Raw genomic sequence first — 57,671 nt, 5'->3', positions numbered from 1 at the left:
GCCGCGGGGCTCATGCTGGCGGGGCTCGGTCTCGCGCCGATCTACCCGACGTTGATGTCCCGCACCCCGGCTCGGCTCGGCCCCTACACCGCGCACGCGATCGGGTTCCAGGCGAGCGCGGCCATGGTCGGCGGCGTGGTCCTGCCGAGCCTCGGCGGCGTGCTCGCCGCGCGTGTGGGGCTGCCGTCGATCGGGACGCTCGCGGTGGTCACGGCCGCGGGCCTGTGGCTGCTGCACGAGGTGCTGGTCCGGTCGACGCCCCCTCGGGGCACGAGCGACGGCGCGTAGGCGCCGCGCGAGCGCCACAGAGCCACTTGCCACCCAGACGCCGCTCGCCTCACCCGGGAGGGTGGCCGCCGCGCGGCGCGATTCAGGCAGGCTTCGCGCCGCGGGGCCGCCGGGCGGCCCGCCTCGCGACATGGATGATCCCGAGCGCAGCGAGCATCCAGCGCGGCGCGCCGGTCGAGGCCCCCGCCGGCGGCGATACGCCACATCCTTCGGCGAGGGCGTCCAGGGCGACCACCTGCGACGGCCGCGGCCGTGAGCCCCGCCCGTTGCCCGGATCGACTCATCGATGGACTTCCGTGGTCGGCTCTTTGATCTCCACCGTGACACGGCCGACCGAGCACTCGGGCGGGCAATCTGGACCGTTGGGCCGCTCGACCGCATAGATCGGCGCCGCGCGGGTATCCGTGAGGACCGCCTGGTCACGCACCACGCGGAGAGCGACCACCTTCGGTTGCATGCGGGGGATCGTGATGGCCGCCAGGGAGCCGTCGCCCTGACGGATCATGCACTCGGGCATTATCTCCTGCTGGCTGGGGTTGGGCAGGGATGCAGAGCAGCGCCGCGTCACGCCGTCCAGATCCACGATGAAATGATAGCGACCGGGCGCTACCAGCTCGGGTTCGAACTTGATCTCGACCTCGTCGCCGCAAGCGGCTTCCGTGCACGCCTTGGTGCCTCCGGGCCGGCACGACGCCAGTCCGATGAAGACGATGGCGGCCGCGGCGCGACCGAGCCTTCGCGACGTGGATGCCAACGACATACGTGTTCTCCCGATGTTCTGAGCACCGCCCGTAGCAGCGCGGGGTCCCGGAACGCTCATCTAGCACGACTTCAGCAGATGTCGCCAGCGCCTCCCGTCGCGCGACGGTGGCGCGGTCGGCATGGATGGGCGCTGATAGCCGGCAAATTGAACACCGCGGCGCGGGCTTCCGTGGCTGACCCGTGGACGCCGATCCACTTCAACGGGGGCAAGGACCAGGGTGAGGGAACAAGCACTCTCAGATCGTCGCCGTGGATCCGTGCGGCTGCGCCCCGAGCGGCGACGAGCCGATCGGCGACGTGGTGCGGAAGGAGCCGTCGACGTTCTGCTGCCTGGCGTAGGGGCCGCGCCTGGCCCTGATGCTGCTACGCAGCGACCAGCGCCTCGAGCGTCAATCGCTTTCCACGCAGATGGCATCACCGAGCGGGCGAGGGTCCGTCGCGCGGACGTTGCAATCGTAACCTGCACCGTCGATGGAGCCCCCTCCACCGATCCTCGCGATCCCCCAGAGCCCGACGTGCGAGCAGATCTCCGCCGAGTTGGCGGAGACGGTGGCGAAATCCGCGTGCTCGAAGCCTTCCAGGCACTGCTCTCCGCCTCTCACGACCGCAAAGGTAGTCCCGCCGATCTCGAAGAGCTCGTAGTTGGGCTTGCAGAGGATGTAGTCCAGCTCGCGGGTATCGTCGGCGTGCTGCTGGCAGCCGTTCCACGGGCCATCGATCGAAGACCCGTCTGCGATGCGAAAGACCCCTGAATAGGGGAGCTCATCGCAGCTGAAGGCAAACGTCCAGAAGGCGTCGAGTGGGGTCAAAGGCGTGTATCCTGCGGGGCAGGTTTCGCCTTCGTAGACTCCGTACTCCACCGCCTGAGCTTCGGCGGGTGCGCTCAGCGAGATGCCTCCGACGACAAGGCCGCAGATCAGGGCGCGCATGAGCATCGTATGAGAGATGTTTTTCATTTGTTCGCCGATATATTGTTAGGATGAGTTATGTTTCCAGACCAAGCGCGTGGCCGGGCGCAGGGACTCCCTGGTGCGTCCGGAGACAGGCGCATCCCGCCCGCCCCGCGACCGCGCCGGGATCACGTCCAGAGTATGCGGCGACACCGTAGGCGACGCCAGACAGCGAGCTGAAACGGCGGCGTTCGAGGAGTGGAACAGTGCTATCGCTGCTGCAGCTTGATTTTTGCGGCCCTTCTCAGCGGAAAATTGAACAGGCAGGCGGGGAGACAGTGACCCAGCGCAACGGCCGAAGAGGCCAGCGACAGCATGGCGTAGACGTCATCGGCCGCATGAACGCGTTGTGGGACGGCGCGCAGGCCAAGAACACAGATACACTCAGCGAAGCAGCTACACGCGCGGAGGTTGCCAAGGCGGAGAAATTTCGTTGGCGGGGGATACCCCGCCCAATTCGCGCCCCCTGGGGCGCGGGCAAGCCCCGGCATCTCGACGCACGGACGTTGGGCAGAGAGGAAGATGGAGAGGGAGAGATTCACAGGGAGGCGGGGAGGCGGGGAGGCGAGAGCCGGGATCAGACGGCCTCGAGCTCCAGCACGAGCTTCTCCTCGACGACAACGTCAGCCGGCCCCGAGGGAGCTCGAACGATGGTCCCCATTTCTCGCCTCCCACCCTTATCTGTTCTCTCTCTCCTCCCCGCCTCCCCGCCTCCCTGTGTACTCTCTCTTTCTCTGTCTCCCTCCCAACAGGCCGCTGCTGCCGGCAGCGAAAGCACGCACGTGGCGAAGGGGATGTTGGAGGGCCCCGCAGGAGGCGCGCGGTGCTCAGCTCGCGCTGGGGTCGGCGATGCGGCCGACGAACAGGATGCTGCCGGTCGCGTTGTCGCGGATGAGGAACAGGAAGGGATTCACGAGCGCGAGCGACGCCGGCAGGGGCGCCGACTCGTCGCCGACGATGACCGCGGTCGCCGCCGCCGCCTCGGTGCCGGCCTCGTTCACGCCGACGAACGCCTTGTGGATGACGTCCTGGATGAAGGGCTTTCCACCGGCGTTGATCCCGGTGAAGTCGGCGGCGCCGGGCGTGAACGCGACCTCCATCCCCATCGCCTTCAGCGTGTCCTTCAGGCTCAGCTTGTATTCGAACTTGAACTTCGGCATCGTTGTGTCGACCAGGTGCTCGCTCATCGCGCTGACGATGCCGTCGACCTTCGCCGCGTCGAGCGACGCCTCGAACGCGTCGAGCGTGCCCGCCTCCGGCAGGATGATCACCATCGACAGCTCGTCCCCGTCGTAGGGCATCGCGACCGCCTTGTAGCCGTCGCCCTCGGCGTACGGCATCTCCAGGCTGCCGTGCATCAGGGGCACGGTCACGTCGGTCCCGTCGGCCGTCGCGAACTGGCCGTCTTCCGTCGCGGTGGTCTCGAACGGGGTGCGCCACGCCGCGTTGAAGTAGATGGCGTTCGTGAGGATCAGCACCGTCTCGGGGGTGATCGCCTCGACGGGCACCAGCTTCTCGATCTTGCCCTCGGTCTGCTCGCTGACCCAGCCGTTGACGAGATCGACCGACTCCTGCGGCTGGCCAACGAAGTCGACGACGTGCATTCCGGCGCCGTAGTTCAGCCCGAGCGTGTCCAGGAAGGCGGTCTCGAACGGATAGCCGATCTGCCCCCAGAGCGCGTTCACGACGTTCAGGCGGAAGCCCTTCCCGTCGGCGCCCTGGGCGCCCTGACCGCGGCTCTCGAGCTCCTGGTCGATCCAGTTGAACGCCGGGTGGAGGTCGTCCTGCCCCAGGTCGAAGTGCAGCGTGCCGGCCATGGCCGTCTCGGTGTCGCCCTTCGCGCCGGCCCACGTCATCGCGAGCGCCGTCGAGATGCTGTAGGGCGAGTAAAAGACGTTGCCCGGCTTCTCGCGGAGCTGCTGGTAGAGGTCGAGCGCGAACGCGGAGTTGCCCGAGACGAGCGCGGCCTGGTCCTCCGCAGGAACGTCCGGGGTCGAGATGCGCTGTTTGTCGGAGGCGACCACACATCCGGGCGTGTCGTCGCACGTCTCGCCTCCCGGATCCGGGTTCGGGTCCTCGTTCGGCGGATCGGTGGAGGAGGTCTGGCAACCGAGGGTCGAGGTCAGGGCCAGGGCGAAGAGCGGAGCGCAGGTTCGTAGGGTTCGCATCATGCCGGTCCCCGAGCATTCGCCGTGCCGCGCGGGCGTCCGATCGGGGGCTCCTGGGCTCCGAGGCGGCACGCGCGGCGAGGACGAGGCGCCGCGCGCCGCGCGCGCCGGAACCCTGACATCCGGCGAGAGGGCTGGCCCGGTCTGGCACACGATCCCGACGCGAGCCCGGAGCGGGCCGTGGTCGTCGCACCGCAAGATCGTGAGCCGTGCGGCGCGGCCCGCCCTTGCAGCGGAGCGGCCCGTGGGATCGTCCGGGCTGCGTGGCCCGCGAAGCCTTATCAAGCCATCCATGGCCGGTCTCATGGCTACCCGCCGATGGGGCCACGACGGGCGACGCTCGCGCCGACGCGGACGCGCGAGCGACGTCGTGCCGCGCCACGCGCGTGGCCGTCACAGCGCGCGGTCACCGCTGCCTGCGCCCGGCTCCGCGCTGGGTCGGGCTCGCAGCCGACACGCGCAGCCCGCGGCGCGTGGCCGGTAGCGCGCTCTCGCGGCAGTGTGGACAGGCAGGTGGCGCCAGCAGGCCGACACGCGCTGGAGCCGCGCAGGTGGCCGCGCACTGGCGCACGCTCTGGACGGGACGACCTCTGGCCCGTGTCGTGTTCTCGTCTAGATTCCGTTTGACGCCGATCCCGTGATCAGAAGAATGGGGCGCGTCGCCACGCTGCTCGCGTGTTTCTGACGAATGTGAGGGAGACGATGAGCACGACAGACCGGCAGATTTCATCGTCGGCAGTGTTCGCTCTACTGCTCAGTGTCGTCCCGACGCAGGCAGACGCGTCCGAGCTGAGTGCCGGAATCAGCTTCGGGGGGATCCAGGCTGGCACCGTGACGCACCTGGCGGTGAGCCCACACGCGGGAATATCGTGGCGCATCAACGGTAACATCCTATTCAATGTTCACGATCTGCTCAGCGTCGTGCCTCCTATCCAGACGGGTGGGGCCGGCGTCTACAATAGCATCATCGCCGCTCTCGGATATGGCTGGAAGAATGTCGATTTCAGCGCTGGCCCATCCGTCGCGATCTACTTCATGCCGGCTTGCGGAAGTACATTGTGTGGGCACGTTGCCGGGATGGCGGTAGGCGCGCATGCGCAAACCAACGCGTACGCTGCAGGACCGCTCGGCGTGTCGCTGAGCGCCAATGTGGATTGGGTCGGCGGGAGCAGCCTCGTGCTCCCAGGTTATGTGTCCGTGCTCGTCGTTGTCGGTCCTGTGCTTCGGTGGAGCATAAGATGAACGCAAAAGCAACTTTGCTGACGATTGTAGGCACTGCCATCTGCATGCTGACGGCATGCAACTGGACGGTAGGGGACTGCTATCCCCGCGAGGAGTGGGTGAAGGGTGAGGGCGCAGGTGGACCAGTCGGGCCGCCCGTTCCCATCTTCAGCTCCAGCGCATCGGGGGACTTCGGGGCTGCGCCGCCGGAAGGCCCGCAGGATGGCGACAAGGAGAAGATCCAGTGCAACAAAACGGAGGACGACGACGAAGAGGAAAGCCCGAGCGACAGCTCGGAGGTGCCGACAGCTAGCCCGACGAGCCCGCCGGATCCCTGCCAGCAGAGCGGCGCTCCAAGCATGGGGTGCACAGGCGTCAAGCCGATCGACCCACGGGCTTTCAATTTTGTTACGATCGTTGCCCACGATGGGACAGTCGCGGGTGGTTGGCAGGAGGCAAAGGCACACCTGGTTTTTGCCCACAATCAAGAGGGCGACGATGCGTGCATGGTTCACATCGGGATGCCATTGCGAACCGAGGTCTGGGGGAAGATCTCGGCGGACAGGGCAGCCAGCATCAGCGCTGACGTGGCAAATTGGTCAGCGAATGAAGTGTACAAAAAGGATGGAGGCGAAGATCTCCCTCCTGGTATATTCTGCAGGACGCTCAAGGCCAGGATGACAGAGCAATTTGGAAGCGATTACTACAAACCCCTCGGCGCCAGGATCCAGAATCCATGAAACACAGCCTCGACCAACTACTAGACATTGTGTACCAATACTACCCCCGTAGCGCTGGAATCACCAATGATGTCGACGAAGAGCTCATCCGACAGACCGAAGAGCACGCCCGGCTCGTGGCCGCGCGGATTCAAGCATCAAAGGACGAGCGATGGAATTCCATGCTGCGTCGCATCGGAGACCGCTTCCCTGGCATGCTCAGAAACCACTCGCTGCATCTCACCTCCGGTGGCTGTGATGGCTGCTATTCCTTCACGATTGACCTTCGAAAGCCTACCGGTGATCCGCTGTGGTTTCAGATAAGCTTTCTTGCTCCTTACTACATTGTCCACAGCTCGCGTACGGTCGAAATAGTGAAGGAGCCAAGGGACTCTTTCACGGTCTCTTTTCGGGGCATGCTATTCATCGTATCTCGAAGCCCGGCCGACCCGTGGCTCATCTCGAACCCGCACCACGACAGCCCAAGGACCGTCACCGCAACCCGGCGATACGTCGCCTTCGATCTGTCGCCCGACGAGCAGCCGTGCGCGGACTGGATCGCCCATGAGATCGAAGCGACCTTCGGCTGCGAGCGCATGCCGCCGGAGGTCGGAACCGTCCTCGTGCCGGATGTGACGACAGGCGTGCGACTTCCCGGTGAGGTCAGACTCTACGACTGCTTGTTCTCGGACCAGCATACATGGGTGAAACCGTCGTCGTCCGAAGAGCCGGCACCTCGCGCGGAAGTCGATGCGAGCAGCCTCACGGAACGGTTTGTCGATGTCCTTACCGTGCTCCGGGCGCACCACCAGATTGGATTGATCCTCAGGTTACCAGCGATCGCTCGAAAGCTGCCGGAGCCAGAACGACAGTCGTTAGCCGTCTTTTTGTCGGCATCGACGGATGGATTCCTGCACAAGGATAAGATGCTACAGGAGCTTGCGCGCATGCGTCCGCACGACGAATCGCCGGAGACTCTCCGCGCCATGGCGGCCAAGCGCGAGCTCGAGGCGCTGGTCGCGTCGTGGGACGGTGAAGGCGAGCCGCCGGCCGCCATGGTAGCCTGGGCCTCCAGCTTCCTGGCGAGTTGGCCCGTGGACTCGGAGTCCGAAGCTTCGTCGTAGCCGTCGTGGAGATCCGCGCCGTCCTCCCCTGACGTGCTTCCGCTATTCGGGGAAGCGAAGCGTCGGGTGAGCGCGCCGTCGTCACCTGTGACCCTCCTCTGATGCCCGGGTGGGTGGACCCTACGTCCAGCGCCGCTACGCCTCCGCCTCGTGGGCCGCGCAGGATGCACCAGCGCGATCACGAGCGGCGATCCGCGCGATCACGACCGTGATCCCGCCGATCACGATGCTGATCCCGGTGATCACGATGCGCTGATCCGAGCGATCACGCAGCGGTGATCTCTGTGATCACGATGGCGTGAAATCCGCACCTACTGCGCTGCCGGTCTGGGCGTTCCGGGGAACATTCTCTGCAACGCAGGTGCGCCAGGCTTCCCGTTCACCGTGAGCGTCCCGCCCGCTCCGCGCACGATGGCGGGAGGCGTCACCTCTGGAAGCTCCAGCCGCCGGAACGCGGCAGGATCTGAACGCGGCCCGGCCTCTGGTCCGGCATACCATCCAATTTCCCCGCTTGGCAGTTTGCGTGCGACAATGACTCCATCACCGTCGTTCGGCCATTCTTCTGGCCTGTAGACACCGGTCGTCCCGTCCGGATGCTGGACGATCACAGCCTCGGGATAGCTGTCGAGGAGCTCGCGGTTTCGCCGGATCTCCGTGGCGCTTGGCGTGCGTTGGGGATCGGCAGGATCTAACGCTGGCGTGTTGTGCGCCGTTCGCTCGGGAACGCTGGACGGCTCGGCCTTGTGGACCGGCGCGACGAAGGCCATGCAGATGGCCAGTTGCGCCTTCGTCGAGGCGAGCTCGGTGCGTTCGGCCTTGCAGTCGTCTCGGGTAGGCGCCGCGGCGATGGGCGACGATGGCACAGGGGACGACGAGGTCGATGCGCTCTCGAGCGCCTGGGCGAGCGGTGCGCCGCGCGGCATGGCGCGCCCGATGAAGACGCCGACGATGCCGGCGACGAGTGCGAACAGAAGGGAGCTGCGCATGGTCATGAGAGGCCTCGCCGCTACAGCGGATAGCCTGGTGGTACAGGCTGTGCGGTACTCGTGATCTCGGTTCGGCACTCCTGAGGAATGACAATGGCCGCAGGCTTGTTCCCGATGGATGAGAGCTCGTGGGGCACCTGGAGCTGGCGGCTATCCTCGAGAACGCGCTGGAGCTTGGCTTCGGCGGCTTGCCTGGGGTCTCCTCCCTCGCTCGGCGGGGGTGGATGGGGCAGGAGGCGGGGATGCGCCGGCGCGGCGGCGGCCGGCGCCGGTGGTGGGCTGGCCGTTCTGCTCGCGCTCGGCGCGGAGGCGTTCGAGGAGGGCAGAGGCGGGCTCGTCGTTCGGGTCCTGGGGGACGAGCTCGCCGCGGAAGGCTTTGGCGAGGATGGCTCGACTCAAATCGCCAAGAATGCGAGCAAGATCAGCATGTTGATCCTTCAACGATTCTATGCGTTGAAAGATGTACCCCAATCGTCGCAGAATCTTCACCTGCTCGGCTCGCGGAGGCACAGGGACGAGAATTCGCTCAAGCAAGTCAGTATTGTACCCAGGACGGGTCATCCCACGAATACCGGATGCGACTTGGTTTTTTACGTACGGTGCACCCGACAGCGCATAAACAACAAGCTCTGGCGCAACAACCTCTTGATTCACTCGGAAACGAAGTATGTGGCCCGTCATTCGCCAATCGCGAACATGGCCCGGTGCCACACAAACTTTTCCCAGTGTCGCACCCGACCGAGCAAACAAAACATCTCCCGCCTGCACGTCATAACGAGAGAGCTGCCGAGCCTTCTCTTCTGTAACGTAGTAAAGGCCCTGATCCGTAAATCCAACTCCAGTGAGATTCCCGACCGCAATTACTGGCACGCCTGTTACGACGAATTCGCTACTATGAAGCTGTGCGCCGAACGGACCGGTTTGCACTGGTGCTAGCGGGTCTTGACCCAGTTCCGCAATCCGTGCCCACGCCCAACCGTCTGGCACTTCCGGTAGCTCGCTCGCATCCACCGGCGTTGGTTCCTCGTACTTCTCCTTCCACCGGTCGTCCCCCGGCGCCTTCCCCTTCGCCCGCATCTTGGCGAGCTCCGCCTCCTCCCACCGCCGCCGCCGCTCGGCGCGGATCCGCTTGAGCAGCTCCTCGGCCGGCTCCACGTCGGGGTTCTTCTCCCGCCAGTCTGCCGTGAGATCGCCGCGGAAGGCGGCTGCGAGCACGGACTGGCGGAAGCGCTCGACGAGCGCGGGGATGGCGTCGAGCGCCTCCTTGGCGCGGCGGCTCTTGGCGGTGAGGGCCTCGATCTTGGCGACGATGCGGCGTTGCTCCTCGATTGGCGGCACGGGGACCGTCAGCTCTCGCAGCTTGGAGCCATTGACATTGGCTTGGCCAACCTGCTGGTTCACGACTGACGAGATCCAGTTCCTGCCCTCCCATGAATTGATATAATGGGCAAGCAGCTTCGGCTCGTAGCCGCGAAGCCGAACGCGCAACAAATAAGAGGCGAACGAGCAAGGAGCGGGATACCCCTCATAGACCGCCGTCTTCCCCACCAGTTCAGGGCTATTCGTGCGATTAAAGAGCACGTCCTGTGGTTGGAGCAGCAGCTCAGGAAATTCGTGATGGTCTTTAGGAAGAATTTTGAGCTCGCCGAATACGAGTCTCCCTTCCACGATATTGCCCATCCGCAGGACCGGGACCCCAGTAGACGATTCGCTCGTTTTCGCAGACGAGCCATACTGGATCAGTGTCGACAGTTCGCCAACGGTCGCTGACGCCCACCCTTCAGGCCGAGCGCTCATCGACCGACCTCGATCAAAGCGCTGAGCGCCTCCATCTCCTGCGTCGCGGTCCGCAGCTTCTCCAGAATCTCGGCCGCGATTTCCTCCGGCTCCGGGAGGTCGTCCGCCCCATGAACACTCTCGTCCTTGAGCCAGGCTATATCGAGGTTATCCCCCCGCGCCTTGATCTCCTCCCGCGTGAACCTCCTGAACCGCCCCTCCACCCCCTGATCCTTCCGCCGGCTCTTCCCGTACGGATCCCCCCCGAACGCCTTCTCGAACTCCGCGAAGTGCTCCTGCCCGAGCGGCGTCCGCTTCCCGAACGAGGGCATGTTCGCCCGCAGGTCATAGACCCACACCGTCCTGGTGTTCCCCTTGTCCTTGCGCTCCTCCCCGCGCGTGAAGAACAGCACGTTCGTCTTCACCCCCTGCGCGTAGAAGATCCCCGTCGGCAGCCGCAGGATCGTGTGCAGATCGCACTTGTCCATCAAGTCGGCCCGGATCTGCGCCCCGGTGTTCTCCTCGAAGAGCACGTTGTCCGGGAGCACCACCGCAGCCCGCCCGCCCGGCTTCAGGCTGCGATAGATGTGCTGCAAGAACGCGAGCTGCTTGTTCGAGGTCGGATACGTGAAGTCCTTCCGCGACGGCAGCCCGCCCCCCTTCTTCGTCCCGAAGGGCGGGTTCGTCAGGATCACGTCCGCAGGCGCCAGCCGCTCGCCGTCGGATGCGAGCGTGTCCCCGCGCACCAGGTTCGCCTCGATGCCGTGCAGCATCAGGTTCATCAGCGCCAGCCGGTGCGCGTCCTCCACCAGTTCCATGCCGTAGAACGCATTCTTTCGCTGGAACTCCTGCTCGCTTTGGCTCAGCGCATAGATCTTGTCATCCGCCTTGATGTATCGGTCCGCCGCGATCAGAAACCCCGCCGTCCCCGCCGCCGGGTCCTGCACCAGCTCTCCCGCCTTGGGCTGGACCAGCCGCACCATGCAGTCGATCAGCGGCCGCGGGGTGAAGTACTGCCCGGCGCCCGACTTCTTCTCGCTCGCGTTCCGCTGGAGCAGGTCCTCGTACATGTTGCCGAGGCCCTCCTCGCGCGCCGAGTACCAGTCGAGCCGCTCGATCTCTTTCACCAGGGTCTCGAGGTTCCTCGGCTGCTTGATCGACGTCTTGGCGTTGACGAAGATCGCCTGAACGCGCCCCGACGCCTCGGTGCCCAGGTGGAGCAGCGTGGCGCGGTAGAAGGTGAGCAGCGCAACGCCCGTCTTGCCCGAGAGATCGTCCCAGCGATACCCCTTGGGCAGCTCCTTCTCCGTGCCCGTCTCCTTCGCCATCTTGAGGAAGAGCAGGTACGTCAGCTCGGTGAGGTACTCGTGGTAGGTGATGCCGTCGTCCCGGAGGACGTGGCACAGGTCCCAGAGCTTGCGGACGATGTCGGCGGTGGTCATGGTCGGCGCGCCCTCCGTATCACAGTCAGCCCGCCGCCCTCTCCCAGATCGCCTCCTTCAGATCGCCCAGCACCTTCTCGAGCTGCCCGTCGAAGATCTTGTCGATCCGCTGGAAGCCGCCGTCGGCCTGGAACTGCCCGCGATCGAGCGCCGCCCGGTCCACGACCTCGTCGGCCTTGATCTGCTTGCCGATGCGCTCCAGCCAGCGGCGCTGCACCGGCGTCCACGCGCGGCTCTGGGCGATCTTCGCCACCGCCCGGTCGACCCGCTCGCCGTAGGGCACCAGCGGGTCGCCGAGCGCGGCCCGCCGGATGAAGCCCATGACGGAGGCGGCGATGTCGGCGTTGCTCTTGTTCCGCCACGCGGTCCGCAGCATCGCCTCGCTGTAGCCCGCCCCGTCGAGCGCGAGCTTGAGCTCCCGGAGCTGCTCCCGGGTCAGATCGCGCGGGCGCTGCGTGACGAGGACGAGCGCCGGGAGCGTGTTGCTGTGGTCGCGGAGGTAGGCCGCGAAGCTGTCCAGGTAATCGTCCGGCCGCGCCGCCTTACCGTAGCCGTGCCCCACCTCGATCACCCGATCGGCGTGGTCCGAGACGATCATCGGCCGGCCGGCCTCGAGCTTGTTGTCGAGGAGCCTGACGAGATACCCGTGCTGGGCGAAGAACTCCACCGCCGCGTCCGGCGTCCCCGCCTTGAGCTGGCGTGCGACCTCGGCCGGCGACGCCCCCGCGATGCCCTCGAACCGGGCAAGGCCCTCGCCCTTGAGCACCTGCCGCTTGCGCTGGAGCTTCGCGATGAGCTGCTCGAGCACCACCGCCCGCACCTCGGCGTCCTTCTCCGTCCGGAGCTCGTCCACGAGCTTCTGGAACGAGAGGCTCACGTCGTTCACCACCGGCGTCATCGAGGTGAGCTGGTCGAAGTTCTCGTAGAGCGCCACCGCGTCGAAGATGCGGAAGCTCGCCTTCTCGATCTCCGGACAGAGCCGCGTGGCCCGGCCGATCATCTGCTCGTAGAGGATGCGGCTCTTGACCTGCCGCAGAAAGACAAGGTTGCAGATCTTCGGGACGTCGATGCCGGTGGTGAGCAGATCCACGGTGACGGCCACGCTGGGCAGACGCTCGTTCTTGAAGTGCCGGATGAGCTGGAGCGGGCGATCGACGCTGGGGTGTCCGGTGATCTTGGCCACCGTGCCCTCCTCGATGCTGCCGTACCGCTCGACAAACGCCGCCTCCAGCAGCGAGACGACAAGATCGGCATGGGCGTCGTTGACGCAGAAGATCAGCGTCTTGCCCGGGAGCGTGGGGTCGATGTGCCTGGCGAGCTCGGCGCACACGACCTCGTTGAAGCTCTTCGTGATCACCTTGCTGTTGAAGCCGTCGATGTCGACCTTCACCTCGTCCTTGACGTCGACAAGCTCCTCGGCGGCGGTGCGCGGGTTGAAGAGCCGCATCTTCTCGCCCCGCTTCCAGATCATCCCCTTCTTCGCGAGCTCGGTGACGATGGGCACCGGCGGCTCGTAGTCCACGAGGCAGCCGTCGATCACCGCCTCCCGGTACGAGTAGAGGAAGACCGGCTTGCCGAAGATCTCCTTGGTGTGCGCCGCGGGCGTGGCCGTGAGGCCGATCTTCACCGCGTCGAAGTGATCGAGCACGCGCCGGTACCTGGAGACGTAGTCGTCGTCGCTGCGGAAGCGCAGCTCGACGTCGCTCATCTCCTGGTCGAGCGTGTACCCGCGGTGGCACTCGTCGACGACGATGCAGTCGTACTGGTCGACAGACGGCACGTCGCCCTCCACCTTCGGGTCGAGGACGCGCTTGACCATGCCCTGGATGGTCGCGACATGCAGCTTGGTGCCCGCGTCGGGCCGCGCGTCCTCGAGCCCCTTGATGTTGTAGATCTCCGCGAACGTCTGCAGGTTCTCGAGCCGCACGTCCTTGAGCGCGTCCACCGTCTGCTCCCCGAGCGCGCTCCGGTCGACGAGGAAGAGGATGCGCCGGAACCGCTGGGCCTTGATCAGCCGGTAGACGAGCCCGATGGCCGTGCGCGTCTTCCCCGTCCCCGTGGCCATCGCCACGAGGCACGCGCGCTGCCCGCCCTCGATCGCCGTCTCCACAGCCCGGATGGCGCGGATCTGGTAGTCGCGGAGGTCGAGGTAGCCCGTGGGCTCGCTCTCGAGCCGGGCGTGGGCGGCGGCGATGTCCTGCTTGAAGAGCGCGACGAGCCCCTCGGGCGTGTACCAGCCCTCGAGCGGGCGCGCGAGGTTGGTTGAACGCCGCGCGTCGCGGAACCAGATACCGCTCTTGGTCTCGATCTGCTTGAGATACGCCCGCCCGTTGGTGGCGAAGAGGAACGGCACTCGGTGCCCCTTGTCCCACGGACCGCCCGCGAACCTGGCCTCGCCCTCGAGCGTGAGACCGCGGCTGTAGCGGACCGTCTGCTGTTTGAGGACATTGGCCACGTCCACGCTCATCTTCTTCGCTTCGACGACCGCGAACACCTCGAGCCCGACGAACAGCGCATAGTCGACCGGGCCCGTCTCCGTCGGCCACTCGGCGATCGCGAGGTTCTTCCCCTTCTGCGGCCTCGTCCCCCGCCGGTAGTCCAGGTGCTCGGAGTCGGCCTCCCAGCCCGCATTGCGGAGCTGCGCGTCGATGATCCGGCGGGTGGCGGCCTCGTCGAGGAGGATCGCCTGCGCCGCCTCGGCGGCGCGCTCGACCACGGCCTGGATGGCGGCAGGCGGCGCGGCCGCGGCCTGCTCCTGGAGGGCCGCGAGCTCGGCCGCGAGCTGCGCCTTCTGGCGCTCGAAGGCCTCGACGTCCTTCGCCCGCTTCTGCTCGGCCTCGGTGGCGAGGGCTTCCCAGAGCGCCCCGTCCTCGGCCGCCTTCCGGGCGCGCTCCTCGGCCGTGAGGCGCTTCTTCCCCTCCTCCTCGGCTGCCGCGCGGACGGCCTCGATGTCGACCTTGCTCCTGGCCAGCTCTGCGCGCAGCCGCTCGAGCTCGGCGGCGAGCGCGGCGTCTTCCTTCGCCGGGTCGGGGGGCGGCACGAAGGGGCCGGGGTCGAACTTCCTGCTGTTCCCGAAGGAGCGCTGGAACCAGACGGCGAGCTCGCGCGCCATCTTGAGCTGGTGCAGCGCCTCGCGGTGGTCGCCGCGGATCTCGTGGGTCGCCTTGTTGCCGGCGACGCGCAGGTCGTGGAAGAGCTGCCGCGTGGTCGCGTCGAGCGCGCCCCGCTCGCGGAGGCGGCTGATCAGCGTGGCCTGGTTGTCCTCGGGCGACGCGTAGAGCCCGAGGCGCGCGGCGGCGCGCTGCGCGAGGATCTCGCCGAACTGCCGCAGCTTCACCAGGCAGGTGTTCGGGTCCTCGGCGAAGTAGCGCTCCGCCTGCGTTCCGAGGACGACGAGGCGCGGGTCGTGGTGGGCGAGAAAGGCGAAGTTGGGCGATGCGGCAGGGGGCACGGGATCGGCCTCGCGCGTGGGTGGGGGACCGTTCCATGGAACACCAGCCCGGGGCGCGGGTGGAAGCGGAACGAAACCAATCTGGACGGTACCGCGTAAGCAGCAGGTGCTCAGCGGCGCGCGAGCGAAGGGCACCTTTCCGGAAGATGTGCGCCAGGACCGGCGCGGCGCTGGAGGCGCCAGCCTCCACACATGGAGGTCATAGCCTCCAGCGGGCGACGAGAGCGGCCGCGCCGGGTTCTCGGCGTCCTTTCGATCCTCGCTCCACCCCGGCGCTCGCCCCGCGAGCAAACACCTTGTTTCCCCGCCTCATGTCGACCATCTCGCGCCGATCGCCGTCGCGAGCAGCGCCCTGCCCGGCCGGCCAGCGCGGCTTGCAGAGCATGGACCTGAAGTTGCTATTCGGTAGCTCAGGTCGGTCGCGCTGCTCGCGCTGGTCAGTACGTCGCGCTGCTCGAGCCACCTGAGTCGCTGACCCGGCGACTTCCACCATGACCGCAACGGGCGTCGAGGGGGCCCCGTTGACGTCTCGATCTCCCCTCTCCCGGGCGCGCCTCGCGCGCAGGCTTGCCTGCGCGCTGCCGCCGAGGCGCGAGGATCGTCTTCACATGAACGCAACCAGAGGTGAACGCATGAGATTGACATCCAGCAGAGCATCCTTGACGCTCGTCTTCCTCTCCTTGCTCGCGGGCTGCGCTGCGCCCGCCGAGCCAGACCCGGCGGAGGACACAGGGGTGGAGTCGCAGTCGCTCGAGTGCGACAGGGACTGCATCCGGGCGATGGTGAACAGGCACCTTTCGCTGATGGGAGAGCTCGGGGACGAGCGCTCCTACGAGGTGTCCCTCCGGGAGCTCAGGGCCGTCGGTCCGGAGGTCGTCACCGGGGCCGTCTCGGCCTACCGCGCCTGGTCGCTGTCGGCGCCGCCCGATCCGGAGGAGCCGGCGCGGCCCGGCGAGATGCGGTGGCGCGCGGCGCACCTGCTCGGCGCCCTCGGGTTCCGCGAGGCCATCCGCTCGCTCGACGCGATCGCGAGGTCTCCCCTCCCCGAGCCCGGCGCGGACGAGGAGCTCTTCGCGGACGAGGTCCGCGTCCGCCTGCGCGCGATCGCCGGGCTCGAGAAGCTCGGCGCCGCGTCCGAGCTGCGGGCCATCTACGCGCTCGGCGGCCTCATGGGCAGGCCGGCGGCGGCGAGCCTCTACGCGCTCGGCATCGACATCGGCGGCGTCCGGTTCGTCGACGGCCGGACGGCGCGCGCCGAGGACGTCGCCGACACCACCGACCTGAACCCGAACGCCGGGCGACCGGTGCAGCCGGACACGCCCGGCTCTCTTGAATTCCGTGTGACGCCTCGGATCGACACCCCGGCCACCGATGCTCGATGAGGGATTGACCATGCGAACGACGATCAAAGCGACTCTTGCGTTCTGTCTGCTCCTTGGCCTCTCCTCCGAGGCCCGCGCCCAGACGTGCGACACCATCAGGAACACCGAGCCCGCGGTGCAGAAGAGCTTCTGGTGCACGCAGCCGTGGGTCGACTTCTTCTGGGACGCCTACGATTTCGACAAGGGAGACTGGGACGGCGGCTTCGGCTGGGAGGCCCCGTGCGATCTGAAGAGGCCGCTGGCGCGCACGTTCCAGGCGATCCAGCTCCTCAGCTACGCGTCGCCCAACCAGCCGACCAAGACGAACGATTTCAAGGGGAATATCCTGCGCTGGGGCGGCAACTACGCCATGCGCGAGATCGACGAGCTCGACGGGCGGTGCGGCGACGGGACGGCGCGGGCGCGGACGACCTGGGGCGTGTTCGTCGACAACCGCACCGAGCTCTACATGCCGTTCTTCTTCAACGAGAACGTGGTGGAGCGCGCGGGCACGCTGATCCACGAGGCGCGCCACGCGGACTGGTGCGGTCACAACGGCAACGACGGCAGCAACGCCTGCCCGGCGAAGAGCGACTCGTGCGACGAGAAGTACATGGACGGCTGCTCGGGGGTCGGGTCGCCGAGCGGGAGGGGCGCGGTCGGCTACCAGGTCCTGTGGCTGTGGTGGTATGCCGCCGAGGCGGACGCGGCGCACAGCTCATCGACGATGAAGGACTTCGCGAGGGACGAGGCGAACCGGATCTTGAACACGATGTTCGACGTCGACCCGTGCTTCAACATCACGAGCAATGGTGGCAAGATCATCACGTGCTAGGAGGGCGGCGCTCGCCGGCTGCCTGTGGGGCGCGCTGTGCGCGGCGGGGTGCGCTGGCCATCGCGGCTCGGACATCCCGCCGGCGCCCTGGGCGCAGCTCGAGGTGAGCCGCGGCGCCGGCGAGCAGACCGTCCTCTGGATCGACCTGAGCGGGACGTTCGAGGGGTCCAAGGGGAAGGTGGCGCTCGGCGGCGCGCTGAGCCCGGAGCAGCTCTCGGGCCTCCGCGCGCTGTTCCGGGACGAGCGGGTCGCGATCTACCGGCGCGACGCGCTCCCCACCGACGGGAGCGTCGATCTCGCCGGCAGCGCCGACCGGCCGGTCTTCCGCGTCGTGGTGCGCGAGGAGAGCGCCCGGATCCAGCCGGGCTCGGAGCGGCTGTCGGCGTACTTCGCCGAGCGGTCGCAGCACGCCGAGACGGACGAGATGCTGGCGGAGGTGAAGAAGATCATCGCCGCGGCCACCGAGGCCCGCTAGCGATGCAGCCCCGTCGCGCGCGCTGAGCCGACCTACTGCGCCGGGAACCGCTCGGCCATCCAGGCCTGCCACGATGGCTCGGCGCGCGCGGCTGCGGGCTTGGCCTCATCGCCGTAGAGATAGACGCGGATCGGCAGGAAGACCCGCCCCGCCATGGGCAGCGCGAACAGGTGCGCGATGCCGGGCGCCGGCTCCTCGAGGCGGAGGAGCAGCTCCGGGTGTTCGCTCGATCCGACCCGCTCGACCACGCCGGCGAGGGGCGGCGCGCCGGCCGCCGTGCTCACCCGCTGCCCCGCGGCGGCGCCCGCGAGCCCGAGCGGGCCGACCAGCGCGTCCCACGTCGTGGCGACCGGCGCGGCTCCGGCGCCCATCACCTGGAATGGCACGCAAGGGCGGCCGCGGAAATGCGCCAGGTAGAGCCGCAGGAGCCGGAAGAACGCCACCCAGCCGTGCTCGTGCCCCTCGAACTGCTTGTCCCAGTCGTCGGTGCTCGCGAACCAGCTATGCACGACGCGCACGACGCACGTCCCGCCGGACTGCGCCTCGACGATCCACTCGGTCGCGACCGTCGGGGTGCCCGGCCCCATGTCCTCCGGGCTCTCGGCGGTGAACCGGCGAGGCGGCTCCCAGGCGGTGATCTTCGCGACCGAGTCCATGCTCGAGCCCGGGCCGAAGTGAGAGACGGTGGTGCCGCCCTCGCGCTCCTCCACCTCGCTCGGCACGAACCACGACGAGATCCCGGGCCCTGTCGCGATGGCCTCCCACACCTCCTCGGGGCTGCCCGGGACCTCGACCTCGGCTTGCACGGACCGGCGTCCGGACGCGTCTTTTCTCACTGGCATGCTGGCTCCTTTCTGGGTGTCTCGTTCGGTGTGGGGTGAGCGACGATCACCAGGCGATGCGACCGCCCGCCGGGCGCAGATTCATCGTGGTAGCGCGCGACGAGCGACGTCACGGCGCGGGTGAGCTCGCCGGTGAAGGCGGCGCGCTCCGCCGGAGACCGGAAGCGGACCTCGGTGTCGATCGCCAGGGAAGCAAGGCGCTTGTCGGCCTCCCGCGACAGCCGCAGGAGGTCGCTGACCTCCCGCACGACACGGGCGCCCAGGGCGATGAGGTAGCTCGCGGAGAGGCGGTCTGCCGTGCGCTGCGGATCCGCGGCGACAGGCCCGAGCGCGCGCGGCGACACGACGTAGGAAGCCGCGCTCGCGACGAGCAGGCGCTCCGTCAGGCCGCCCCACTTTCGCGTCTCGGCGACCCGCACGAGGCCGTGCGCCTCGAGGGCGCGCAGGTGGTAGTTGATCTTCTGGCGCGCGATCCCGAGGCGCGTGGCGAGCGTGGCGGCGGAGGCCGGCGCGGCCAGCTCCGACAGCAGCCGGTTCCTGACTGGCTCGAGCGCCGCCGTGGCGGCGGCCGGATCGTCGATCACGTCAACGTCAAGCACGTGACCCTACCTAGCCTTGACAACTTTTATTGTCAAGGGTCGCCGCCACGGCTTCCCCGGGATGGGTGGACGCCGGCGCGCGCGTGGCCGCCGCTGGCGCGCGCGTACACTGCGCCGGCCCCCTGAGCCGCGCCGTCGCCCTCAGACATCACGACAGCCTGCCGCAGGGCGACGTGTGCCCATGGCGGCTCGTGCTGCATCTGTCGCGCGCACCCGCGAGGGGTATGCTGGCGGGCATCGTGGACTGGGATGACGTGCGCCATTTTCTCGCGCTCGCGCGAACGGGCTCCGTTCGCGCGGCGGGCTCGATGCTCGGCGTGAGCCACTCGACCGTGGCGCGGCGGGTCGAGGCCCTCGAGACGCGGCTCGGCGTGAAGCTGTTCGACCGGCACCGCGATGGGTACCTGCTGACGGACGCGGGCAACGAGATGGTCTCGGGGGCGGAGCGCGTCGAGCGGGAGATGGCCGCGCTGGAGCGCGGCCTCGCCGGGCAGGACGCGCGGCTCGAGGGGCCCGTGCGGGTGACCTGCACCGACCCCTTCATCGCGAAGTTCCTCCTCCGCGCCTTGGCCGGTCTCTGCGAGCAGCATCCCGGCATCGATCTCGAGCTGGATGCCGATGCCAAGAACCTGGATCTGTCGAAGCGCGAGGCCGACATCGCGGTGCGCGCGCTCCTTCCGAGCGCGTCCCCGCCGGAGCACCTGATCGGGCGGCGGCTCGTCCCCATCACCCTCTGCAACTACGTCGCGACCGCGCACGCTGCCCAGCTCGACCCCGAGCGCGGCGCGCGCCCCGCGCGCTGGCTCGGATCCAACCTGCGCAAGATCGCCGAGGAGCTCGTCGCGTCGTCGAGCTATCCCGAGGTTCCGATCTGGGGCACGTTCGAGTCGATGGCGATCATGATGGAGGCCGCACACGCGGGCCTCGGCTTCGTGATGCTACCCACGTACGCCGGCGATCCGGAGCCAGGGCTCCAGCGCCTCGCGAAGCCGGACCTGCGCTACGTCGCAGACTTCTGGCTCCTCAGCCACCGCGACCTCCGGGACAACGCGCGCCTGCGGGCCGCGCGCGAGGGCATCACCGCGGCGATGACAGAGCGCGCAGCGCTGTTCCGCGGCGAGGCCGAGGGGTGGCGCGAAACTGCGCCCCTGCGTCACGAACTTGCACCGGGCGCAGACGCGCCGCGTGCATAGGATCGTCGACCACGATGAGCACAGACGCCAAGTTCTGGGACGGTATCGCCGAGAAGTACGCCGCCAAGCCGGTGGGGAACGTCACGGCCTTCGAGCGCAAGAAGGCAATCACCCGCGAGCACCTGCGCCCGGGCTCGACAGTCCTCGAGATCGGCTGCGGCACAGGCTCGCTCGCCCTGGAGATGTCGCCGTTCGCCGGCCACATCCACGCGATGGACGTCTCGTCCGAGATGATCCGCATCGCCGACCAGAAGAAGCAGGTCCAAGGCGTGACCAACGTCACCTTTCGCCAGGGCACGCTCGACGGACGTGCTCCGTATGAGCCCGAGCACTTCGACAGCGCCTGGGCCTACTCCATCCTCCACCTCGTCCCCGATCGGAGGCACACCCTCAAGACAATCTTCGACCTCCTCAAGCCCGGCGGCTCGTTCATCTCGTCCAACGTCTGCCTCGGCAGCACCTGGGTACCTTACGGCGCGATCATCACGGTGCTGCGCTGGTTCGGGAAGGCGCCGGTCGTCCATGTCTACGATCGCGAGACGATCCTCCGCGAGATGCGCGAGGTAGGGTTCGTCGAGATCGAGGAGAGGGAGGTTGGTGCTGGGGGGATGGTTGCGTTCGTCGTGGCGAAGAAGCCGGGGTAGCGCGCAGCTCGCTGCGACCGAAGATCATGCGACCGGGTTGCCGGCGACACGCGCCGGCGGGCTCAACGCCGCGGCATGCAAGCGGGGCGGCTATCGCCCCCGGGCCGAACTGCTGCGCCGCACGTTCGCGATCGATGTACTCGCGTGCCCGACCTGTGACGGCAGGAGGAAGGCGCGCTCACGCGCCGCCGGGGAGGCCCTGCGCCTCGATCTCCCGGTAGATCGCCGCAAGGCGCTGCGCCCAGGCCTCCACGCCCTCGGCGCTGAGCAGGCCGTCCTGGCGGATCTCGAGCAGCACGCACGGCAGGCCGCGGGCCTCGCCGTGCACGGGGATCCCGTAATCTCCGCCCGCGCTCACGTGGTACGGCTCGTTGTCCCCGACGCAGAGCCCGGGCTCGCGCCGCAGGAGCTCGATGAACGGCGCGGCGAGCCGCCTGTCGCGCCCGTAGAGGACGGCCGCGTGCCAGGGCCGGTCCTGGCCGGGCATCGACGGCGTGAAGCTGTGGACGCTCAGGATGGCCGTGGGGTGCCCGCCGTCGCGCCGCGCGTCGAGGAGCGCGGTGATCGCGTTGTGGTAGGGCCAGAAGCACGCGTCGGCCCGCGCCCTGGCCTCGGCGGCGTCGATGACGTTGGCGGGGATGGGCACGCCGCAGCTCACCTCGGGGATGGAGCTCGGCGCGCCCAGCGGCCGGTTGCAGTCGATGACCAGGCGGGAGTAGCCGGAGAGCACGAGCGGCGCGTCGAGGAGCACGGAAAGGCGGCGCGAGAGGAGCGCCGCGCCGATGTCCCAGCCGGTGTGCTCACGGAGCGCCTCCTCCTGCAGGGCGAGCTCGGGGAGGCTCCGCGGGACCGCGTTGGAGGCGTGGTCGCAGAGCAGGACCGCGCTGGAGCGGCCCTCGGGGTTGACCACCTCGAACGCGGGCGGCTCGTCGGGCGCAAGGATGCGTGAGGCAGGCGGAGGGGAGCTCATGGCGTCTCGCCGGAGACATAGCAGACCCGGGCGCCCCCGCGCCGCGCGCTCGAGGTGGCGCCGCGCGCGGTCAGGACGGCGACGTCACGCAGCCGCGCAGAGGGAGCTCGGCGCGGTCAGGACGGCGACGTCATGCAGGCGCGCAGCGCGAGCTTCGCGCGGTGCAGGAGGACCGCGACGTGGCCGGCCGAGATGCCGAGCGCCCGCGCCACGTCCTCCCCCGGCTGCTCCTCGAGCATGCGCAGCGTCACGACGGCCTTCTGGATCTCGCAGAGCTCCTCGACGCACGCCCGCAGGCGGACGTGCTCCTCGGCGCGCGCGATCGCCTCGTCCGTCGCCGGGAAATCCCCCGCGGCCTCCGGGTGCGCGTCGACGTCCTCGTGCGGCCGGGCGCGGAAGTGACGGCGCCGCCGGTTGCGCGCGGCGTTGCGCACCATCGCGGCCAGCACGCCCCCCCACGCGCCGGCGTCTTCCGGGAGCGCGCCCCGCTGCGCCGAGGTGAGCAGCGTGCAGAGCCCCTCCTGCACGCAGTCGACGGCATCCTCGGGCGTCACCCCCTCCGCGCGCGCCAGCGCGGCGAGCGCCGAGCGCTCCGAGCGCACAAGGTGCGACACATGGCTCAGAATGTCGTCCGCGTCCTTGATGGCGTCCATGGTCTACGGAGGTCAGGTCTCGAGCCTCGCCCATATTACAGCGCCGAGCGTTGTAATGGATGCCGATCTCGGGACCTGGGCAGGCATGGAGGATCACGCGATGTCCACGAACCGTGTCCACGAGATCGACGAGCTGAGCTTCGACGCCGAGGTGCTGGAGGCCGGGGTGCCTGTCCTCGTCGAATTCACCGCGACGTGGTGCCCGCCGTGCCGCGCGCTCGCGCCCATCCTGCACAAGCTGGCGGAGGAGGGTGCAGGCCGCCTGAAGGTGGTGGCGGTCGACGGCGACCGCTCCCCGGCGCTCGCCCGCCGCTTCAACGTGCGCGCGTTCCCGACGGTCATCGCGCTGGACGCGGGCAAGGAGGTGGCGCGCCACGTGGGGCTGACCACGAAGGAGAAGCTCCTGAAGCTGGTGGAAGGTCGGGGGCGCTCCGGGGCGACGCCGGAGGACCGAGCGCCCTCGCCGGCGTAACGGCGAGCCGGCCGAGCTCCGTGGCCGGGTGAGGCTGCGGCGGGCGAGCGCGCGGTCGCTGCGGGCGGCAGGAGCCGCGGGCGAGCTACCGTCGTTGTCGGTCGCGGTCGCGCTGTGACTCGCGGCCGCGCTGGGTGCCGCGGTCGCGGTGCGTGCCGCGCTCCCGCTGCTGGTCGGCGGCGGGGAAGCTGACCCGGCGCGTCGCCTGCTCCTCCCCGGAGACCTCGAACGGCCCCACCGGGAGCGGCTCACTGACCGCCTTGCCGTTGTCGTCGAGGAGCGTGATCGTCCCGACGTAGTCATCGGCGATGACCTGCACGCTGGTATCGAACCGCTCGCACGGGACGACCTGCCTGGTGACATGGTTGTTCTTCGTGCTGATGAGCAACAGCTCGACCGCCTGCGCGCCGTAGGTCTTGCACTGGTCGGCCTCGGTCCTGTCCTCGATCGACCACTGGACGGTGACGAACCCCATCTCCTCGGGCTTTGCTTCTCCAGGCTCTGTTTCTCCAGGTTGTGTTCCGCCGGCCCCATGATCCATGCAGCCGACCAGCGTCGCTGCACAGACCGCTGCCACAGAGTAGATACTTCGCATTCCTACCTCGCTGTGCTCGGCGCCGATCCGGGCGCCGCGCTCCGCGCCAGCAACACGGGTGCCACGCGGATCCGGCGGCGCGGCGGCGAGCTCGGCGCGCCCCGCGGTGGGGCGGCAAGCGCGATATCGCCCACGATCCGGCGCGGCGGCGCGGCGGCGGGCATCGACGGCGGGCCGACGAGCGCAGGGATCGAGCGACGCGCACGCGCTGCGCGGCGGCGGCCGCGAGCACGGCGCGTATCGGGCGAGCGCGCGAGTCGGCGTATCCGGCGGTGGACGTCGCTCCGGGAGCGACCTCCCGTGGCGCCACCGGAGCTCCCGTGTCGCCGCCGGGACCGCGATCCCGGCCGCCGCGCCCGCGGCGCCGCGCGAAGGAAGAGCTTGAAATCCTCGACAACGTCCGACATCTTCGCCGCCAACCAGACGCGAGCGGCGCCGCGTCACGGCCGCCTCGAGCCGCGAGCATCGCACCTCAGAAGGGCCCCACCGTCGATGCGCACGCCCGAGAACGCTCGCGACAGCCGCCGAGAAGCCGCCCTCGGCGTCGTGTACGGCGTCGCCGCCTACAGCTCCTGGGGCATCGTCCCCGTCTTCTGGAAGCAGCTCCGTCACGTCGGTCCGGTCGAGATCCTCGCCCACCGCACGGTGTGGAGCCTGCTCGCCTTCGCGGCCCTCACGCTGGCCACGGGGCAGCTCCGCGCGCTCGGCGCGGCGCTGCGCGACCGGCGCGTCGTCGGGGCCATGGCGGCGACCGGCGCGCTCGTGTCGGCGAACTGGGTCCTGTTCATCTACGCCGTCGCCGTGGGGCGCGTGCTCGACGCGAGCCTCGGCTACTTCATCAACCCGCTGCTCAGCGTCCTGCTCGGCATGGTCTTCCTGCGCGAGCGACTCCGCCCGGCGCAGTGGATCGCGCTCGGCCTCGCCGCCGCGGGCGTCGTGCACCTCGCCGTGCGCGCGGGCGCGGTCCCCTGGATCGCGCTGGCCCTGGCCGGGACGTTCGGTGTCTATGGCCTCCTGAGGAAGGTCGCCGCCGTCAACTCGCTCCCTGGCTCCACCCTCGAGACGCTGTTCATCGCCCCGCTCGGCGCCGCCTACCTGGCCACCCTCCATGCCCGGGACGCCGGCGCCATGGGCCACGTCGACCTTCGCACCGACGTCCTCCTCGCCGCGACGGGCATCATCACCGCGCTGCCGCTCGTCTGGTTCACGAACGCGGCGCGCCGCCTGTCGCTGACCACCCTCGGCTTCCTCCAGTATCTCGCGCCGAGCGGCCAGTTCCTGCTGGCCGTGCTGGTCTATGGCGAGCCGTTCACGGCCACGCAGGCCGTGAGCTTCGCCTGCATCTGGACCGGGCTCGCGGTGTTCAGCGCGGACGCGGCGCTGCGCGCGTCGGCCGCGCGCTCCACCTCCGATCTCACGAGATCCTAGTACCTCGGGTCAGAGATCCTGCCAGGGACCGGTGTCGCGAGGGGAGAAAGAGCTCAACGCCAAGGCGCAAAGGCGCAAAGGCGCAAAGGCGCAAAGGCGCAAAGGCGCAAAAAAGAAACAGATTTTGTGCAGTTTTGCGCCTTTGCGCCTTCGCGTTGAAATCTCTCCCCAGATCGCTGGCCGGACTCCTGGCGGGCGGAACTAGGCCAGAGCGACGCGTCGCCTGACCGGGCGACGTCGGAAGGGCTAATCGCCGCCTCGGGCGGAGAGCACCCGCCGGATCCGGTCGGCGATACCCCGGCTCCGGGCGACGATCGTCACCTGGCCCCTGCTCATCGCGGAATAGCGCGTCCCGTCGAGGTGCTCGACCACGCCGTTCGCCTCGCGGAGGATCAGGGCTCCGGGTGCATGATCCCATGGCAGCATCCGGTAATAGACACAGAAATCCCTCTCGCCTCGCGCGACGCTCGGGTAATCGACGCAGGAGCTGCCAGCGCCCTGCACCGGCCTGTAGGCGCCCTCCGCGCGGGCCTCGATCTCCGCGCCCACCTCGCCGGGCATGAAGCGCGTGTAGATCGTCCCCGCCGGCGCCTCCGCCCCGTCCACGGCGCCGGCGAGGAAGCGCGCGCCGTTCAGGAAGGCGCCGGCCCCCTCCTCGGCGAAGAAGGTCTGTCGCCGCGCCGGCAGGTGAATCCAGGCGGCGCGCGTCTCAGAGGCGCTCAGCAGCGCCACCATGATCCCGAAGCGGTCGTTGCCCTCGACGAAGTTGCGCGTCCCGTCGAGCGGATCGATGAGCCAGCACCAGCCGCCGCCGCCGAGCGCGTCGAGCAGCCGCGGATCGGCGTGCGCGGCCTCCTCGCCGACCGCCGCCGACCCGGGCAGGAGCGCGCAGAGGCCCCGCGACAGGCGCCGCTCCGCCGCGAGATCCACGGTCGTCACGACGTCGCCGGGATCCAGGGCCGTCGCCTTCGACGTCACCTCCGCCTGGGCGATTCGCCGCCAGAACGGCAGTATCTCCTCGCTCGCGACCTCCTCCAGGAAGGCGCCCACGCGCGCCAGATCGGGCATCGACATCGCGGCACCCTACCTCGCCCGGCGCCGCCCGCTCCAGGCAAAGCGGCGCGCGCCTCGCCCCTGCGGCGCCGGCAGCACCGCGCTGCGGATCCGGTGCTCCGGGAGCAGCAGCGCGCGGCGCCGACCCCCGGAAATCCCAGGATCCCGGGAGAGCGGCACGCCCGCTGCATGACGAGCGCTCCATGCATAGACGTCAGTTCTTGGGGGGCGCTGCGGTCGTGGTATCCGGAGCGTTCTTCGCAGGCAGAGCCCACGCTGCTGGGCCGAGTGTGATCCGTGTCGGCGTGCCCGGCGTCGGCGTGGGCAATCGCCCCGTCACCGGCGGCAGCTTCTTCTCCTTGCTGCACCTCCAGGGGAGCCTGGCCGAGGAGTTCAAGAAGGACGGCATCGAGGTCAAGTGGAACTTCTTCCGCGGCGCCGGCCCGGCCGTCAACGAGGCCGTCGCGAATGGCCTGCTCGACATCTGGACGCACGGGCACCTGCCCTCGGTCGTCGGCCGGGCGAGCGGCTTGAAGACACGCCTCCTCGGCAGCGCCAGCCGGCGCGGCCACGCCTACCTGGTGGTGCCCTCCGACTCGCCCATCAACGGGGTCAAGGACCTGCGCGGCAAGAGGGTGGCTTTCCAGAAGGGCACGGCGACGCAGCTCTCCGCGAACCGGATCCTCGAGGGCCACGGCCTGACCGAGCGGGACATCCGCGCCATCAGCATGGACGCGGCCACGGCCAAGGCGGCGATCGCCACGAAGGACATCGACGCGGTGTTCGGCGGCACCGACTACCTCTCCCTGCGGGACCAGGGGATCGCCAAGATCGTCTACTCGACGAAGGGGGACTCGCCGACCTACCCGAGCAACTCGGGCATCGTCGCGCGGGAGGACTTCATCAACGAACATCCCGACGTCGTGCAGCGGATCATCACGCTCGCGGTCAAGTCCGCGTCGTGGGTGTCCGACGAGAAGAACCGCACCCAGGCCTTCCAGCTCTGGTCGAAGTCGGGCACGCCCTTCGCGAACTACAAGGAAGCCCAGCAGGGCGAGGACATGAAGCAGAACGCGAGCCCCCTGCTCGACGAGTACGTCATCGCTCGTTACAGGTCGGCGGTGGCCGACTCGAAGAAGTTCGGCCTCATCAGGAACACCTTCGAGGTCGAGCCCTGGACCGACCGGCGCTTCCTCAACCGCGCGCTGAAGGACCTCGGCCTCGAGCGCTTCTGGGCGGAGTGGGACGCGAACGGCAAGCCCAAGGGGTGACCGCGCCGGGCCGCGGGCGCGCCGTGCGTGCGTCACGGCCCGCGCTGCGATAGACGTGCGCTCCGGCGCGCGCCTCCGGCGGAGACGCCTCGCGCGTCGCGACCGGAGGCGAGACGATGAGCTCCGAAGACACCGCGCAGTCGATCAACATCTCGCACATCTCGCACCTCTCCCACATCCCCCCGTGGATCGACGGCCCCGCGGCCTGGTATGGCCCCGCGACGGCGCAGGGCGAGGGCTGGATCGAGCACCTCACGCCCGCGGAGATCGAGGAGGTCGAGTCCGCCGTCCGCCGCTTCGCCGGGACGGGCAAAGACCCGGCGAGCCTCCGCAGCGAGGACTTCCCCCTGCCGTCGCTCGCCGCGCGCCTCCGCCGCGTGCTCGCCGAGGTGCTCGACGGCCGCGGCTTCGCCCTGCTCCGCGGCCTGCGCGGGCGCTGGCTGGATGGCCCCGGTCGCCCCGACGCCCGCGCGGCCGCGATCGCGTTCCTCGGCATCGGCAGCCACCTCGGGAGCGCGCGCTCGCAGAACGCGCGCGGGCACGTCCTCGGTCACGTGAAGGACCTCGGCCTGTCGAGCCAGGACCCGAGCGTGCGCATCTACCAGACGCGCGAGCGGCAGACGTTCCACACCGACTCGTGCGACGTCGTGGCGCTGCTCTGCCTCCGCACCGCGAGGGCGGGCGGGCTCTCGGCGCTCGTCAGCTCGGTCACGCTGTACAACGAGATGCGGCGGGCGCGCCCGGACCTCGTCGAGGCGCTGTTCGCGCCGATCGAGACCGATCGCCGGGGCGAGGTGCCCGCGGGCGAGAGGCCTTATTTCAACATCCCGGTGTTCAACTGGCACGCTGGGCTCCTGTCCGCCATCTACCAGCGGCAGTACATCGAGTCGGCGCGCCGCTTTCCGGGCGTCCCGCCGCTCACGGCCCGGCAGGTCGAGGCGCTCGACCTGTTCGACGCCCTCGCCAACGACCCCGCGCTCCACATGACCATGGAGCTCCGCCCGGGCGACATCCAGCTCGTGCACAACCACACGCTGCTCCACGACCGCACCGCCTTCGAGGACTGGCCCGAGCCCGATCGCAAGCGGCACCTGCTCCGCCTCTGGCTCGCGCCGCCCGGCGCGCGGCAGCTGCCGCCGGTGTTCCGCGAGCGCTTCGGCGCGCTGACCCCGGGCGACCGTGGGGGCATCGTGGTGCCCGGCGCGCGCCTCCACGCCCCGCTCGACGCGGCGTGAGCGCCGGAGGTCACGCGCGCGGGCGCCTGCGGGCGGCTCACGGCAGCCGGTCGGGATCCGGGAACCCCCACGTGAGCTCCGGCTCGCCGAGGAACTCGGCGGTCCCGACCACCTCGACGAGCAGCTCGCGCAGGTTGCGCCCGGACCGGGCGAAGGCCGCCGCCAGCGCCTCGATGCGCGGCCCCAGCCCCACCGGAGCACCATCTTTGGCGGACGATAGAGGATCGGTCGCGTAGTGCAGCGCCATCTGCGCGATGCAGGCGTGGACCTCCGGGAGCTCCCTCAAGATCTCGAGAAGCTCGCGGACATCCCCGTATCTCGGCTCGCCCGGCACGCCGGTCACCCAGCCGGAGGTGTCGAACGGCTCGCCGCCGTCGTCCGCGAGCTCGCGCCCCATGCTGTCGAACCGGAGAAAGGCGAACCCCGGCGGGTTGAGCTGGCTATGGCATATGTCGCAGGTGCCCGGGGCGGTGGCCTCGATCATCTGCTTGCGCATCGATCGGCCGATCACGAGCTCCTCGGGCGGCGAACCGTCGGGGAGCTCCGTGCACAGCAACGCAGAGCGGACGAGCCAGCCTCGCTTCACGGGCCAGGAGACGGGATAGGCGCTCCGGAACGTCGTCATGATGGAGGCGCTCGTGAAGAGCCCCATCCGGTTCGGTGAACCGTACGGCGCGCGCGTGGGCTCGTCGCCCTCGACGCCGCTCATCCCGTAGTGCTCCGCGAGGCGCGCGTCGACGAAGGTGTACGGGGCGAACATCAGCGTATCCAGGGTGCCGTCCTCGTCGAGGACGACCGCGCTCCCGTAGGCCGCGACCTCCTTGCGCATCGAGGCGAGCAGCGGGTCGTCGACGGGCTCGCCCTCGGGGGTGAAGGCCCTGAGCAGCTTCGAGCGCAGCCACCAGTGAAAGAAGCGCCCCACGCCGTCTCTGGCGCGCGGATCCTCGAGCATCTCGCGCGCGAGATCCTGGACGGCCTGCGCCTCCACCGGAGCCGCGAGGCGCGCGCTGATCTCGCCGGCGAGCGCCCCGTCGTTCCACAGGAACCTGGTCAGGCGCTGCGCGACGATCTCCGGAGCGGCGGGCGGGATCTCGGGAAGAGCGGTGTCCGCGCCGCCTCCGCCCGACGCACCTCCGCCCGACGCGCCGCCGCCGCCCGAGTCGCCCCCGCTCGAGACGCTGCCGCCCGGCGCGCCCTCCTCCGGAGCCGATCCGCACGCGACCAGGCTGCCCGCGGAGGCGGCGATCAGCAGCGCGGCCAGGGCGCTGAGCCCGGGAAACGCCGACTTCCCGCGATGCAACGATTCGACATGCAAGCAAGTCATAGGATGAGCGCAGTCTTCCACGGTTCTCTGTCGAGTTGACCAGGAAGGCATGCTCCTGACATCCCTCCCCCCCGCTCCTCCCCTTCGCGCGGCGCGCGGGCGCGGGCCTCGTGGCTCACGGCGGCCGCCAGGGGCTCATCGCGCCATCGCGCCATCGCGCCGGCCGCGCCGCCGCGAGGCACGCCCGGGGCGCGTGCCCAGCGCGAGGCGCGCCCCCCGCATGCGCACGCCGCGCGCACACGGCGCCGGCACGCGCCTCGCAGTGCAGGCCCCTCCCATGGCTGACTTGCCTCCGGCCCGAGCGGCAGAGGGATGTCCCGGCGGCCACGCCGGGCGCCCGGGCGGCGGCGAGGGGGCGCCCTTCACCGCCGCTTCGTCGGCCGCCCGGAGCGACGCTGCCCGCCGCGCGCGGCGCCGTGCGCTGCTCCACGCGGCGCTCGGCGTCGTTGGCCTCGCCGCCCTGGTCGCGCTCATCCGGCACGTCGGCGCGGCGGAGATGCTCGACGCGGTGGCGCGCGCCGCGCCGCTCCTGCCGCTCCTCGCCGCGCTGGAGGCCGCGCGCCTCGGGTGCGAGACGCTCGCGACGGGCGCGCTCTGCCCGCGGCGGAGCGTCCCGCCGGCGGAGCTCGTGCGCATCCACGTCGTCTCCTACCCCGTGATGGCGCTCATGCCGGCCGGCCGCGCCGCGGGCGAGGCGGTCAAGGCGGCGCTGCTCTCTCCCCACGTCGGCGCCCCGCGCGCGGCCGCGATCGCCACGGCGAACCAGTCGCTCGCGCTCCTCTCGGCGAGCCCGCTGTCGCTCCTCGCCGCCCTGGCCCTGTGGCGGCTCGGCGGCGGCGCCTCCCCGCTCGCCCTCGGCGTCCTCGCGCACGCCGCGCTCCTGGCCGCGAGCGGCCTCGGCGTCGCCTACGCGGCGCGGCAGCGCGCCGCCTTCGCCTGGTTTGCCCGGCGGTTCGCCCGCGCCGGCCACGCCACGGCCGCCTTCCAGGAGGCCGTCCGCGAGCGCCCGCCCGTGCCGGCCCGCCCCTTCGCCGCCCACGTGGCGAGCCGCGCGCTCCAGGCGGCGCAGTACGCCGTGCTCCTCGCCGCGGTCGGCGCCGAGGGCGGCCCCGTGCGCGCGCTCGCCGCGTACGGCGTGGGCGCGGCCGGCACGGCGGCCGGCGACCTCATCCCGGCCCAGATCGGCGCGACGGACGGCGCCTTCGCGCTCGCCGCCCCGCTGTTCGGGCTGACCGCGAGCTCCGCGATCGCCATCTCGGTGCTGGTCCACCTGCTCCAGGCGACCTTCGCGCTCGCGGGGATCGCCGTGACGTTCGCCTGGCGCCGCAGCCCTCCCCGTCCCTGAGCCGCCCCCCGGAGCGCGTGGAGCTCGTCCACCCTCACCGGGGCTCGTCGCGCTTCCGGAACCACGTGGAGAGGTAGCGCTCCCCGAGGTCGATGAAGGCCTCGCGCATCATGCTCTCGTAGACGATGGCCTCGAGGGTCCCAGGGCGCGGGGAGGCGGTCTGCCCTTGGATGAGCCCGGCCGGGATCCGCCGCGCGATCTCGTCGCTCGTGAGCAGCGGCTGAGCGTCTCCGGGCAAGATGAACTTCGTTTTGAAGAAGAACTTGAGCCCCATGATGATGATCGGCGGCTTCTTGCTGCCATAGGCGATCCCGGACGACTCCACGCGATAGCTCACCACGAGGGACGGGGAGGTCACGGAGGGCGGCTCCTCGGCGGCGCCCTCGAACGGCGGGCCCGGCTCGAAGGTGACGAGCTCCGGCTCGAACCCCCGCGCGAGCCCCTCTGCCAGCGCCGACGCGGTCCGCTTCTCCTGGGGATCGAGGCGGGTCGCATCCACGTAGCGCGTCGGCAGGGACGTGACGCCCCTGAACATCGGGCTCTTCATCACGAGATCGTCGGCGCGCTTCAGGTCCTGCGACGGAAGCCGCCGGAAGCGGACCTGGACGGCCGGGCCCCGGAGGCCCTGCGGCGTGCGCTCGGGCCCCACGCGCTCCGCATAGGCGAGGAGCCGCCGCACGAACTCCGCGTTCTGCTCGCTCCCTTCGGGCATCTCGCTCCTGTACCGATCGAGCGCGCGCACGTAGAGCGCGTGCCTGGCGTCGTTGAACGCCTTGTCCAGGCCGTGCTTCGGGTAGCGCTCCGCGAACGCCAGCAGCGCCGCGAGCGTGCCCACCTCCCGCGCCCGCTCGAGCTCCGCGGCGAGCGCGGCGCGGCGGGCCGCGGCCACCTCGGCCTGGATGCCCGTCCTCGGGTAGGCGCGGATGAAGTCGTCGATGGCCTCCACCGAGCCTTTTGCCACCGCGAGGCGCAGCTCGGCCCGTGGCAGCAGCACCTGCGAGACGACCTCCCCGTGGCCGCGGCCGCGCGTGATGTAGCTCTGGTACGCGGCCACGTCGTCGCGCGCCCGCGCCGCGGCGTACATCCGAGCGTCGCTCATCCGGTTGCGGAGGAAGAAGAGCCCCAGGCCGAGGGTGACGCCGACCGCGGCCGCGAGGAGCCATCGATAGCTTTGCCACCCCGGTACCTCGCGCGAGAGCGGGATCGGCGACGCGAACGGGCTCTCGATGGCGGGCGGCGCGAATGGATCGAGCCGGCGCAGCTCCGCGGCGTCGGGCCTCGCTTTCATGCGGCTCCACGCCGCCTCGATCTCCCGGATCACGTCGTCCGAGCGCGACGGGTCCTCGAGGGGAAACGCGTGCCGCGTGCCGCCGAACGTGAGGACCACGGCGCCCCGAGGGGCCGCCGCGACGCGCGAGAGCTCCGCGAGCGAGAAGACCCGGAGCTTGTGGTCGCGCGCGTCGATCAGGTTCGCGGGGAAGACGAACAGGCCGGGCGTGAACGGCAGCGAGACGAGGGCGGCGTTGTAGGCGAGCGCCTGGAGCACGCCGATGGCGGTGGTCGCGGCGAGCAGCACGTACGCGGCGGCCGCCGCCCTCGGGTGGAGCGCGAGGGCGCTGTTGACGTCGCCGAGGCCGGCCGCGCAGAGCGCCGCCAGCAGGAGGCCCGCCGCGGCGCTGACCGCGAGCCAAACCGCGATGACGCGCCGAGTCCCGAGCCGGCTGACGATCGGCGCCGGAGCGAACCGCCCGCGGAACGCCTCGATCAGGCCGTCCTGAATGGCACGCGGAAGCGTGTAAAAATCGATCACGGTCATCGCGCTGCTCCCACTCGGCGCCGGAGCTCGGCGCCCTTCCGCACCTCGACCTGCCGATCGACGTTAGTGCATTTCGCCCCGAGCTCCGAGACCGGAGATGGCAACTCCTTGCAGCAGGAGCGTGCGACAAGGCGTCGACTTCTGCTCCTCTGGCACTTGTGCAGTCTAATCAACGCCGGCGCTGCGGTCGGCTGCGGCGGCGGCGAGCCCCGGGGCGACGGCTCGAGCGCGCGCTTCTTCCCGGTCTCGTACGGCTTTCGGCCAGGCGAGTCAGCGGATCAATGTGAGGGGCCGCGAGGCGACCCCAGGGGCCGATTCCGGCGCCGCCGGAGCAAGAGCAGCAGCCCGATGCCTGCCCACGGCGCCCCTGCCCTCGGCGCGGCGCCCGGCCCGACATGGCAACCGCAACCGCTGCTCGCCCCACCGCTGCTCGCGCCACCGCTGCTCGCGCCATCGCCCCCGCTCCCGCTCGTCACGGGCACGCAAGCGCCGTTCGTGCAGGTGCCCCCGGGACAGCTCGTCCCATCGGGCTTGCGTGGAGAGGAGCACCTCCCCGTCCCCGGGTCGCAAGCGCCCGGTTCATGGCAATCGTCCGGCGCCGAGCAGATCACGAACCTGGCGCCGGCACAGGCGCCCGCCTGGCATGTATCGCTCCGGGTGCAAGCGTCGCCGTCGTCGCACGCGGTGCCATCGGCCACCGCTGCGCTCGAGCACTCCCCCGTCGCCGGATCGCACGCGCCCACCTGACACGGGTCCGAGGGGCACACCACGGGATCGGCGCCGGCACAGACGCCCGCCTGGCATGTATCGCGCTGGGTGCAAGCGTCGCCGTCGTCGCACGCCGGGCCCGTGAACAGGGCGCAGGTGCCGTCGGCGGCGGCCCCGGCCACGACCGAGCACGCGTCGCACGGGCCGCCGTCGCACGCGGTCTCGCAGCAGACCCCGTCGGCGCAGAACCCGCTCGCGCAACTGGCCCCCTGGGCGCAGGCGCTGCCCAGGGACGCGAGCGCAAACCGCTCAGCGCTCGCCAGGATATTCATGATATTCCCTCCGTTCCTGCGACCTTCGCCGCCCACCACCAGCACCTCGCCGCTCCCGAGCCGCGTCGCGGCGTGGTGACCGCGGATCTGGCTCATCGCGCCGCCCGCCGACCAGGCGTTGACCGCCGGATCGTACAGCTCCGCGCTCGCCACGAAGCGCCCGCTGATGCCCCCGCCCGCGACCAGGACCTTGCCGTTATCGAGCAGCGTCGCTGTGTGGTCGCCGCGGACAAGCCTCATCGGCGCGGTCAGAGACCACGTGTTCGTCCCCGGGTCGTACACCTCCGCGCTCGTGAGATCCGAGCTCTCGCCATAGCCGCCCGCGACAAGCACCTCACCGCTCCCGAGCAGCGTCGCCGTGTGGTCATAGCGAGCTCGACTCATCGGCGCGACCAGAGACCACGTGTTCCTCTCGGGGTCGTACACCTCCGCGCTCGTGAGATCCGCGCTCTCGTCATAGCCCCCCGCGACCAGCACCTTGCCGTTCCCGAGCAGCGTCGCCGTGTGACCCGCGCGGCGGTGCCTCATCGGCGCGGCGAGCAACCACGCGCCCGTCCCGGGGTCGTACATCTCCATGCTTGCAAGAAACTCGCTCCGGTCACGGTGAACGCCGCCTGCGACCAGCACCTTGCCGCTGCGGAGCAGCGTCGCGGTGTGCTGTGAGCGGGCCAGGCTCATCGCCCCGACCGGAGACCAGGTGTTCGTCGCTGGGTCGTACAGCTCCGCGCTCGGCAGCTGGGTAGCGGGACTGCCACCCCAGCCGCCCACGACAAGCACCTCGCCGCTCTCGAGCAGCGTCGCCGTGTGAGTCCAGCGGGGCCAGCGCATCGATCCGGCCAGAGACCAGGTATTCGCCGCCGGATCATACAGCTCCGCGTCTGCCGGCGTGTCCCTGGGGCCCGTTCCGCCCACGACCAGCACCTTGCCGCTCTCGAGCAGCGTCGCCGTCTGGTCCGTGCGGGGCCTGCTCATCGTGCCGGCCGGAGACCAGGGGCTCACGGCCACCGGGTCGTACAGGTCCGCGAGCATCACGCCGCCCACGGCGTCGTCACCGCCCGCGACAAGCACCGCACCGTCCTCGAGCAACGTCGCCGTGTGGAAGCGGCGAGCCTGGCTCATCCCGCCGGCCAGCGACCACGTGTCCGTCTCTGGATCGTAGAGCTCCACGCTCGCGACGACATCCAGCGCGTCGCTGGCGCCCCCCGCGACAAGCACCTTGCCATTCCCGAGCAGCGTTGCCGTGTGGTCCGTGCGGGGCTCGCTCATCGCGCCGGCCAGAGACCACGTGTCCGTCTCTGGATCGTAGAGCTCCGCGTTCGCCACACGGGCGCCGGCGCCGTCGTCGCCCCCCGCGGCCAGCACCTCGCCGCTCTCGAGCAGGGTCGCCGTGTGGAAGCGGCGAGCCTGGCTCATCGCGCCGGCCGGAGACCACGTGCTCGTCTCTGGATCGTAGAGCTCCACGCTCGCGACGACATCCAGAGCATCGTTGGCGCCCCCCGCGACAAGCACCTTGCCGCTCTCGAGCAGCGTCGCTGTGTGCCACGTGCGGGGCTCGCTCATCGCGCCGACCAGAGACCACGTGTTCGTCTCCGGGTCGTACAGGTCCGCGCTCGCGACGGCCCAGCTGCTGTTCCCGCCCACGGCAAGCACCTTGCCGTCCTGGAGCAGCGTCGCCGTGTGAGAGTGACGCGCATAGCTCATCGGTGCGGCCAGAGACCATGTGTTCGTCGCCGGGTCGTACAGCTCGGCGCCCGTCCCGTCGTCGCTCCCCGACCCGCCCATGCCGCCCGCGACAAGCACCTTGCCGTTCCGGAGCAATGTCGCCGTATGGTAGCCGCGCACGTGGTTCATCGGCGGGGCCGGAGACCATGTGTTCGTCGCGGGGTCGTACAGCTCCGCGGTCTGTACATAGAGCCCGGACACGGCGCTGCCGCCCGCGACAAGCACCTTGCCGTTTCCGAGCAACGTGGCCGTATGGTATCGGCGGACCTCATTCATCAACCCAGCGGGCGCCCATAGCGGATCGACCAGCACCTCCTCCCCGTCCGCATCCACCTGGAGCTCGATCCTCGCCCCGCTCCCCACGAGCCTCGCAAGGACCTCTCGCCCGTCTGCCGCATAGGCCCTGGGCGCGGTCACCGAGAGCCGCACAACGCCGGCCGCATCGACGACCTCGATGCCCTCGCCGCGCTGCCGCACCGTCGCGTCCTCCACCTCCCACGCTGCCGCCGCTTCTCCGGCGCGGACCGTATCGGCCTCGAGGTGCAGCCACTCCTCCACGCCCGCCGAGACCGCCGTCCAGAACGACGTCCCGCCCGCCCGCGGATAGGCCACCGCCCGATCCGTCAGCGCGCCCTCGCCGAGCGCGCCGCTCTCCCGCACCCGCACCTCCACGCCGCCGAACCCGCGGATGCGGATCGCCTCGCGGCCGTCACGGGGCAAGGTGACCCGAGCACGCTGTCGAACGCCCGGATCGCCCGGCGCCCCCGGCGCAAACCCCTCTCCTGTGACGGTGAAGGCTGCGCCCTGTTCGAGCACCTCGGCCGCCCTGTCCGGGAAGCGCTGCCGCAGCGCGCTCGCCGGAGCAGGCGCGGCGGTCTCCGCGCTGCAGCCGAGTCCACCGCTGGACGCAGCGGCAATGAGGAGGATCAAGACGAAGAGCCAGAGGCGCCGTGACCGGCATGTCGTGTGCACCCACCCAGTAGACGAGGTGCACGCGACGGCTGTCCACGAGAAAATATCCGCCACACCATCATCATGTGGCATGAGGCGCTCGATCGGGCGGGCCGGTCAGGCGACGACAAATTAATTCGAAGGATCGATCCCCGTGACGGCATCAAGAGCACGAACAGAAGCTCGCGCCGTCAGACAGCCGATGTCGGTCGCATCGCGTCGTTGCCTCTCGCCGCCCGGGGTCATCAGGGCTCCTCGGCGCGCCTGGCGCTGCGCCCGACGTCGGCCGCCTGGCTCGGTCCGGTCTTGTTCGGCGATCCAGCTCGACGGAGTTCACCATGAAATTTTACACCATCCTTGCTTCATCAGTTCTCCTTGGGGCGTGCGTGGGACAGATGGACGGCGTCTCCACCGATGGGGCGGACGACGAATCCACCGCCGCCGTTGAAGACACCGTCGATGGCGCGCCGTCGGCGGGCACGCGCCCCCCGACGCACGAGGAGGCAGAGGCGATCCTCGATCGCGTTGTCGCGCTCTACCAGGACCACGCCGCCGCCGCGAATCCGGCAGGTACCCACAAGATCTCGTGGAGGATCGACTGGGACAGCGATGCGGTCAGCGCCCATGTGCTGCTCAAGCCCGGGCAGGACTGGACGATCGAGGTGACCAAGGGATACCTCACGGTCTCGAGCATGACGACGGAGGTGTTCGCGCTCACGATGTGCCACGAGATGGGACACTTCATCGGCGGGTTCCCGTTCAAGACCTCCCGCGGCGGGAACAGCACCGGCGAGCTGGGCACGTCGGTCTCCTCCGAGGGGCAGTCCGACTACTTTGCCACCAAGGATTGCTTGCCGCGGCTGTGGGCGAATGAAACCGAGGCCAACGCCGCGGCGTTCGCCGAGCTCGACCCTTCCGCGCGCGAGCGTTGCACGACGGCGACCAGCGACCTGGCGAGCCAGCAGCTCTGCGGCCGGATCCTGCTCGCCAGCCTGCAGACGGGGCGGTTCTACGAGGAGCAGGCCGTGCTGCAGGCGCCCAGGGAGCTCGTCTACCCGCGGTTCGACACGCCGGACACGACCGAGGTCTCGGTGACGAAGGAGGGCCATCCTGAGTCCCAGTGCCGCCTCGACACGCTTGTCGCGGGAGCCCTGTGCAGCGTCAAGGCGACGGGGACCGAGATCCCGGGGTTCGTGCCGCCGTATGGCGAGTACAGCGCTGCGAGCGAAGACGCAGCGCGCCCGTTCGCGTGCCAGACCGGCCCCGGGGCTCGACCGAGGTGCTGGTTCCAGCCGGACCCTGAGGTCACCGACTGCTCCGAGCTCGGTGAGGCAGCGTGCGTCGTCGAGGACGGGGTCCACGGGGTCCGGTACTGCGGCACGACGTCCGGTGTGAGCTATTACTGGTGCTTCGCGGACGAGGTGTGCAAGACGAGCAGAGATGGTTTCTCGGACTGCTATGCTCCCGACGTCGATCCCGACGAGGGGTCTCCCTGAACGCGATCGGAGGCTTCGGAAGCCAGCCCACGCGCCGGGCGAGCGGCGCCCGAGGCGGCGCGGTCACCCCTTGACAAGGTGCCGTTCGATCACGCCCACTGATGAGCATCCGCGCCGTCGTCGGGGTGGGTTGCGGGGACGTGAGGCGCATGGTCACCGGTCTCGATCTTCATGCAACCTTGCACGGCATCGTGATGGACGCCGTGGGCGCCGTGCCCTCCGCGCAGCGCGGGAGCCTCGTGGCCCGGGACGGGGAGCAGCTCGTCTACAAGGCCTCTGTCGGCCTCGCTGGCGTGCTGGTGAGCCCGCAGGAGGTCGTCGGCGGCGCGGGCCCGGCCACCGTGCTCTCGACACTCTCCACGCTCTCGACGCTCTCCACGCTCTCCACGGCTGATTCGGCGGACAGCGCCCGGGTCATGGCGGCCGCCGACTGGTACCGCGAGCACCTGCCGGGCGCGTCGGCGCTGCACCTCGTGCCCGCCGGCGCGGTCGTGGTCCTCACCCCGGTGCACGTGCAGGGACAGACGATCGGCGTGCTCGCCGTCGAGCAGCCGGACGGGCAGGCGCCTTCCGCCGAGGCCTCGGCGCGGCTCCGCGCGCTGGCCGCGAGCGCCGGCGCGGCGCTGGAGCGGCGAGAGCTCTACAACGACAAGGCGCGGTCGGCCCAGGAAGTGCGCGTGCTCGAGGAGGTGCTGAACGCGGTGGCCGCGCGGACCAGCACGCATGAGCTCGTCGAGATGATCTCGAAGGGCATCAAGAGCGTGCAGCTCGGGCCGCAATGGCGCTCCGTGCACCTCGTCCTGCTGAGCGACGCTCCCTCTGGCGGCGCGCGCGGCGACGCCGCGGCCCGCGAGATCCGCATCTACCACGTCCCGCACCGTTCGCCGTTGTCGTTCTGGAACAACGTCCGTGACGGCGCCCTCACCGCGGGGCGCAGCGTCGGCCTCCACGTGGACGTCCGCAACGCCCCCGCCCACAGCGCCGTCGAGCAGCGCGCGATCCTCGAGGACGCCATCGACCGGGGCGTCAACGGTATCGCCGTGGCGCCGATCACCCCGGAGGTCCTCGAGCCGGCGATCCGTCGGGCGGCGGAGGCCGGGATCCCGGTGGTCACGATCGACACGCCGCCCGCCGAGGGCAGCCGCGCTCGGGCCTACATCGGCACCGACAACGTGGCGGCGGGGCGGCTCGCCGCGGAGATGATGGCCCGGCTGCTCCCGGGCGGAGGCAAGATCGGCGCGCAGACGTTCTGGCTCAGCGCCATCAACAGCCGCGAGCGCATCGAGGCGTTCCGCGCGGCGGCCTTGGGCGCGCGCACGCCCCTGGACCTGCAGCCGCCGTCCGAGAGCCGGTTCGACATGGAGCTCGGGATGCAGATCGCCCGGGAGGCCGTGCAGACCGGAGGAGTCGCCGGCGCCCTCGGCGTCTGCGCCGTGAACGGCCTGTCGTGGGGCGCGGCCGCGAGGGCGCTGGGGCGGGCGGGGGAGCTCAAGATCGTCGCCTTCGATCTCCTCACGGACACGCTCGAGATGCTCCGGGAAGGGACCATCCACGCGGTCCTGGTCCAGCGCGAGCACGAGATGGGCTACCGCGCGGTGAAGCTGCTCCACGACATGGCATCGAAGGGCGTCGAGGCGGCCCTGGCCGGGCTGCCCACGCGGGCCGGCTCCGGGGGAGGGTCCGCGCTGCGCTTCATCGACACCGGCGTCGACGTCGTGACCATCGAGCGCACGCCCTGGTCGCTCCCCCTCTCCGACTACCTGCCTCTCGACGCGAACCGCAAGGCGGCGAAGCGGAGGGAGCAGCTCCCGTACGAGAGCCGCGACAAGGAGCTCCTCCTCGTCACCGTGGACGCGGGGAACGAGGGGTACCGCGACGAGCGAGCCCCCCTCGACGCAAGGTCGATGGTGGGGCGGGTGCTGAGCACCGCCCGGCCGATCATCGTCGACACGCACTCGGGCGAGCTCCACGACGCGCCCGATGTCGTCGAGGCGCGCGGGAGGGGGGCACATACCCTGGTCGGCGTCCCGCTGCTCGCCGGCGGGTCCGCCTTCGGCGCCCTGGTCCTGGAGAGCGGGCGCCGGGCGGCGTGCTCGCTCGACGATCTCACGACGATCGAGCGCGTCGTCGACACGATGGCCGTGGCGATCGAGAACGCCCGGCTCGTCCACCGCATCACCGAGCGGACCCATGCGCTCGAGCACGCGAACCGTCACCAGGAGTCGCTGCTCGACACGATCCGCGAGCTCTCGAGCCCGGTGGTGCCCATCGCGCGGAACATCCTCGTGATGCCGATCGTCGGTACGATGGACGCGCAGCGGTCCGGCCGCTTCATCGAGTCGATGCTGCAAGACGTCACCGAGCACCACGCGCGCGTGGTGCTGGTCGACGTCACGGGGATGGCGTTCGTCGACGCCGCGTCGGTGGAGCACCTCCTGCGGGCCGCGCGGGCGGCGCGGCTGCTCGGCGCCGAGGTCGTGCTCGTCGGCATCACGCCGGCGGCGGCGCGGCTGATGGTGGAGCAGGGCGTGGACCTCGGGAGCCTCATCACCCGCTCGACCCTGGAGCTCGGGTTCGCTTACGCGCTGTCGAAGACCGGCGGCCAGATCGTCTATCGCCGCTCACCGCACCTCCAGCCCGTCTGAGCCGCCGCCCGGTCGAGGGGCGGCTATCGAGGAGGCCACGCGCGAGGGGAACAGCCTCGTATCGAGGTACCTGCATGAACGGGCGCTCGAGCGAGGAGAGGCCCTCGCCCGAGCCGCCGGGGGACCGGGCTACTTCTTCATCTCGGCGAGCGTGGCCTTGAACTGCGCGACGTTCTCCTTGTTGATCACGTCGACCCCGGTGTCGATCACCTTGCTCGGGGGGATGGCGGCGATGGCCGCGTCGCCCTTGGTCGCGAGTTCGTGGAGCCACTTGCTCCCCAGGTAACCGAACTGGAACGGCTTCTGCACGACGGTGCACGCGACGGTGCCGTTCTCGATGCCGGCGAGCGTCGCCTCCTCCTCGTCGAACACGGCCGGGAGGACCTTGCCCTTCTTCCCGAGCGCCTCGACGGCGGCGACGATGGCCGGCCCATTGTACGACCAGAGGCCGGTCGCGACGTCGAGGTCCGGGTGGGCGTTGATGATGTCCTCCACGTTCGTGCGCGCCTTGGCGAGATCGGTGTTGTCCTCCCGCTTGTCGATGAGCTGGATGTTGTGGGGAGTGACCACGTCCTGAATGCCCTTGAGGCGCTGGGCCGCGTTGTCGACCGCGAACATGCCGACGAAGGCGGCCATCTTCCCGCCTTTCGGCAAGAGCTTCACGATCTCGTTGCCGAGCACCTTGCCGGCCTCGTAGTTGTTCGTGCCGATGTAGAGCAGCCGGTTCGATTTCGGGGCGTCGGAGTCGAACGTGATCAGCTTGACCTTCGCCGCGACCTTGTTGAGCGCGGTCACCTGATCGTCCGGCGCCAGGACGCTCACGCCAACGGCGTCGTAGCCCTGGCTGGCGAGGCTCTCGAGGATCTGATTCTGCTCCGTGGGCGTGCTGTTCTGCGGCACCTTGATGTCAACCTGGATCTTGGCCTCTTGCTCGTATTTGTGGACGCCGGCGAAGGCGATCTTCCAGAAGTCGCTGGATCCGTTCGTCACGAACGCGATCTTGACTACCTTGTTCGTGGCTTCTTTGTCGTTGCCTTTGCTGCTGACCTCGCCCCCCTCTCCCTGATCGCAGCCTGCGATCAACGCCATCGACAGCATGGTGAACGCTGCACACGCGAGCTTCCAGAGACCCTTCTGTTGATTCATGGCAGTCCTCCCCGCTTCGTCCGCGCCAGGCGTGCGTCGAGACGACGTCGCGTCTCCGCTACATCGGTGATGCCCCTGAGCGAGGCTAGCGACTCACCTCGCCGATGTCGCGCCTCGCGTGAACGATCCAGGCCGATCTCATCGGCTCCGGCGTGGTGCAAGCGTGTGCGGTCCCACTAAATCTGGATGACAGGTGAGGCGAGGCACATGGGATGTGCGGTGCGAATCTCCTGATTGTGGGGTTGCTGCTGAGGGTGTGTCCGTAAGGCGGCGACGTGGTGCGCGGGAGGCGCACCGAGGTCCGTATCGGGAGCGAGGCCTCGGAGATATCGGATCGCCCGGCGGCGCGCCCGGAGCTGGCGGCTCGCGTCCCCCGGAGCGAGCATGAAGAAACATCGAGTCGGGCGGCCGCGAGCCGCCGGTCGTCGCGAGCGTTGGTTCTACGAGCTCAGCTGCGCTCGCGCGTGAGGCGCTCCAGCTCGGCCAGGGCCGCGGCCAGCTTCCGCTCGGCCTCGTCGGCGCGCTGCCGCTCGTCGTCGGCGCGCTGCCGCTCGTCGTCGGCGCGCTGCCTCGCTTCGTCGAGGCGCCGTCTCTCCTCGTCGAGGCGCCGTCTCTCCTCGTCGAGGCGCAGCTCGGTCACTTCGATGCGCGCTTCGAGGTCGCCTACCATGGTGCCGAGCCTGGCGAGCAGCTCGTGCGTCTCCGGGAGCGCCGTTTGCCCGTGGAAGAAGCGCAGCCGATCACCCTGAAGGCCGAGGTCCAGGCCGAGCACCGCGCTCGTGAGCCGGCCCTCCTGCGGGACAATCGGCTGGTAGCGCGCGGTGCCCTGGGCGAGCCGGAAACCGCGAAGCTGGCGGCGACGGCGATCGAAGACGAAATACTCGGAGATGCCCAGCGACGCGTAGCGGGTGACGTTGTCCTCGAGATCCTTCTTGGCCTTTCCGCTCCAGAGGATCTCCAGCGCCAGATCGACGCCCCTGCCCTCGGCGCTCACGGACCAGTGGGCCCGCTCCTTCACCTCGACGTCGAGCACCGCGATGAGATCGGGCGCAAACATGCGCGCTGCCGGGTAGTAGACCGGCAGCTCGCACGCGAGGTACACGCGCCGCCCCATGCGCTGGAAGTACCCACCCAGCGCGTCCCGGGCCGCCACCTTCGGGTTGAAGTGGAAGTCGCCCTCGGGGGGGCTCGCCTCGGAGACCTCGAACTCCGACGGCAGCGTGTCGAGGACGCGCTGCCGCTCCTCCGGCGTCATGCGGTCCCAGAGCTCCTGCGGGGGGGCTCGCGGATCGTCGGGGTCGATCACCCAGGACATGGGCGAGCGCTGCATGGTCCGAGCATAGCGAGCCCGCGCGGGCGCGACCACGACGCGCGCACCGCCTCGCCCGCGTGGGGGCGCTCCGGACCGCGCCGCTCAGCGCTGCGCTCCCCCGCTCGCGCCGTCGTGCGCCCGGGAAGCGGATCGCCTTCCGCGCGCGCTGTGTCTTGCGTCCCACGAGGGGTCCCACACCCCCGCAAGCGCTCTGCGCCGCGTCTCCAGGGGGTCCCGCACCCCCGCAAGCGCTCTTCTCTGCGGTCCAGAGGGGTCCGGACCCCCCATGTGGCACAACGAGCAGGGCGTTTGCGGGGTTGATGGCACAGAAATTCCGTCGGAAGCTGCGTTCTCTGGCACAAATTCGCCCCGCAGGATGCTCGGTCGGGCGTTCCCGAGGGGTCCGGACCCCGGTGTGTCGCAGTGCATTGCGGTTGAGCCAGTGCCGGACCCCCTCCCCTGGCACAGCGCAACGCCCGCCTGACCGCCACGACCAACCCACCACGGTCGACGACCGCGTTCGCGCGGGACGGCGCCCTCGTCCCTCGTCCCTCGTCCGTCGTTCCCGCGTCCCTCGCCCGCTCGCCCGCAAACCGCCCGCCTCCAGCGCTCCGCGCCCGGGGCGGCGATCGCGACCGTGGCACAGATGCGCTGGCCTCCCTCCGGCCGTTCGGCCTAGGGTGTGCACGCATGATGGCGGAGAAGACCGGTGGCCCTGGACGGGACGTGCTCACCCAGCGCGAGGCCGAGGAGCGCGCGGCGCGCATCGGCAGCGCGCGCTACGAGCTCTCGCTCGACCTCTCGCGCGGCGGGAGCGGCTACCGCGGCGAGGCGATCGCCTACTTCGACGTCCGCGGCCACGGCGACACCTTCATCGACTTCCGCGGCCGGCGCATCGAGCGGCTCGAGATCAACGGCGTCGAGGTCGAGCCCGACTGGACCGACTGCCGCATCCGGCTCCCGGGCAAGCTGCTCGACCCGGAGACGCGCGTGCGCGTCGTCTACGAGAACGACTACGACCATACAGGCGACGGCTTCCACCACTTCCGCGACCCGGAGGACGGCGAGGACTACCTCTACACCGACCTCGAGCCGTTCAGCGCGCACCGCCTCTTCCCCTGCTTCGACCAGCCCGACATCAAGGCGAGCTACCGGCTGTCCGTCACCGCGCCCGAGGACTGGGAGATCATCGGCAACGCGCGCGTCACGCGCACGTTCGCCGCGGGCCCGGGGCGCGCGACGCGCGTGTTCGAGGAGACCACCCGGTTCAGCACCTACATCTTCGCGCTGATCGCCGGCCCCTACAGCGGCGTCCGCGACGAGCACCGCGGCATCCCCCTCGGGCTCTACTGTCGCAGGTCGCTCGCGCGGCACCTCGACCCCGAGGAGCTCTTCACGATCACGAAGCAGGGCTTCGACTTCTACCCCGACTTCTTCGACTACCCCTACCCGTTCACCAAGTACGACCAGGTCTTCGTCCCGGAGTTCAACGCCGGCGCCATGGAGAACGTCGGCGCCGTGACCCACAGCGAGCGGATGATCTTCCGGGACCCGCCGACCGACCACCAGCGCCTCACGCGCGCCGAGGTGTTCCTCCACGAGATGGCCCACATGTGGTTCGGCAACCTCGTGACCATGCGGTGGTGGAACGATCTCTGGCTCAACGAGAGCTTCGCCACGTACATGGCCTTCCTCGCCATGGAGCAGGCGACCCGGTTCCAGCCGTCCGCGTGGAAGGCGTTCAACGTCATCAAGAGCTGGGCCTACCGGCAGGACCAGCTCGTGACGACGCACCCCATCGCCGGGGAGCTCGCGGACACCGAGCACACGTTCTTGAACTTCGACGGCATCACGTACGGCAAGGGGGCGGCCGCGATGAAGCAGCTCGTCGCCGCGATCGGCCTGCCGGCCTTCCGCGACGGGATGCGCCGGTACTTCAAGCGCTACCAGTACGGCAACGCGACGCTGCGCGAGTTCCTGTCCGCGCTCGAGGAGGGCTCCGGCCGCGACCTCGGCGCCTGGTCGCGCGTCTGGCTGGAGAAGGCGTCGCTCAACACGCTGACGGCCGAGTGGGAGCCCGACGGCGACCGCATCGGCCGCCTCCGCGTGGTGCAGACGGCGCCCGAGGACTACCCGACCCTGCGGCCGCACCGCATCGACGTGGCGCTCGCGCGCGAGGAGGACGGCGCGCTCGTGGTCGACTCCGTGCCCGCCGAGATCGACGGCGCGGCGACCGAGGTCGCGGCCGCGCGCGGGCAGCGGGCGCCGCTCTTCGTGTTCCCGAACCACAACGACCTCACGTTCGCGAAGATCGCGCTCGACCCGGGCTCGCTCGCGTTCGTGCGCGAGCACATGGGCCGCGTGGACGATCCGCTCCTGCGCCAGCTCCTCTGGGCGTCGCTCTGGAGCATGGTGCGCGACCAGAAGCTCGCCTCCCCCGCCTACCTCGCGCTCGTGAGGGACAAGCTGCCCGCCGAGCCGGACCTGTCGCTGCTCGAGCCGGTGCTCACGAACGCGGTGACGGCGCTCGCGCGCTACGTGCCGGACCCGATGCGCGACGCCGAGGCGAGCGCGTTCACGGGCCTCGCCCTCACGGCGCTCCGGGCGGCGCCGCGCGGCGACGCGCAGATCGTCTGGGCGCGGGCGCTGCTCAACGCGGCCTACTCCGCGCCGGATCTCGCCCTGGCCGCGCGCCTCGTCGACGGCGAGCTCGAGGTGGACGGGCTCGAGATCGACCAGGAGATGCGCTGGACCGTCGCCGTGAAGTGGGTCGCGCGCGGGATGGAGAGCGCGGGCGAGCGCCTCGCCGCCGAGCGCAAGCGCGACCCGTCCGACCGCGGCCAGCGCGCCGCGCTGCGCGCCGAGACCGCGCGGCCGGATCCCGCGGCGAAGGCCGAGGCGTGGGAGCGCTTCCACGAGGGCGGGTACGGCTCGCTGCACCAGACCAGCGCGGCGATGTCGGGCTTCAACTGGTCGTTCCAGCGCGCGCTGCTCGATCCCTACGTGGCGGCGTTCTTCGAGCGGGTGCAGCAGGTCTTCGAGACGCGGACGCACGAGCTCGCGTCCGCGTATTTCACGCACCTGTTCCCCTCGTACCGCGTCGATCGGGACATCCTCCGCCTCGCCGAGGCGCAGCTCGCGCTGCTCCTCCGGCAGAGCCCGGGCGGCGCGCCGCGGCTGCCCATGCTGGTCCGGATGCTCCGCGAGGCGAGCGACGACCTCGCGCGGGCGATCGCCTGCCGGGAGCTCGCGGCGGCGAGCGGCCAGGCCGCCGAGGCGCCGGCCCGCGAGGCCGGGGCGCGCTGAGCGGGGCGACCGGGAGGCAGGGAGCGCGGCGCGCGAGGCGACGATGATCGTGCAGCTCGGCAAGGCGTCGCTCGCGTGGACGCGGGCGGATCTCGAGGCGAAGCTGGAGGGCCACGCGCGCGTCCTCATCGACGTGGGCACGGGCGACGGGCGCTTCGTGTACCGGCAGGCGGGCTCGCACCCCGACACGTACTGCATCGGGGTCGACCCCGCGGGCGAGCGGATGCGCGAGGTGTCGTGGCGCGCCGGCCGCAAGCCCTCCCGGGGCGGCCGGCCGAACGCGCTCTTCGTTGTCGCGTCGGTGCAGGCGCTGCCCGAGGAGCTCACCGGGCTCGCGCACACCCTCACGCTGAACTTCCCCTGGGCGTCGCTGCTCTCGGCCCTCGTGCTCCCCGAGGCGCCGGTGCTCGAGGCCCTGCGCCGCCTCGTCCGGCCGGGCGGCGAGCTCATCGCGCTGCTGAACCAGAGCGTCTTCGACGACCGGCCGTACGCGGCGCGGCTCGGGCTCCCCGAGCTGACGGACGCGTGGGTGGAGGACGCGCTGCGCCCCGCCTACCGCGCCGCGGGGTTCGAGATCCGGGCGAGCGAGATCGTGGACGGGGACATGCCGCACCAGACGAGCTGGGGACAGCACCTCACGCTCGCCTCGGGCCGGAGGACGCGCCTGCTCACGGCCGAGGCGATCGGCTAGGGCCCGGATTCATTGCCCGGCGCACCGACGTCCGGCCAGGGAGCCAGAGAGAGAGAATTTAACGCAAAGGCGCAAAGGCGCAAAGGCGCAAGGAAAGAAAGAATCTGGACATTCTCTCATTGTATATTTCATTCTTTTTTGCGTCTTTGCGCCTTTGCGTTTAATTCTCTCACTCGCATGCGCCTTGGCGTCTCTGCATCAGCTCATCTCCCGCTCGCATGCGCCTTGGCGTCTCTGCATTAAGGAGAAGCAATTCCGCGTCCGCAGCGCCTCCAGGAAGGGGATGAGGTAGAGCAGCGACGCGTAGTTGTGCCCCCTGGGATTGCCCAGGTAGACCGCGACGGCGTCCCGGCCGTGGCGCGCCTGCGTCTCCCTGAGCCGCCCGGCCACCTCGTCGAACGCCTCGTCCCACGAGATGGGCTGGAACCCCGACCCGGCGCGCCGGACCGGGACCCGAAGGCGGTCGCCGTCCTCGTGGAGATCCTGGAGCGCGAGCGCCTTCGGGCAGATGTACCCGCGGCTGAACGGGCCGCGCTGATCGCCGCGGATCGAGGCGATCCGGTCGCCCTCGACCTCGATCGCGATCCCGCACATCGCCTCGCAGAGGTTGCAGGTGCGGTGGTGCGTACGCGTGGCCCCCTGGCTCGACGTGGCGCTCGAGATGGCGCCGGAGCCTACCAGCGCCCCCCGGGGCCCGCGAGCGCGCCGCGGCTACGCCCGGACCCCGTGGGCGGCCTCCCGCTGCTCTGTCACCCGGCGGACCGTCTGCGCGGTGTTCCTGTCGTCCTCGCGCTGCGCGATGTCCGACAGGCTGATGACGCCCACCAGCCGGCCGTCCGCCTCGGTGCACAGGACGCGCGACTTGTGGTGATGCCCCATGAGCTGCTCCGCGCGCAGCACGTCGTCGTCCGGCCGGCACGCGATCACCTCGGGGGTCATCACGTCACCCGCCCTCGTGCTCAGCGGGCGGTTGTCGGCCAGCACCCGGATGGCGAGGTCGCGATCGGTCAGCGTCCCGAGCACCCGCCAGGCCTCGTCGCAGACAGGGAGGAAACCGACGTTCGCGTCGCGCATCTTGCGCGCGGCCGTCCGGATCGTGTCGTCCGCCATGATGCACTGGACTTCCCTTGTCATGATCTCCCGGCACAGCATGCTTGCCTCCTCAGCTTCGTTTGCGGCATTCGCTTTCGTCGCCGCACACGCGTGGACCTTAGGGGGTCCGCGCCGGCAGGCGAAGGAGCAGCGGGATGAATGCGGCGTCGGGCGCCGCTGGACGGACATTCTCGGGCTCACCCCCTCACGCCGGTCATGCGGGCTCGAGCCGGCGGGCGCGCCGGACCCCACGACGGCGTGGCGTCGCGCCGCGGCGCCATGCAACCTGGGGTGCGAGGCACCATGTCGGAGCGGATCACGAGGGCGGTCATCCGCCGGGCGCAGCCGGGAGACGCCGCCACCATCGCGCGCGTCGAGGTCGACTCCTGGCGCGCGGCCTACCTCGGCCTCGTGCCGGCGTCCGATCTCAACGCCCTCTCCACGCAGGCGCGCGAGGCGATCTGGCGGCGCATCCTGAGCCACGGCGCCGCGACCGGCACGCGCGCCTGGACCCTCCACGCAGAGGACGCCGCGCTCGGCTTCGCGAGCGCTGGACCGACGCGCGACGACGACGAACCGCTCGACGTCGGCGAGCTCTACACCCTCTACCTCCTGCCCGCCGCGTGGGGCCGCGGGCTCGGCGCCGCGCTGCTCGACACCGCGCAGGCCGATCTCGCGCGGCGCCGCCACCGGACCATGACGATCTGGGTCCTCGAGGGGAACACCCGGGCGCGCCGCTTCTACGAGCTCTCCGGCTTCACCCGCGACGGCGCGCGGCGGCCGGCGCGCGTCGGCGCGGGCAGCCTGCCGGAGGTCCGCTACCGCCGGGCGCTGTAGCGCGCCGGGGAGCCCCTCCCGGCAGAGCCCCGGCTCAGCGGGTGGCCTGGACCTCGGCCGGCGGGCCGAAGCGCACGACGATGCTGCTGTAGCCGCCCCGCGGGTCGTACTCGGACGAGATCTTCCCCCACGGGTACTCGTAGGGCGGCGCGCCGAGGATCGACTCCAGCCAGGCATCGTGGCTCGCCTTGCGCTCCGCCTCCTCCTTCTCGGACCAGTCGTTCCAGAACGCCTTCGACTCCGCGCCCACCTCGAAGAGCTCGACCGACGCGAGCTTCCCGCTGCAGAAGTGCAGCGTCATCCGGAAGGTCCGGAAGCCGATGCGCTGGCGCGACGTCTTGTATCCGCTCCACGGCTGCGTCTGGCTCAGGGCGTTGGCCGTCCGCGCCAGCGGCGACGACAGGAACTGCGCTTCCGAATACGAGGGGCCGATGCGAACCCCGGATGAGAGCTCGATCTCGCCCGTCTGTCGATGGATCATCCAACCCTCCGGCCGGTCGGCGCAGCATACACCACGGCTCCAGGCCCTGTGCGATCAGCCGGACGACGACGACGACCGGGCGCGGCGGTAGCATGCGGGCGGACTCCGCCTCTCCAGGGGCGCCAGCGTGGGTGTTCGACCGAACCCCCGGCCTCTGCGCGGCGCCGCGCCGGCCCGCGCGAGGCGATCTCCGCGGCGCGGCGCGCGCACACGAGAGCTGCCGCTATCCTCCTCTGTCGACATGGCGCCCACGATGTCGCGCGCGACCAGGGCGACGCGCTTTTGCTGTGGGCGTAAGTCGATGCGGCACGACGTCGGCTTTTCCCATTCATCATGACCGGAACCCGGTAATATCGGTCACCTCTCGAGCCGGGCCATCCGAGCCATCAGAGGTCTTCTTGCCGCGCTGCCCATCCTGTCATCGACGACTTGCAGCCCTCGCCGTCTGCTCAGCGGACGGCGCCACGGCGCCGCGCCACGCCGCGCCGCTCGATCTCGACGCCGAGGCGCCGCCGTCCCTCGCGGGCTTCCGCGTCGGCCAGCCGCTCGCGACCGGCGCGTTCTCGGTCCTCTGGGACGCGACGCGGCTCGACGACGGCGCGCCCGCGGTGCTGAAGATCAGCAGGGCCCACACGCTGCTCGCGCGCGAGCGCTTCCGCTGCGAGACGTGGGCGCTCGAGCAGCTCGGCCCCCCGGTCTCGCCGCGCCTGCTCCAGAACGGCGTGCTCGAGGACGGCCGCGCGTACATCGCCATGGAGCGGCTCCACGGCGAGACGCTGGCGACCCGCCTCGAGAGCCTGCCCGCCGCGCTCGACCTGCGCTCCGCCCTCGACGTCGCGCTCGCCGTCCTGAGCTGCCTCCAGGCGGTGCACGAGCGCGGCCTCGTCCACGTCGACCTCGCGCCCGAGAACGTCTTCCTCGAGCCCGGCGGCGGCGTGCGGCTCCTCGACTTCGGCCTGTCGCAGCGCGAGCGCGGCGTCGTGTGCCACCCCGCGGACAGCGTCCTCACCACGCTCGGCGCCATGCTCGGCGCGCCCGAGTACGCCTCGCCCGAGCGGCTCCGGGCCGAGCCGATCGACGCGCGCGCGGACCTCTACGCCTTCGGCGCGCTCCTCTTCGAGCTGCTCACGCTGCGCGCGCCGTTCTCGGGCGACCGCGCGAGCGTCGCGCAGGGCCACCTGAGCCGGCGGCCGCCCCGGCCGGGCGAGCTCGCGCCCGTCCCCGCGCCCATCGAGGCGCTCGTCCTCGCCTGCCTCGCCAAGGAGCGGGCGCTCCGCCCGCGCGACGCGGCCTCGCTGCGGGCCGCGCTCGCGTCGGCGGGCGCGGCGGCGCTCGGCCCGCCCGGCGAGGCCGCCGCGCCCGAGGGGGACGACGCGGCCTCGATCTCCTCGGACCGGCACGACACGGTGGTGCTCGCCCTCGAGGCCCGCGGCGCCGAGGCCGAGGTCCGCGCCGCCGTGGCCCGGCACGAGGGGCACCTCGCGCGGCAGCGCGGCTACCGCTTCGTCGCGATCTTCCCCGGGCCGAAGGAGGCGGCCGCGGAGCGCGCGCTGCTCGCCGGGAGCGAGATCGTCGCGTCCGTCGGCGCGCCCCTCGCGATCCACGTCGCGCCGCTGAAGCTCCGGCGTGAGGCGCGCGACGCGGACAGCGTCCAGGTCGTCGCCGGGCTCGCCGTGGAGCGGCCCGAGTCGTGGCTCCCCGCGGAGCCGTGGCGCGGGATCGCGCTCAGCGCCGAGCTCGTGACCGCCCACCCCGGCTTCGACGTCGCCGCGGCGAGCGAGGACGGCCGCTACTTCTTCGCGCAGGAGGCGCCCCTGCCCCCGGGCGATCGCGACGCCGCGCGCGCCGCGCCGACGCCGCCGCTCGTCGGGCGCGACGACACCCTGAGCGCCCTCGACGAGAGCCGCGAGCGCGCCCTCGCGGGCCTCGGGCCCGGGCTCTGCGCGCTCGTCGGCGAGCGCGGCGCCGGCAAGTCGCGGCTCGCCGAGGAGCTCGCCGAGGGCACCCGCCGCGCGCACCCCGGCGCGCTCGTGATCTCCCTGCGCGCCGAGCCGGAGCTCCCCGCCCGCGCCGCGCCCGCGCCGCCCGGGAGCGGTCGCTCCGCGCAGACCGCGGCCGCCCTGCTCGCCGCGGTGCTCGGCGTCGCGGACGGCCCCCCGCCGGGCGACCCGCGCGCGCTCTGCGTCGAGCGGCTCGGCGATCCGCTCGGCGGCGAGGTGTGGCCCGCCGTGGCCGCCTGCCTGGGCTGGCCCGCGCGCGCCGCCGACCGGCCGCCGCCTGCCGCGCGCCGCGGCAGCGTGATCCGCGCGCTGGCCGAGGGGCTCCGCCGCCGGGCGATGGAGCGGCCGGTCGTCGTGATCCTCGACGACGCGCACCTCGCCGACGGCTTCACGCTCGACGCGCTCGACCTGGCGACGCGCCGCGAGGAACAGCTCCCGCTCTGGGTGCTCCTCGCCGGCGCGCCCGAGCTCGCGGCGCGGCGCCACGCGCTGAGCGCCCGCACGAGCGCGCGCGATCACGTCGCGCTCCTGCCGCTCGACGACGCCGCCGGGCTCCTCCTCTGCGCCGAGCTCCTCCGGCCCGCGGAGCCCCCGCCGAGCGCCGCGCTCCGGCGCATCTGCGCGTGGGCCGGCTACAACCCCCGCTGCCTCGTGGAGCTCACCCGGGCGCTGAAGCGCGGGGGCTTCGTGCGGCTGCGCGCGCGGTCGAACAGCTACCAGCTCGCGACCGCCGATATCGAGAAGCTCCCGCCGTCGCCCGCCTGGCAGTGGTTCGCGGTGCGGCAGCTCGAGGCGCTCCCGTCGGAGCTCGCCGCGTGCGCGACGCTGTGCGCGGTGCTCGGCTTCGAGCTCTCGGAGGACGTGGCGGCGGCCGCGCAGCGCTCGCTCGAGCGCGAGGACGCGGAGGCGACGCGCGTCGACGTCCCGGGCGGCCTGCGCGCGCTCGCCGCGCGGGGGATCCTCGCGCCGCGCGGCGCGCAGGAGGTCGCGCGGCGCGAGGACACGCCGTGCGGAGGGGCCCGCTACGCGTTCCGGAGCGCGCTCCTGCAGGAGGCGATCTACGCGCTCCTCCCGGAAGAGCAGCGCGCCCGGGCGCACCGGCACGCGCTGGCCGTCTGGGAGTCGCTCGCCGAGGCGCAGCCGAGGGCGCCGGAGCTGCTCGAGCCGATCGCGCGCCACGCCGCGGCCTCCGGGGCGCGCGCGCGCGCGGCGCACGCGTACCTGATCCTCGGCGATCTCCAGCGCGACCGGCACAACAACGCCGTCGCGGAGGGGCACTACTCGTCCGCGCTCCTCTGGGCGGATGGCGACGATCAGCGCCAGCGCTACCTCGCGCTGCTCGGCCGCGCGCGCGTGCGCTACCGCGTCCTGCGCACCGGCGACGCGCTCGACGATCTCCGCTCCGCGGGCGCGCTCGCCCGGACGATGAAGGACCCGCGGATGATCGCGGAGGCGCTGCTCGAGGAGGCGACGGCGCTCGACTGGGCCGGCGCCTGGGAGGAGTCGGCGGCGCGCGTCGAGGAGGTGATCCCGCTGCTCGACCCCCGCGAGGGCCCCGTGGACGCCGCGCTCGCCGCGCGCTTCGAGGTCGCGGCCGGCCGCTCGTCGTTCCGCAAGGGCAACCTGGAAGACGCCCTCGAGCGGCTCTCGCGCGGCGCGGAGTTCGTCCGCGAGGCCGACCACGACACGCACGTGACCGGCCTGACGCTCCTCGCCTGCGTCCTCGCGCGGTGCGGCCACCTCGACGAGGCCGAGCAGCGCTTCGACGAGGCGGTGCGCTGCTGCGAGGAGCGCGGCGACCGGGTCCACCTCTGCGCGGCGCTCGTCCGCCGCGCGGAGCTCTGGCCGGCCCTCGACGCGCCGGATCGCGCGATGGCCGATCTCCGGCGCGCGGTCCAGCTCGCCCGCGAGGAGGCCAACACCTGGGCGGAGCGCGAGGCGACGATCAAGCTCGCGGAGCTGCTCTACCTCTGGGGGCGCGAGGACGAGGCGCTGCCGCTCGTGCGGCAGGTGCGCTCGCTCGACGAGCAGTTCAAGGACCGGCCTGTCTACGGCAGCGCGCTCCTGCTCGCGCGGATCCACGCGATGCGCGACGAGCACGCCGAGGCGAGCCGGCAGCTCCGGTGGCTCAGGGCGCAGGGGGCGGTCGCGGATCTCCCGCACTATGCCCAGGCCCTGCTCGGCGTGATGCAGCTCGCCGTGCGCGACCCGAGGCACAGCATGGAGGGCGCGCGCACGCGGGCGACGCTGCGCGAGGAGGGGGAGCCGGGCGGCGAGATCGGCAGCGGCCTGAGCGCCGACCAGCGGGTCGAGCTGCTCTACTGGCGCGCGCGCGCGCTGCTCGACGCCGGCCGACCCGACGACGTGGCGCTGCTCCTCGCGCGCACCGCGCCGCTGCTCGCCGAGAGCCGGGCCTGGCGCCCGCGGTTCGCGAAGCTCCGGTCGGTCTACGGACAGCTCGCGGGGTAGGCCGGCCGCGCAGCGCCCGCGCGCCGCGCAGGGCCGCGCGGGCGCCGCGCGGCGCGGCGGCGTCCTCGCTCGAGCTGCGCGGCGAGCGCCGGCGCTCGCCGGATCACCTCGGGTCGATGCGGAACACCTCCCCCGTGAGCATGACGACGTGGAGCTCGCCGGCCGCGTCCTCGCCGAAGGACGCCGCCGGAAGGCTCGACGCGAGATCGTCCGTGATCTCCACGTGATCGCGCACCGTCGCGCCGTCCCACCGCAGCGTCCAGAAGCGGTGCGTCCCGTAGTCACCGTAGACGTACCTCCCCTGGAGGCACGGGATCGCGGCGCCGCGGTAGACGTATCCGCCGGTGATCGAGCCGCCCTCTCCGCTCGCGTGGCTGTGCTCCACGGCGGGCGCGACGCCGACCCGGGAGCACCCCGCCGCGACGCAGTGGTTGCCCTCCATCGTCGGCCAGCCGTAGTTGCGCCGCCCGGTGCGGGCCGGCTCGATGTTGAGCTCCTCCCACGCGTTCTGTCCCACGTCGGCGATGTAGAGATCGCCCGTGCGCCGGTCGAAGCTGAAGCGCCACGGGTTGCGCAGACCGTGGTCCCAGACGAGCGGGTTCACGCCGTCGCCGGTGAGGTTGCCGGACGGGCCGAGCCCGGTGTCCACGTCGATCCGCAGGATCTTGCCGAGCGGCGACGAGAGGTCCTTCGCCGGAGAGGTCGAGTACGGGGTGACGGCCGCGTCGCCGACGGAGGCGTAGAGGTGGCCGTCCGGCCCGAAGGCGAGCGTGCCGCCGGCGTGGTTCCAGCCGCCGTGCCGCGCGTCGAGGAGCTTCCGGACAGGCAGGTTCGCCGCCGACGTGTCGGCGACATCGGGGTTCGAGGCCGAGCGGCGGAACTCGGCGATCGTGACGTTGCCCCTGGGCGCGGCGGTGTAGAACAGCCAGAAGCGGCCGTTGCTGGCGTAGCTGGGGTGGAACGCCATCCCGAGCAGCCCGCCCTCCGCGGTCGGGCTGGGCGTGCACACGAGCGGGTGCGCGCTCGCGGGGCGCGACGGCGGGCACGAGGTCCCGCCCCGGATGTCGAGGAACGGCGTGGCCTGGAGGACGCCGTCCTTGATGAGGCGGACGACCCCGTCCTTTTCGAGGACGAACATCCTCGACCTGTCGCCCGGCGGGCTCGTGAGGAAGAGGGGCGCCTCCAGCCCGGACGCGATCTGCGTGAGCTTCAGGCGGGGCACCCCGGCGCACGCGCCCCCGGCGCCGCTGACGGGGCTCGCGCCGCCCGCACCGCCCGCGCCGGAGCTCGCGCCGCCGGTGCCAGGGCCCGCGCCGCCCGCGCCGCCCGCGCCAGCGCCGCTGCTTGCGCTCGCGCTGCTCGCGCTGCTCGCGCTGACGCTGCTCGCGCTGCTCATGGCCGCTCCGCTGCTCCCGCCGCTCGCCGCCCCGGCGCGCGGTCGCAGCCCGTCGATCCACGCGCGGACCGCCGCGAGCCCCGCCGCGTCGGCGACATCCGACGCGATCGGCGGCATCTGCGCCCGCGTACCGCGGTGCGCCATCCGGCGCACGACAGCGCTCGACTCGGGATCTCCCGCCGTGATCCGGTGGACGACGCCGGCCTCCCAGAAGCTGGGCGTCACGCCCACGCCGGTCGTGTACGTGTCGGTGCTCTCCACCGTGGTGTTCGCGGCGAGCAGGCGTGTCCGCAGCGTCGCGACCCCGGTGCTGTTGTGGCAATTGCCGCAGTTCGCGTGCAGGTAGCCGAGCGCCGCGGCGGCCTCGGCGTCGCCCGGCGGGCGGAACCCGCGCGGCCTCGGGACGGTGAGCCACCCGGCGCGGCTCAGCGACGCCATGGTCTCGCCCGGCCCGTCATGGCTGAGCTGCAGCGCGCTGAAGCCGAGGATCCGCTCCGGGAGCTTGCCGTGGCACTCCCAGCAGTCCGCGGTCCGCGGGATGTCGTGCCGGGTGCCGCGCGCGTCCTCGACGCCCTCCTCGACGAGGAACGCGTCGTTCCTCGACGGGTCCCACGCGTACGCGGCGAACAGCCAGTCGTCGATCCCGGGACCGAACCGGTGGATGAGCCGCGTCTCCACGGCCACGCCCTCGGCGCGGAACTCCTTCCAGAAGCGCGTCCCCACCGGCAGCGACCAGTGGTCCATGTCGCTCGTGTCGATGGTGGAGCAGCGGGGCAGGTACACGAAGCGCCGCTTGCTCGCCCCGTCCGACCAGAGCTCGTACGCGGGGCGAAACTCGAGCGTGTTCGCCGCGCGCGACCGGGTCGCGATGTCCGCGTAGAGCCCGGTCTCGGAGAGCCGCGCGGGCGGCGACGGGTCGGGCGGCAGCGCGCCGGGGTCGACGCACGGATCGTCCGCCGCGCTCGAGGCGCCGGTCGAGCTCGACGTCACGGCGCTCGACGTCGCGGTGCTCGACGCCCCCGTCGTCGCGCCCACGCAGGGCGCGCAGTGCGGCCCTCCGCAGTCGACGCCCGCCTCGTGGCCGTTCATCACGCCGTCCGCGCAGGTCACGTAGCAGACCTCGAGCCGGGGGCGCTCCTCCGCGCGGTCGATCTCGCTGCTCCTGAGGTTGGTGACGCGCGCGGGCGCCTCGTCGAGGAGCACGCCGTGGTTCTCCGCGGTCCCGAGCACCCACGTCTGCACGAGCGACGACACGTCCGTCACGCGGGCGCCGACGCCCGCCTCGGCCGCGATCGTCGCCGCGCGCTCCGCGTCGAAGCCGCCGTCGCCGAGGCTCTGCCACGTGACGGTCCGCTCGTCCCACGGCGCCGTGACGCGGTGGACGCTGATCGCGCTGCTCTCGAGCTTGTGAGTCTGGTGGAGGCCCAGCGTGGCAGAGACGACCGTCGCGCCGGCGGGCACGCGAGAGAGGTCGAACTGCACGACGGACCGGCGGTGGCCCGCGCGCGCGACGAAGCCAGTCGAGAGGTTCGGAGAGGTGGAGTCGTTCCAGGCCGGAGCGTTTTGCCACAGTGTCGCATCTCTCACCGTGCCGAGCGTCCCGCGCCGGAGCGTGACGCACACCGCTCCGTCGCTCGAGAGCGAGAGAGAGGCGGCCCCGAGCGCGGGCGGCTCGCCCGCCTCGACATCGCCGTCGGCTCCGCGCGCGAGGCCGCGCTCCGCCTCGGGGCCGCCGCTGCAGCCGAGGGCCGCGGCGGCGGCGCCGGCGAGGACGCCGCGCCTCACGAGGGGGTGAACGGCCGAGATCACCGTCGATCGATGGGAACCGCGGCGCGCTCGCCCGGGCGCAAGGGACCGTCGTTTCATACAGCGATAACCTCCTTGTGGGGTTGACCACAGGGGATCTCCCCCCGCGGCTGACGGCGGTGGTGAGCGAGGCGCTCGGCGCTGCGCCGGCTCCACGACACACTTCACCGTCGATGGGCATCGTGATCACTTCAACGAGCGTGCCACCGAGCTCATCATAACGCGACGCGTTATAGACTAAAACGCGGACTGAAACGCGGAGGACACCCTGCGCTCCTGCGTT

43 protein-coding genes (1 of these 43 cut by a window edge) are annotated in these 57,671 nt (G+C 70.9%); 21 read left to right on the top strand and 22 right to left on the bottom strand.

Annotated features, from left to right (window positions below):
• Nucleotides 1-288, top strand: the end of a protein-coding gene (locus tag WME96_RS11045) for an MFS transporter (RefSeq protein WP_437290109.1). The gene continues 888 nt to the left of window position 1, outside the view; 288 of the gene's 1,176 nt are visible here — the last part of the coding sequence; the start codon falls outside the window, past its left edge; its stop codon occupies nt 286-288.
• A 280-nt stretch (nt 289-568) separates the two neighbouring features.
• Here the strand turns inward: WME96_RS11045 and WME96_RS11040 are convergent, their stop codons facing one another.
• The 3 genes from WME96_RS11040 to WME96_RS11030 form a co-directional block, all read right to left on the bottom strand.
• Nucleotides 569-1,048, bottom strand: a complete 480-nt coding sequence (locus tag WME96_RS11040; protein ID WP_437290108.1) for a hypothetical protein — start codon at nt 1,046-1,048, stop codon at nt 569-571.
• Between the two features lie 391 nt (nt 1,049-1,439).
• Nucleotides 1,440-2,006 carry a hypothetical protein gene (locus tag WME96_RS11035; protein ID WP_437290107.1) on the bottom strand — a complete coding sequence of 189 codons (567 nt, stop codon included), beginning with the start codon at nt 2,004-2,006 and terminating at the stop codon, nt 1,440-1,442.
• Nucleotides 2,007-2,827: 821 nt separating this feature from the next.
• On the bottom strand, nt 2,828-4,168 hold the full coding sequence (locus WME96_RS11030) for a serpin family protein (protein ID WP_437290106.1): 1,341 nt from the start codon (nt 4,166-4,168) through the stop codon (nt 2,828-2,830).
• 702 nt (nt 4,169-4,870) lie between these two features.
• Between WME96_RS11030 and WME96_RS11025 the strand changes: the two genes are divergently transcribed.
• The 4 genes from WME96_RS11025 to WME96_RS11010 all read left to right on the top strand — a co-directional run bounded on the left by WME96_RS11025 (nt 4,871) and on the right by WME96_RS11010 (nt 7,488).
• Nucleotides 4,871-5,410, top strand: coding sequence for a hypothetical protein (locus tag WME96_RS11025; protein ID WP_437290105.1), 540 nt, complete (start codon nt 4,871-4,873; stop codon nt 5,408-5,410).
• On the top strand, nt 5,407-6,129 hold the full coding sequence (locus WME96_RS11020) for a hypothetical protein (protein ID WP_437290104.1): 723 nt from the start codon (nt 5,407-5,409) through the stop codon (nt 6,127-6,129). Before WME96_RS11025 ends, WME96_RS11020 begins: the two co-directional genes overlap by 4 nt.
• Entirely contained in the window at nt 6,126-7,232 is a 1,107-nt protein-coding gene (locus WME96_RS11015) for a hypothetical protein (protein WP_437290103.1), read from the top strand. Before WME96_RS11020 ends, WME96_RS11015 begins: the two co-directional genes overlap by 4 nt.
• Nucleotides 7,233-7,341: 109 nt before the next feature.
• Nucleotides 7,342-7,488, top strand: coding sequence for a hypothetical protein (locus WME96_RS11010; RefSeq protein ID WP_437290102.1), 147 nt, complete (start codon nt 7,342-7,344; stop codon nt 7,486-7,488).
• Between the two features lie 55 nt (nt 7,489-7,543).
• On the opposite strand, the gene WME96_RS11005 is transcribed toward WME96_RS11010, so the two are convergent.
• From WME96_RS11005 to hsdR, 4 genes are all read right to left on the bottom strand, one after another.
• Complete coding sequence (locus WME96_RS11005) at nt 7,544-8,224, bottom strand: hypothetical protein (protein ID WP_437290101.1); 681 nt, start codon at nt 8,222-8,224, stop codon at nt 7,544-7,546.
• Nucleotides 8,225-8,368: 144 nt separating this feature from the next.
• On the bottom strand, nt 8,369-10,015 hold the full coding sequence (locus tag WME96_RS11000) for a restriction endonuclease subunit S (RefSeq protein ID WP_437290100.1): 1,647 nt from the start codon (nt 10,013-10,015) through the stop codon (nt 8,369-8,371).
• On the bottom strand, nt 10,012-11,436 hold the full coding sequence (locus tag WME96_RS10995) for an N-6 DNA methylase (protein ID WP_437290099.1): 1,425 nt from the start codon (nt 11,434-11,436) through the stop codon (nt 10,012-10,014). Before WME96_RS10995 ends, WME96_RS11000 begins: the two co-directional genes overlap by 4 nt.
• A gap of 25 nt (nt 11,437-11,461) precedes the next feature.
• The gene (gene hsdR / locus WME96_RS10990; RefSeq protein WP_437290098.1) at nt 11,462-14,887 is read right to left on the bottom strand and encodes a type I restriction-modification system endonuclease; all 3,426 of its coding nucleotides are present in this window, start codon (nt 14,885-14,887) and stop codon (nt 11,462-11,464) included.
• Nucleotides 14,888-15,519: 632 nt separating this feature from the next.
• Here hsdR and WME96_RS10985 point away from each other — a divergent pair.
• From WME96_RS10985 to WME96_RS10975, 3 genes are all read left to right on the top strand, one after another.
• Entirely contained in the window at nt 15,520-16,269 is a 750-nt protein-coding gene (locus WME96_RS10985; protein WP_437290097.1) for a hypothetical protein, read from the top strand.
• 10 nt (nt 16,270-16,279) lie between these two features.
• Nucleotides 16,280-17,083: a hypothetical protein gene (locus WME96_RS10980; protein ID WP_437290096.1), complete on the top strand. Its 804-nt coding sequence runs from the start codon at nt 16,280-16,282 to the stop codon at nt 17,081-17,083.
• Nucleotides 17,084-17,186: 103 nt separating this feature from the next.
• Complete coding sequence (locus WME96_RS10975; RefSeq protein WP_437290095.1) at nt 17,187-17,558, top strand: hypothetical protein; 372 nt, start codon at nt 17,187-17,189, stop codon at nt 17,556-17,558.
• A 32-nt stretch (nt 17,559-17,590) separates the two neighbouring features.
• Here the strand turns inward: WME96_RS10975 and WME96_RS10970 are convergent, their stop codons facing one another.
• Together WME96_RS10970 and WME96_RS10965 are read right to left on the bottom strand one after the other, a co-directional pair.
• Complete coding sequence (locus tag WME96_RS10970) at nt 17,591-18,400, bottom strand: SRPBCC family protein (protein WP_437290094.1); 810 nt, start codon at nt 18,398-18,400, stop codon at nt 17,591-17,593.
• Nucleotides 18,391-18,999 (bottom strand): helix-turn-helix domain-containing protein, encoded by a 609-nt coding sequence (locus WME96_RS10965; RefSeq protein WP_437290093.1) that lies wholly within the window; start codon nt 18,997-18,999, stop codon nt 18,391-18,393. The genes WME96_RS10970 and WME96_RS10965 overlap by 10 nt, the downstream gene beginning before the upstream one ends.
• Nucleotides 19,000-19,223: 224 nt before the next feature.
• On the opposite strand from WME96_RS10965, the gene WME96_RS10960 reads away from it, so the two are divergent.
• Together WME96_RS10960 and WME96_RS10955 are read left to right on the top strand one after the other, a co-directional pair.
• Nucleotides 19,224-20,192 (top strand): LysR family transcriptional regulator, encoded by a 969-nt coding sequence (locus WME96_RS10960; protein ID WP_437290092.1) that lies wholly within the window; start codon nt 19,224-19,226, stop codon nt 20,190-20,192.
• Between the two features lie 14 nt (nt 20,193-20,206).
• A complete protein-coding gene (locus WME96_RS10955; RefSeq protein ID WP_437290091.1) occupies nt 20,207-20,836 on the top strand; it encodes a class I SAM-dependent methyltransferase in 630 nt (209 codons plus the stop codon).
• 178 nt (nt 20,837-21,014) lie between these two features.
• On the opposite strand, the gene WME96_RS10950 is transcribed toward WME96_RS10955, so the two are convergent.
• The gene (locus WME96_RS10950) at nt 21,015-21,806 is read right to left on the bottom strand and encodes an N-formylglutamate amidohydrolase (RefSeq protein ID WP_437290090.1); all 792 of its coding nucleotides are present in this window, start codon (nt 21,804-21,806) and stop codon (nt 21,015-21,017) included.
• 116 nt (nt 21,807-21,922) lie between these two features.
• Complete coding sequence (locus WME96_RS10945; protein ID WP_433935345.1) at nt 21,923-22,459, bottom strand: RNA polymerase sigma factor; 537 nt, start codon at nt 22,457-22,459, stop codon at nt 21,923-21,925.
• Between the two features lie 100 nt (nt 22,460-22,559).
• Here WME96_RS10945 and WME96_RS10940 point away from each other — a divergent pair, with 100 nt between their 5' ends.
• Nucleotides 22,560-22,931, top strand: coding sequence for a thioredoxin family protein (locus tag WME96_RS10940; protein WP_437290089.1), 372 nt, complete (start codon nt 22,560-22,562; stop codon nt 22,929-22,931).
• A gap of 85 nt (nt 22,932-23,016) precedes the next feature.
• Here WME96_RS10940 and WME96_RS10935 read toward each other — a convergent pair whose 3' ends face one another.
• Nucleotides 23,017-23,406 (bottom strand): hypothetical protein, encoded by a 390-nt coding sequence (locus WME96_RS10935; RefSeq protein WP_437290088.1) that lies wholly within the window; start codon nt 23,404-23,406, stop codon nt 23,017-23,019.
• A gap of 612 nt (nt 23,407-24,018) precedes the next feature.
• Here WME96_RS10935 and rarD point away from each other — a divergent pair.
• Nucleotides 24,019-24,954: an EamA family transporter RarD gene (rarD, locus tag WME96_RS10930; protein WP_437290087.1), complete on the top strand. Its 936-nt coding sequence runs from the start codon at nt 24,019-24,021 to the stop codon at nt 24,952-24,954.
• A 246-nt stretch (nt 24,955-25,200) separates the two neighbouring features.
• Here the strand turns inward: rarD and WME96_RS10925 are convergent, their stop codons facing one another.
• Entirely contained in the window at nt 25,201-26,028 is an 828-nt protein-coding gene (locus tag WME96_RS10925) for an inositol monophosphatase family protein (RefSeq protein ID WP_437290086.1), read from the bottom strand.
• A 269-nt stretch (nt 26,029-26,297) separates the two neighbouring features.
• Between WME96_RS10925 and WME96_RS10920 the strand changes: the two genes are divergently transcribed.
• The gene (locus tag WME96_RS10920) at nt 26,298-27,278 is read left to right on the top strand and encodes an ABC transporter substrate-binding protein (protein WP_437290085.1); all 981 of its coding nucleotides are present in this window, start codon (nt 26,298-26,300) and stop codon (nt 27,276-27,278) included.
• A gap of 116 nt (nt 27,279-27,394) precedes the next feature.
• The gene (locus WME96_RS10915) at nt 27,395-28,513 is read left to right on the top strand and encodes a TauD/TfdA family dioxygenase (RefSeq protein WP_437290084.1); all 1,119 of its coding nucleotides are present in this window, start codon (nt 27,395-27,397) and stop codon (nt 28,511-28,513) included.
• A gap of 37 nt (nt 28,514-28,550) precedes the next feature.
• On the opposite strand, the gene WME96_RS10910 is transcribed toward WME96_RS10915, so the two are convergent.
• A complete protein-coding gene (locus tag WME96_RS10910) occupies nt 28,551-29,813 on the bottom strand; it encodes a DUF1592 domain-containing protein (protein ID WP_437290083.1) in 1,263 nt (420 codons plus the stop codon).
• Nucleotides 29,814-30,114: 301 nt separating this feature from the next.
• On the opposite strand from WME96_RS10910, the gene WME96_RS10905 reads away from it, so the two are divergent.
• A complete protein-coding gene (locus WME96_RS10905; RefSeq protein WP_437290082.1) occupies nt 30,115-31,182 on the top strand; it encodes a lysylphosphatidylglycerol synthase domain-containing protein in 1,068 nt (355 codons plus the stop codon).
• Nucleotides 31,183-31,216: 34 nt separating this feature from the next.
• Here the strand turns inward: WME96_RS10905 and WME96_RS10900 are convergent, their stop codons facing one another.
• On the bottom strand, nt 31,217-32,998 hold the full coding sequence (locus tag WME96_RS10900) for a hypothetical protein (protein ID WP_437290081.1): 1,782 nt from the start codon (nt 32,996-32,998) through the stop codon (nt 31,217-31,219).
• Between the two features lie 278 nt (nt 32,999-33,276).
• Complete coding sequence (locus WME96_RS10895; protein ID WP_437290080.1) at nt 33,277-36,690, bottom strand: kelch repeat-containing protein; 3,414 nt, start codon at nt 36,688-36,690, stop codon at nt 33,277-33,279.
• A gap of 359 nt (nt 36,691-37,049) precedes the next feature.
• Between WME96_RS10895 and WME96_RS10890 the strand changes: the two genes are divergently transcribed.
• Both WME96_RS10890 and WME96_RS10885 read left to right on the top strand, forming a co-directional pair.
• Nucleotides 37,050-38,207 (top strand): hypothetical protein, encoded by a 1,158-nt coding sequence (locus tag WME96_RS10890; RefSeq protein ID WP_437290079.1) that lies wholly within the window; start codon nt 37,050-37,052, stop codon nt 38,205-38,207.
• Nucleotides 38,208-38,308: 101 nt separating this feature from the next.
• Entirely contained in the window at nt 38,309-40,852 is a 2,544-nt protein-coding gene (locus tag WME96_RS10885; RefSeq protein ID WP_437290078.1) for a substrate-binding domain-containing protein, read from the top strand.
• A 129-nt stretch (nt 40,853-40,981) separates the two neighbouring features.
• Here the strand turns inward: WME96_RS10885 and WME96_RS10880 are convergent, their stop codons facing one another.
• Nucleotides 40,982-41,998: a sugar-binding protein gene (locus WME96_RS10880; protein ID WP_437290077.1), complete on the bottom strand. Its 1,017-nt coding sequence runs from the start codon at nt 41,996-41,998 to the stop codon at nt 40,982-40,984.
• Nucleotides 41,999-42,446: 448 nt separating this feature from the next.
• Complete coding sequence (locus WME96_RS10875) at nt 42,447-43,328, bottom strand: Uma2 family endonuclease (protein ID WP_437290076.1); 882 nt, start codon at nt 43,326-43,328, stop codon at nt 42,447-42,449.
• 672 nt (nt 43,329-44,000) lie between these two features.
• On the opposite strand from WME96_RS10875, the gene pepN reads away from it, so the two are divergent.
• On the top strand, nt 44,001-46,616 hold the full coding sequence (gene pepN, locus WME96_RS10870; RefSeq protein ID WP_437290075.1) for an aminopeptidase N: 2,616 nt from the start codon (nt 44,001-44,003) through the stop codon (nt 46,614-46,616).
• A gap of 43 nt (nt 46,617-46,659) precedes the next feature.
• The gene (locus WME96_RS10865) at nt 46,660-47,307 is read left to right on the top strand and encodes a class I SAM-dependent methyltransferase (RefSeq protein ID WP_437290074.1); all 648 of its coding nucleotides are present in this window, start codon (nt 46,660-46,662) and stop codon (nt 47,305-47,307) included.
• A gap of 198 nt (nt 47,308-47,505) precedes the next feature.
• Here WME96_RS10865 and WME96_RS10860 read toward each other — a convergent pair whose 3' ends face one another.
• Together WME96_RS10860 and WME96_RS10855 are read right to left on the bottom strand one after the other, a co-directional pair.
• Nucleotides 47,506-47,970 (bottom strand): molybdopterin-dependent oxidoreductase, encoded by a 465-nt coding sequence (locus WME96_RS10860; RefSeq protein ID WP_437292301.1) that lies wholly within the window; start codon nt 47,968-47,970, stop codon nt 47,506-47,508.
• Nucleotides 47,971-48,018: 48 nt separating this feature from the next.
• Nucleotides 48,019-48,459 (bottom strand): CBS domain-containing protein, encoded by a 441-nt coding sequence (locus WME96_RS10855; RefSeq protein ID WP_437290073.1) that lies wholly within the window; start codon nt 48,457-48,459, stop codon nt 48,019-48,021.
• Nucleotides 48,460-48,702: 243 nt separating this feature from the next.
• Between WME96_RS10855 and WME96_RS10850 the strand changes: the two genes are divergently transcribed.
• A complete protein-coding gene (locus WME96_RS10850; protein WP_437290072.1) occupies nt 48,703-49,236 on the top strand; it encodes an N-acetyltransferase family protein in 534 nt (177 codons plus the stop codon).
• Between the two features lie 34 nt (nt 49,237-49,270).
• Here the strand turns inward: WME96_RS10850 and WME96_RS10845 are convergent, their stop codons facing one another.
• Nucleotides 49,271-49,717 carry a hypothetical protein gene (locus WME96_RS10845; RefSeq protein ID WP_433935326.1) on the bottom strand — a complete coding sequence of 149 codons (447 nt, stop codon included), beginning with the start codon at nt 49,715-49,717 and terminating at the stop codon, nt 49,271-49,273.
• A gap of 398 nt (nt 49,718-50,115) precedes the next feature.
• On the opposite strand from WME96_RS10845, the gene WME96_RS10840 reads away from it, so the two are divergent.
• Nucleotides 50,116-54,186 (top strand): serine/threonine-protein kinase, encoded by a 4,071-nt coding sequence (locus tag WME96_RS10840; protein ID WP_437290071.1) that lies wholly within the window; start codon nt 50,116-50,118, stop codon nt 54,184-54,186.
• Nucleotides 54,187-54,289: 103 nt separating this feature from the next.
• Here the strand turns inward: WME96_RS10840 and WME96_RS10835 are convergent, their stop codons facing one another.
• On the bottom strand, nt 54,290-57,391 hold the full coding sequence (locus WME96_RS10835) for a PQQ-dependent sugar dehydrogenase (RefSeq protein ID WP_437290070.1): 3,102 nt from the start codon (nt 57,389-57,391) through the stop codon (nt 54,290-54,292).
• Nucleotides 57,392-57,671: the final 280 nt, after the last annotated feature.

This window comes from Sorangium sp. So ce406 (assembly GCF_051474675.1).
In the GTDB taxonomy this organism is placed as follows: domain Bacteria; phylum Myxococcota_A; class Polyangia; order Polyangiales; family Polyangiaceae; genus Sorangium; species Sorangium cellulosum_G.
Note: the sequence above shows the minus strand (reverse complement) of the source record. Positions and strands in the feature narration are given on the sequence as shown.

Bases quoted from the DNA above. Each gene is read 5' to 3' on its own strand.
- WME96_RS10850 (WP_437290072.1), top strand. From the start codon at position 48,703: ATGTCGGAGCGGATCACGAGGGCGGTCATCCGCCGGGCGCAGCCGGGA.
- WME96_RS11000 (WP_437290100.1), bottom strand. From the start codon at position 10,015: ATGAGCGCTCGGCCTGAAGGGTGGGCGTCAGCGACCGTTGGCGAACTG.
- rarD (WP_437290087.1), top strand. From the start codon at position 24,019: ATGCGCACGCCCGAGAACGCTCGCGACAGCCGCCGAGAAGCCGCCCTC.
- WME96_RS10845 (WP_433935326.1), bottom strand. From the start codon at position 49,717: ATGATCCATCGACAGACGGGCGAGATCGAGCTCTCATCCGGGGTTCGC.
- WME96_RS10880 (WP_437290077.1), bottom strand. From the start codon at position 41,998: ATGAATCAACAGAAGGGTCTCTGGAAGCTCGCGTGTGCAGCGTTCACC.
- WME96_RS10900 (WP_437290081.1), bottom strand. From the start codon at position 32,998: ATGACCGTGATCGATTTTTACACGCTTCCGCGTGCCATTCAGGACGGC.
- WME96_RS10885 (WP_437290078.1), top strand. From the start codon at position 38,309: ATGAGCATCCGCGCCGTCGTCGGGGTGGGTTGCGGGGACGTGAGGCGC.
- WME96_RS11015 (WP_437290103.1), top strand. From the start codon at position 6,126: ATGAAACACAGCCTCGACCAACTACTAGACATTGTGTACCAATACTAC.
- WME96_RS10875 (WP_437290076.1), bottom strand. From the start codon at position 43,328: ATGCAGCGCTCGCCCATGTCCTGGGTGATCGACCCCGACGATCCGCGA.
- WME96_RS10855 (WP_437290073.1), bottom strand. From the start codon at position 48,459: ATGCTGTGCCGGGAGATCATGACAAGGGAAGTCCAGTGCATCATGGCG.
- WME96_RS11040 (WP_437290108.1), bottom strand. From the start codon at position 1,048: ATGTCGTTGGCATCCACGTCGCGAAGGCTCGGTCGCGCCGCGGCCGCC.
- WME96_RS10945 (WP_433935345.1), bottom strand. From the start codon at position 22,459: ATGGACGCCATCAAGGACGCGGACGACATTCTGAGCCATGTGTCGCAC.
- pepN (WP_437290075.1), top strand. From the start codon at position 44,001: ATGATGGCGGAGAAGACCGGTGGCCCTGGACGGGACGTGCTCACCCAG.
- WME96_RS10950 (WP_437290090.1), bottom strand. From the start codon at position 21,806: ATGAGCTCCCCTCCGCCTGCCTCACGCATCCTTGCGCCCGACGAGCCG.
- WME96_RS11005 (WP_437290101.1), bottom strand. From the start codon at position 8,224: ATGACCATGCGCAGCTCCCTTCTGTTCGCACTCGTCGCCGGCATCGTC.
- WME96_RS10960 (WP_437290092.1), top strand. From the start codon at position 19,224: ATGCTGGCGGGCATCGTGGACTGGGATGACGTGCGCCATTTTCTCGCG.
- WME96_RS10970 (WP_437290094.1), bottom strand. From the start codon at position 18,400: ATGCCAGTGAGAAAAGACGCGTCCGGACGCCGGTCCGTGCAAGCCGAG.
- WME96_RS10915 (WP_437290084.1), top strand. From the start codon at position 27,395: ATGAGCTCCGAAGACACCGCGCAGTCGATCAACATCTCGCACATCTCG.
- WME96_RS10905 (WP_437290082.1), top strand. From the start codon at position 30,115: ATGGCTGACTTGCCTCCGGCCCGAGCGGCAGAGGGATGTCCCGGCGGC.
- WME96_RS10955 (WP_437290091.1), top strand. From the start codon at position 20,207: ATGAGCACAGACGCCAAGTTCTGGGACGGTATCGCCGAGAAGTACGCC.
- WME96_RS10890 (WP_437290079.1), top strand. From the start codon at position 37,050: ATGAAATTTTACACCATCCTTGCTTCATCAGTTCTCCTTGGGGCGTGC.
- WME96_RS10995 (WP_437290099.1), bottom strand. From the start codon at position 11,436: ATGACCACCGCCGACATCGTCCGCAAGCTCTGGGACCTGTGCCACGTC.
- WME96_RS11025 (WP_437290105.1), top strand. From the start codon at position 4,871: ATGAGCACGACAGACCGGCAGATTTCATCGTCGGCAGTGTTCGCTCTA.
- WME96_RS11020 (WP_437290104.1), top strand. From the start codon at position 5,407: ATGAACGCAAAAGCAACTTTGCTGACGATTGTAGGCACTGCCATCTGC.
- WME96_RS10940 (WP_437290089.1), top strand. From the start codon at position 22,560: ATGTCCACGAACCGTGTCCACGAGATCGACGAGCTGAGCTTCGACGCC.
- WME96_RS10925 (WP_437290086.1), bottom strand. From the start codon at position 26,028: ATGTCGATGCCCGATCTGGCGCGCGTGGGCGCCTTCCTGGAGGAGGTC.
- WME96_RS10935 (WP_437290088.1), bottom strand. From the start codon at position 23,406: ATGGGGTTCGTCACCGTCCAGTGGTCGATCGAGGACAGGACCGAGGCC.
- WME96_RS10985 (WP_437290097.1), top strand. From the start codon at position 15,520: ATGAGATTGACATCCAGCAGAGCATCCTTGACGCTCGTCTTCCTCTCC.
- WME96_RS10865 (WP_437290074.1), top strand. From the start codon at position 46,660: ATGATCGTGCAGCTCGGCAAGGCGTCGCTCGCGTGGACGCGGGCGGAT.
- WME96_RS11035 (WP_437290107.1), bottom strand. From the start codon at position 2,006: ATGAAAAACATCTCTCATACGATGCTCATGCGCGCCCTGATCTGCGGC.
- WME96_RS11030 (WP_437290106.1), bottom strand. From the start codon at position 4,168: ATGCGAACCCTACGAACCTGCGCTCCGCTCTTCGCCCTGGCCCTGACC.
- WME96_RS10980 (WP_437290096.1), top strand. From the start codon at position 16,280: ATGCGAACGACGATCAAAGCGACTCTTGCGTTCTGTCTGCTCCTTGGC.